The organism is Nocardia sp. CC213A, assembly GCF_030766805.1.
GTDB classification, from domain to species: Bacteria; Actinomycetota; Actinomycetes; order Mycobacteriales; family Mycobacteriaceae; genus Nocardia; species Nocardia otitidiscaviarum.
Genome location: NZ_JASFXA010000028.1, coordinates 1 through 54810 on the forward strand (window position 1 = coordinate 1; position 54810 = coordinate 54810).

The 54810-nt window shown below is 67.9% G+C and carries 75 protein-coding genes (1 of these 75 only partly in view); 59 read left to right on the forward strand and 16 right to left on the reverse strand.

All coding sequences use genetic code 11. From position 1 onward, the window contains the following. The 5 genes from folE to QJS31_RS33875 form a co-directional block, all read left to right on the forward strand. Nucleotides 1–440: GTP cyclohydrolase I (gene folE, locus QJS31_RS33855; RefSeq protein ID WP_306358648.1), on the forward strand; the 440-nt coding region annotated here is incomplete at its 5' end. Nucleotides 441–451: 11 nt separating this feature from the next. After that, complete coding sequence (locus QJS31_RS33860) at nucleotides 452–1189, forward strand: hypothetical protein (RefSeq protein WP_306358649.1); 738 nt, start codon at nucleotides 452–454, stop codon at nucleotides 1187–1189. An 81-nt stretch (nucleotides 1190–1270) separates the two neighbouring features. Continuing rightward, nucleotides 1271–1765 (forward strand): ImmA/IrrE family metallo-endopeptidase, encoded by a 495-nt coding sequence (locus QJS31_RS33865; protein WP_306358650.1) that lies wholly within the window; start codon nucleotides 1271–1273, stop codon nucleotides 1763–1765. After that, nucleotides 1762–2838 carry a hypothetical protein gene (locus tag QJS31_RS33870; protein ID WP_306358651.1) on the forward strand — a complete coding sequence of 359 codons (1077 nt, stop codon included), beginning with the start codon at nucleotides 1762–1764 and terminating at the stop codon, nucleotides 2836–2838. The genes QJS31_RS33865 and QJS31_RS33870 overlap by 4 nt, the downstream gene beginning before the upstream one ends. After that, nucleotides 2835–3440 carry a hypothetical protein gene (locus tag QJS31_RS33875; protein WP_306358652.1) on the forward strand — a complete coding sequence of 202 codons (606 nt, stop codon included), beginning with the start codon at nucleotides 2835–2837 and terminating at the stop codon, nucleotides 3438–3440. The genes QJS31_RS33870 and QJS31_RS33875 overlap by 4 nt, the downstream gene beginning before the upstream one ends. Here QJS31_RS33875 and QJS31_RS33880 read toward each other — a convergent pair. Next, nucleotides 3437–3739, reverse strand: coding sequence for an XRE family transcriptional regulator (locus QJS31_RS33880; protein ID WP_306358653.1), 303 nt, complete (start codon nucleotides 3737–3739; stop codon nucleotides 3437–3439). The two genes, QJS31_RS33875 and QJS31_RS33880, sit on opposite strands and share 4 nt — an antisense overlap. Before the next feature lie 259 nt (nucleotides 3740–3998). Between QJS31_RS33880 and QJS31_RS33885 the strand changes: the two genes are divergently transcribed. After that, nucleotides 3999–4334, forward strand: coding sequence for a hypothetical protein (locus QJS31_RS33885; RefSeq protein ID WP_306358654.1), 336 nt, complete (start codon nucleotides 3999–4001; stop codon nucleotides 4332–4334). Nucleotides 4335–4438: 104 nt separating this feature from the next. Continuing rightward, a complete protein-coding gene (locus QJS31_RS33890; protein ID WP_306358655.1) occupies nucleotides 4439–5317 on the forward strand; it encodes a hypothetical protein in 879 nt (292 codons plus the stop codon). A gap of 36 nt (nucleotides 5318–5353) precedes the next feature. Here QJS31_RS33890 and QJS31_RS33895 read toward each other — a convergent pair whose 3' ends face one another. From QJS31_RS33895 to QJS31_RS33920, 6 genes are all read right to left on the reverse strand, one after another. Then, entirely contained in the window at nucleotides 5354–5605 is a 252-nt protein-coding gene (locus tag QJS31_RS33895; protein ID WP_306358656.1) for a hypothetical protein, read from the reverse strand. Between the two features lie 46 nt (nucleotides 5606–5651). After that, nucleotides 5652–6572: a hypothetical protein gene (locus QJS31_RS33900; protein ID WP_306358657.1), complete on the reverse strand. Its 921-nt coding sequence runs from the start codon at nucleotides 6570–6572 to the stop codon at nucleotides 5652–5654. After that, the gene (gene xerC / locus QJS31_RS33905; RefSeq protein WP_306358658.1) at nucleotides 6569–7555 is read right to left on the reverse strand and encodes a tyrosine recombinase XerC; all 987 of its coding nucleotides are present in this window, start codon (nucleotides 7553–7555) and stop codon (nucleotides 6569–6571) included. Before xerC ends, QJS31_RS33900 begins: the two co-directional genes overlap by 4 nt. Nucleotides 7556–8200: 645 nt before the next feature. Next, a complete protein-coding gene (locus QJS31_RS33910; RefSeq protein ID WP_306358659.1) occupies nucleotides 8201–8518 on the reverse strand; it encodes a hypothetical protein in 318 nt (105 codons plus the stop codon). Between the two features lie 126 nt (nucleotides 8519–8644). Further along, nucleotides 8645–8926, reverse strand: coding sequence for a helix-turn-helix domain-containing protein (locus QJS31_RS33915; protein WP_306358660.1), 282 nt, complete (start codon nucleotides 8924–8926; stop codon nucleotides 8645–8647). Further along, nucleotides 8923–9180: a hypothetical protein gene (locus QJS31_RS33920; RefSeq protein ID WP_306358661.1), complete on the reverse strand. Its 258-nt coding sequence runs from the start codon at nucleotides 9178–9180 to the stop codon at nucleotides 8923–8925. Before QJS31_RS33920 ends, QJS31_RS33915 begins: the two co-directional genes overlap by 4 nt. 195 nt (nucleotides 9181–9375) lie before the next feature. Here QJS31_RS33920 and QJS31_RS33925 point away from each other — a divergent pair, with 195 nt between their 5' ends. Next, nucleotides 9376–9897, forward strand: coding sequence for a hypothetical protein (locus QJS31_RS33925; RefSeq protein ID WP_306358662.1), 522 nt, complete (start codon nucleotides 9376–9378; stop codon nucleotides 9895–9897). 286 nt (nucleotides 9898–10183) lie between these two features. After that, the gene (locus QJS31_RS33930) at nucleotides 10184–10594 is read left to right on the forward strand and encodes a hypothetical protein (protein ID WP_306358663.1); all 411 of its coding nucleotides are present in this window, start codon (nucleotides 10184–10186) and stop codon (nucleotides 10592–10594) included. 152 nt (nucleotides 10595–10746) lie between these two features. Here the strand turns inward: QJS31_RS33930 and QJS31_RS33935 are convergent, their stop codons facing one another. The 4 genes from QJS31_RS33935 to QJS31_RS33950 all read right to left on the reverse strand — a co-directional run bounded on the left by QJS31_RS33935 (nucleotide 10747) and on the right by QJS31_RS33950 (nucleotide 13101). Continuing rightward, complete coding sequence (locus QJS31_RS33935; protein ID WP_306358664.1) at nucleotides 10747–11160, reverse strand: hypothetical protein; 414 nt, start codon at nucleotides 11158–11160, stop codon at nucleotides 10747–10749. 471 nt (nucleotides 11161–11631) lie between these two features. Next, nucleotides 11632–12084, reverse strand: coding sequence for a hypothetical protein (locus QJS31_RS33940; protein WP_306358665.1), 453 nt, complete (start codon nucleotides 12082–12084; stop codon nucleotides 11632–11634). A gap of 362 nt (nucleotides 12085–12446) precedes the next feature. After that, a complete protein-coding gene (locus QJS31_RS33945; protein WP_306358666.1) occupies nucleotides 12447–12644 on the reverse strand; it encodes a hypothetical protein in 198 nt (65 codons plus the stop codon). 247 nt (nucleotides 12645–12891) lie between these two features. Continuing rightward, nucleotides 12892–13101 carry a hypothetical protein gene (locus tag QJS31_RS33950; protein ID WP_306358667.1) on the reverse strand — a complete coding sequence of 70 codons (210 nt, stop codon included), beginning with the start codon at nucleotides 13099–13101 and terminating at the stop codon, nucleotides 12892–12894. Between the two features lie 85 nt (nucleotides 13102–13186). Here QJS31_RS33950 and QJS31_RS33955 point away from each other — a divergent pair, with 85 nt between their 5' ends. Continuing rightward, nucleotides 13187–13672, forward strand: a complete 486-nt coding sequence (locus QJS31_RS33955) for a hypothetical protein (protein ID WP_306358668.1) — start codon at nucleotides 13187–13189, stop codon at nucleotides 13670–13672. Nucleotides 13673–13695: 23 nt separating this feature from the next. After that, a complete protein-coding gene (locus QJS31_RS33960; protein WP_306358669.1) occupies nucleotides 13696–14211 on the forward strand; it encodes a hypothetical protein in 516 nt (171 codons plus the stop codon). A gap of 51 nt (nucleotides 14212–14262) precedes the next feature. Here QJS31_RS33960 and QJS31_RS33965 read toward each other — a convergent pair whose 3' ends face one another. Genes QJS31_RS33965 through QJS31_RS33975 form a run of 3 tightly spaced genes read right to left on the reverse strand, consistent with a single transcriptional unit; the run spans nucleotide 14263 to nucleotide 15079 of the window. Then, nucleotides 14263–14535 (reverse strand): hypothetical protein, encoded by a 273-nt coding sequence (locus QJS31_RS33965; RefSeq protein ID WP_306358670.1) that lies wholly within the window; start codon nucleotides 14533–14535, stop codon nucleotides 14263–14265. Next, the gene (locus QJS31_RS33970) at nucleotides 14532–14849 is read right to left on the reverse strand and encodes a type II toxin-antitoxin system PemK/MazF family toxin (protein WP_306358671.1); all 318 of its coding nucleotides are present in this window, start codon (nucleotides 14847–14849) and stop codon (nucleotides 14532–14534) included. The genes QJS31_RS33965 and QJS31_RS33970 overlap by 4 nt, the downstream gene beginning before the upstream one ends. Next, on the reverse strand, nucleotides 14846–15079 hold the full coding sequence (locus tag QJS31_RS33975; protein WP_306358672.1) for a hypothetical protein: 234 nt from the start codon (nucleotides 15077–15079) through the stop codon (nucleotides 14846–14848). The genes QJS31_RS33970 and QJS31_RS33975 overlap by 4 nt, the downstream gene beginning before the upstream one ends. Before the next feature lie 87 nt (nucleotides 15080–15166). On the opposite strand from QJS31_RS33975, the gene QJS31_RS33980 reads away from it, so the two are divergent. The 48 genes from QJS31_RS33980 to QJS31_RS34215 all read left to right on the forward strand — a co-directional run bounded on the left by QJS31_RS33980 (nucleotide 15167) and on the right by QJS31_RS34215 (nucleotide 52651). Continuing rightward, on the forward strand, nucleotides 15167–16342 hold the full coding sequence (locus QJS31_RS33980) for a helix-turn-helix domain-containing protein (RefSeq protein WP_306358673.1): 1176 nt from the start codon (nucleotides 15167–15169) through the stop codon (nucleotides 16340–16342). Between the two features lie 290 nt (nucleotides 16343–16632). Further along, nucleotides 16633–17001: a hypothetical protein gene (locus QJS31_RS33985; RefSeq protein ID WP_306358674.1), complete on the forward strand. Its 369-nt coding sequence runs from the start codon at nucleotides 16633–16635 to the stop codon at nucleotides 16999–17001. Further along, nucleotides 16991–17407, forward strand: coding sequence for a hypothetical protein (locus tag QJS31_RS33990; protein ID WP_306358675.1), 417 nt, complete (start codon nucleotides 16991–16993; stop codon nucleotides 17405–17407). Before QJS31_RS33985 ends, QJS31_RS33990 begins: the two co-directional genes overlap by 11 nt. Beyond that, on the forward strand, nucleotides 17404–17850 hold the full coding sequence (locus QJS31_RS33995; RefSeq protein WP_306358676.1) for a hypothetical protein: 447 nt from the start codon (nucleotides 17404–17406) through the stop codon (nucleotides 17848–17850). Before QJS31_RS33990 ends, QJS31_RS33995 begins: the two co-directional genes overlap by 4 nt. Continuing rightward, the gene (locus QJS31_RS34000) at nucleotides 17850–18062 is read left to right on the forward strand and encodes a DUF397 domain-containing protein (protein ID WP_306358677.1); all 213 of its coding nucleotides are present in this window, start codon (nucleotides 17850–17852) and stop codon (nucleotides 18060–18062) included. The genes QJS31_RS33995 and QJS31_RS34000 overlap by 1 nt, the downstream gene beginning before the upstream one ends. Before the next feature lie 589 nt (nucleotides 18063–18651). Continuing rightward, the gene (locus QJS31_RS34005; protein WP_306358678.1) at nucleotides 18652–19086 is read left to right on the forward strand and encodes a hypothetical protein; all 435 of its coding nucleotides are present in this window, start codon (nucleotides 18652–18654) and stop codon (nucleotides 19084–19086) included. Then, a complete protein-coding gene (locus tag QJS31_RS34010) occupies nucleotides 19083–20387 on the forward strand; it encodes a PBSX family phage terminase large subunit (RefSeq protein ID WP_306358679.1) in 1305 nt (434 codons plus the stop codon). The genes QJS31_RS34005 and QJS31_RS34010 overlap by 4 nt, the downstream gene beginning before the upstream one ends. 84 nt (nucleotides 20388–20471) lie before the next feature. Continuing rightward, nucleotides 20472–20693, forward strand: a complete 222-nt coding sequence (locus tag QJS31_RS34015) for a hypothetical protein (protein ID WP_306358680.1) — start codon at nucleotides 20472–20474, stop codon at nucleotides 20691–20693. Between the two features lie 281 nt (nucleotides 20694–20974). Beyond that, nucleotides 20975–21136, forward strand: coding sequence for a hypothetical protein (locus QJS31_RS34020; protein ID WP_306358681.1), 162 nt, complete (start codon nucleotides 20975–20977; stop codon nucleotides 21134–21136). Next, complete coding sequence (locus QJS31_RS34025; RefSeq protein WP_306358682.1) at nucleotides 21133–21297, forward strand: hypothetical protein; 165 nt, start codon at nucleotides 21133–21135, stop codon at nucleotides 21295–21297. The genes QJS31_RS34020 and QJS31_RS34025 overlap by 4 nt, the downstream gene beginning before the upstream one ends. A gap of 19 nt (nucleotides 21298–21316) precedes the next feature. Continuing rightward, complete coding sequence (locus QJS31_RS34030; protein WP_306358683.1) at nucleotides 21317–22948, forward strand: hypothetical protein; 1632 nt, start codon at nucleotides 21317–21319, stop codon at nucleotides 22946–22948. Nucleotides 22949–22970: 22 nt separating this feature from the next. Beyond that, nucleotides 22971–25061 carry a phage minor capsid protein gene (locus QJS31_RS34035; RefSeq protein ID WP_306358684.1) on the forward strand — a complete coding sequence of 697 codons (2091 nt, stop codon included), beginning with the start codon at nucleotides 22971–22973 and terminating at the stop codon, nucleotides 25059–25061. Further along, the gene (locus tag QJS31_RS34040; protein ID WP_306358685.1) at nucleotides 25034–25255 is read left to right on the forward strand and encodes a hypothetical protein; all 222 of its coding nucleotides are present in this window, start codon (nucleotides 25034–25036) and stop codon (nucleotides 25253–25255) included. The genes QJS31_RS34035 and QJS31_RS34040 overlap by 28 nt, the downstream gene beginning before the upstream one ends. A gap of 285 nt (nucleotides 25256–25540) precedes the next feature. Then, entirely contained in the window at nucleotides 25541–26299 is a 759-nt protein-coding gene (locus tag QJS31_RS34045; protein WP_306358686.1) for a hypothetical protein, read from the forward strand. Nucleotides 26300–26361: 62 nt separating this feature from the next. Then, nucleotides 26362–27288 carry a P22 phage major capsid protein family protein gene (locus QJS31_RS34050; protein WP_306358687.1) on the forward strand — a complete coding sequence of 309 codons (927 nt, stop codon included), beginning with the start codon at nucleotides 26362–26364 and terminating at the stop codon, nucleotides 27286–27288. A gap of 2 nt (nucleotides 27289–27290) precedes the next feature. Next, on the forward strand, nucleotides 27291–27554 hold the full coding sequence (locus QJS31_RS34055; RefSeq protein ID WP_306358688.1) for a hypothetical protein: 264 nt from the start codon (nucleotides 27291–27293) through the stop codon (nucleotides 27552–27554). Beyond that, nucleotides 27551–27907, forward strand: a complete 357-nt coding sequence (locus QJS31_RS34060; protein WP_306358689.1) for an HNH endonuclease — start codon at nucleotides 27551–27553, stop codon at nucleotides 27905–27907. Before QJS31_RS34055 ends, QJS31_RS34060 begins: the two co-directional genes overlap by 4 nt. After that, on the forward strand, nucleotides 27904–28248 hold the full coding sequence (locus QJS31_RS34065; protein ID WP_306358690.1) for a hypothetical protein: 345 nt from the start codon (nucleotides 27904–27906) through the stop codon (nucleotides 28246–28248). The genes QJS31_RS34060 and QJS31_RS34065 overlap by 4 nt, the downstream gene beginning before the upstream one ends. A 52-nt stretch (nucleotides 28249–28300) precedes the next feature. Further along, on the forward strand, nucleotides 28301–28891 hold the full coding sequence (locus tag QJS31_RS34070; protein WP_306358691.1) for a hypothetical protein: 591 nt from the start codon (nucleotides 28301–28303) through the stop codon (nucleotides 28889–28891). Between the two features lie 37 nt (nucleotides 28892–28928). Then, the gene (locus QJS31_RS34075) at nucleotides 28929–29546 is read left to right on the forward strand and encodes a hypothetical protein (protein ID WP_306358692.1); all 618 of its coding nucleotides are present in this window, start codon (nucleotides 28929–28931) and stop codon (nucleotides 29544–29546) included. Nucleotides 29547–29585: 39 nt separating this feature from the next. After that, a complete protein-coding gene (locus QJS31_RS34080) occupies nucleotides 29586–30002 on the forward strand; it encodes a hypothetical protein (protein WP_306358693.1) in 417 nt (138 codons plus the stop codon). Next, nucleotides 29999–30328 carry a hypothetical protein gene (locus QJS31_RS34085; protein ID WP_306358694.1) on the forward strand — a complete coding sequence of 110 codons (330 nt, stop codon included), beginning with the start codon at nucleotides 29999–30001 and terminating at the stop codon, nucleotides 30326–30328. Before QJS31_RS34080 ends, QJS31_RS34085 begins: the two co-directional genes overlap by 4 nt. Then, complete coding sequence (locus QJS31_RS34090; protein ID WP_306358695.1) at nucleotides 30328–30627, forward strand: hypothetical protein; 300 nt, start codon at nucleotides 30328–30330, stop codon at nucleotides 30625–30627. The genes QJS31_RS34085 and QJS31_RS34090 overlap by 1 nt, the downstream gene beginning before the upstream one ends. After that, nucleotides 30624–31052 carry a hypothetical protein gene (locus tag QJS31_RS34095; RefSeq protein ID WP_306358696.1) on the forward strand — a complete coding sequence of 143 codons (429 nt, stop codon included), beginning with the start codon at nucleotides 30624–30626 and terminating at the stop codon, nucleotides 31050–31052. Before QJS31_RS34090 ends, QJS31_RS34095 begins: the two co-directional genes overlap by 4 nt. A gap of 36 nt (nucleotides 31053–31088) precedes the next feature. Next, nucleotides 31089–31988, forward strand: coding sequence for an Ig-like domain-containing protein (locus tag QJS31_RS34100; RefSeq protein WP_306358697.1), 900 nt, complete (start codon nucleotides 31089–31091; stop codon nucleotides 31986–31988). 113 nt (nucleotides 31989–32101) lie between these two features. After that, nucleotides 32102–32320, forward strand: a complete 219-nt coding sequence (locus QJS31_RS34105; protein ID WP_306358698.1) for a hypothetical protein — start codon at nucleotides 32102–32104, stop codon at nucleotides 32318–32320. Continuing rightward, nucleotides 32317–32484 carry a hypothetical protein gene (locus QJS31_RS34110; RefSeq protein ID WP_306358699.1) on the forward strand — a complete coding sequence of 56 codons (168 nt, stop codon included), beginning with the start codon at nucleotides 32317–32319 and terminating at the stop codon, nucleotides 32482–32484. Before QJS31_RS34105 ends, QJS31_RS34110 begins: the two co-directional genes overlap by 4 nt. A 23-nt stretch (nucleotides 32485–32507) precedes the next feature. Then, nucleotides 32508–32849, forward strand: coding sequence for a hypothetical protein (locus QJS31_RS34115; RefSeq protein ID WP_306358700.1), 342 nt, complete (start codon nucleotides 32508–32510; stop codon nucleotides 32847–32849). A 158-nt stretch (nucleotides 32850–33007) separates the two neighbouring features. Next, entirely contained in the window at nucleotides 33008–33304 is a 297-nt protein-coding gene (locus QJS31_RS34120) for a hypothetical protein (protein WP_306358701.1), read from the forward strand. Between the two features lie 43 nt (nucleotides 33305–33347). Then, nucleotides 33348–37823, forward strand: a complete 4476-nt coding sequence (locus QJS31_RS34125; protein ID WP_306358702.1) for a hypothetical protein — start codon at nucleotides 33348–33350, stop codon at nucleotides 37821–37823. 27 nt (nucleotides 37824–37850) lie between these two features. After that, complete coding sequence (locus tag QJS31_RS34130; protein ID WP_306358703.1) at nucleotides 37851–38024, forward strand: hypothetical protein; 174 nt, start codon at nucleotides 37851–37853, stop codon at nucleotides 38022–38024. A 57-nt stretch (nucleotides 38025–38081) separates the two neighbouring features. Continuing rightward, entirely contained in the window at nucleotides 38082–38960 is an 879-nt protein-coding gene (locus QJS31_RS34135) for a phage tail protein (protein ID WP_306358704.1), read from the forward strand. Beyond that, complete coding sequence (locus QJS31_RS34140; protein WP_306358705.1) at nucleotides 38957–40627, forward strand: phage tail protein; 1671 nt, start codon at nucleotides 38957–38959, stop codon at nucleotides 40625–40627. Before QJS31_RS34135 ends, QJS31_RS34140 begins: the two co-directional genes overlap by 4 nt. A gap of 16 nt (nucleotides 40628–40643) precedes the next feature. Next, nucleotides 40644–41087: a DUF2744 domain-containing protein gene (locus QJS31_RS34145; RefSeq protein ID WP_306358706.1), complete on the forward strand. Its 444-nt coding sequence runs from the start codon at nucleotides 40644–40646 to the stop codon at nucleotides 41085–41087. Further along, nucleotides 41084–41830 carry a hypothetical protein gene (locus QJS31_RS34150; protein ID WP_306358707.1) on the forward strand — a complete coding sequence of 249 codons (747 nt, stop codon included), beginning with the start codon at nucleotides 41084–41086 and terminating at the stop codon, nucleotides 41828–41830. Before QJS31_RS34145 ends, QJS31_RS34150 begins: the two co-directional genes overlap by 4 nt. Continuing rightward, nucleotides 41827–42684 (forward strand): hypothetical protein, encoded by an 858-nt coding sequence (locus tag QJS31_RS34155; protein WP_306358708.1) that lies wholly within the window; start codon nucleotides 41827–41829, stop codon nucleotides 42682–42684. The genes QJS31_RS34150 and QJS31_RS34155 overlap by 4 nt, the downstream gene beginning before the upstream one ends. A 30-nt stretch (nucleotides 42685–42714) precedes the next feature. Continuing rightward, nucleotides 42715–43608, forward strand: a complete 894-nt coding sequence (locus QJS31_RS34160) for an N-acetylmuramoyl-L-alanine amidase (protein WP_306358709.1) — start codon at nucleotides 42715–42717, stop codon at nucleotides 43606–43608. Continuing rightward, nucleotides 43605–44060 carry a hypothetical protein gene (locus QJS31_RS34165; protein ID WP_306358710.1) on the forward strand — a complete coding sequence of 152 codons (456 nt, stop codon included), beginning with the start codon at nucleotides 43605–43607 and terminating at the stop codon, nucleotides 44058–44060. The genes QJS31_RS34160 and QJS31_RS34165 overlap by 4 nt, the downstream gene beginning before the upstream one ends. After that, complete coding sequence (locus tag QJS31_RS34170) at nucleotides 44057–44278, forward strand: hypothetical protein (protein ID WP_306358711.1); 222 nt, start codon at nucleotides 44057–44059, stop codon at nucleotides 44276–44278. The genes QJS31_RS34165 and QJS31_RS34170 overlap by 4 nt, the downstream gene beginning before the upstream one ends. 44 nt (nucleotides 44279–44322) lie before the next feature. After that, nucleotides 44323–44748: a hypothetical protein gene (locus tag QJS31_RS34175; RefSeq protein ID WP_306358712.1), complete on the forward strand. Its 426-nt coding sequence runs from the start codon at nucleotides 44323–44325 to the stop codon at nucleotides 44746–44748. Continuing rightward, the gene (locus QJS31_RS34180; protein ID WP_306358713.1) at nucleotides 44745–45074 is read left to right on the forward strand and encodes a hypothetical protein; all 330 of its coding nucleotides are present in this window, start codon (nucleotides 44745–44747) and stop codon (nucleotides 45072–45074) included. Before QJS31_RS34175 ends, QJS31_RS34180 begins: the two co-directional genes overlap by 4 nt. A 27-nt stretch (nucleotides 45075–45101) precedes the next feature. Continuing rightward, a complete protein-coding gene (locus QJS31_RS34185) occupies nucleotides 45102–45467 on the forward strand; it encodes a hypothetical protein (RefSeq protein ID WP_306358714.1) in 366 nt (121 codons plus the stop codon). Between the two features lie 37 nt (nucleotides 45468–45504). Then, the gene (locus QJS31_RS34190) at nucleotides 45505–47199 is read left to right on the forward strand and encodes a hypothetical protein (RefSeq protein ID WP_306358715.1); all 1695 of its coding nucleotides are present in this window, start codon (nucleotides 45505–45507) and stop codon (nucleotides 47197–47199) included. A gap of 73 nt (nucleotides 47200–47272) precedes the next feature. Beyond that, a complete protein-coding gene (locus tag QJS31_RS34195; protein ID WP_306358716.1) occupies nucleotides 47273–48388 on the forward strand; it encodes a hypothetical protein in 1116 nt (371 codons plus the stop codon). Between the two features lie 54 nt (nucleotides 48389–48442). Continuing rightward, nucleotides 48443–48838, forward strand: coding sequence for a hypothetical protein (locus QJS31_RS34200; RefSeq protein WP_306358717.1), 396 nt, complete (start codon nucleotides 48443–48445; stop codon nucleotides 48836–48838). Between the two features lie 104 nt (nucleotides 48839–48942). Beyond that, a complete protein-coding gene (locus QJS31_RS34205; RefSeq protein WP_306358718.1) occupies nucleotides 48943–51186 on the forward strand; it encodes a hypothetical protein in 2244 nt (747 codons plus the stop codon). Nucleotides 51187–51188: 2 nt separating this feature from the next. Continuing rightward, nucleotides 51189–52271, forward strand: coding sequence for a hypothetical protein (locus tag QJS31_RS34210; RefSeq protein WP_306358719.1), 1083 nt, complete (start codon nucleotides 51189–51191; stop codon nucleotides 52269–52271). A gap of 143 nt (nucleotides 52272–52414) precedes the next feature. After that, nucleotides 52415–52651 carry a hypothetical protein gene (locus QJS31_RS34215; protein WP_306358720.1) on the forward strand — a complete coding sequence of 79 codons (237 nt, stop codon included), beginning with the start codon at nucleotides 52415–52417 and terminating at the stop codon, nucleotides 52649–52651. A gap of 9 nt (nucleotides 52652–52660) precedes the next feature. Here the strand turns inward: QJS31_RS34215 and QJS31_RS34220 are convergent, their stop codons facing one another. Together QJS31_RS34220 and QJS31_RS34225 are read right to left on the reverse strand one after the other, a co-directional pair. Then, a complete protein-coding gene (locus QJS31_RS34220; RefSeq protein ID WP_306358721.1) occupies nucleotides 52661–53890 on the reverse strand; it encodes a replication protein RepA in 1230 nt (409 codons plus the stop codon). A 590-nt stretch (nucleotides 53891–54480) separates the two neighbouring features. After that, nucleotides 54481–54810, reverse strand: the 3' portion of a protein-coding gene (locus tag QJS31_RS34225) for a single-stranded DNA-binding protein (RefSeq protein WP_306358722.1). 198 nt of this gene lie beyond the right edge of the window; 330 of the gene's 528 nt are visible here — the last part of the coding sequence; its start codon lies off the right edge, out of view; the stop codon is at nucleotides 54481–54483.

Below are 54810 nucleotides of genomic sequence, written 5' to 3' on the forward strand. Positions count from 1 at the left end.
GGGAGGACCCCGCCGAGCATCTGCAGCGCACCTTCTCCGCCCCGCCCGGCCCCGGCCCGGTCGTCGTGTCCGGGGTCCGGCTGGCGTCCACGTGCGCGCACCACCTGCTGCCGTTCACCGGCACCGCGACCGTCGCCTACCAGCCCGCGCCCGGCAAGCAGATCGTCGGTTTGTCCAAGTTGTCGCGCGTCGTGCACGGCTACAGCCGTCGCCTCCAGGTGCAGGAACGCATCGGCGCGCAAGTCGCGGACGCGGTGAACGCGGCGCTCGCTCCGACGTGGGTGGTGGTGCTGATATCCGCAGTCCACCAGTGCATGACGTTGCGCGGCGTCGAGGACACTGGCGCGGTGACCATGACCCGCACGATCCGCGGCGGCCTGATCCCCGACGCCGACCTGGCGATGGTCCTTGCGGCACACCACGCGGCGGGGACGAAGTGACCACAGATTCGGTGTCGCAGCCCGCTGAACTGCTCGCGCAGGTGGTTGCACAGTTGGCGGTCATCCCGGCGTTGTTGCGGGAGCTGGAGGTCACCCTCACTCGGCAACACCAATTCCTGCAACGGCATTCAGGAGGGCGGCCGTCGGGCGAGTTCCCGCTTCCGTTCCATGTGGCGGCGTCGAAAGCCGCTGACGATATCTCGGTGGTGCTGCGTGCGCACTGCGCGGCGGTCGCGGACCGGATAAGGCAGCATCCGCCGACCGGGAGCATGACGGCGCGTGCACGGTGGCTGCGGGTTTGGGTGCCGATGCTGGCCGAGGACACCACGGCCATAGAGGCGCTGGCGCAGGCCCTCGGTGAGGTCATCGACGCCGCCGAGACGGTGGTGGATCGGCCCGAAGACCTCATGTACGTAGGTGCGTGCGAGCAGTGCCGGATGCCGTTGTACACCGCTCCCGACGCCGAGGAAGGGGCGTGCCGTCGTTGCCGGACGGTGTTCTATCCGCGGAAGCTGCGGGAGATGCTGTTGGCGCGCGCCCGCTACCGGTTCCATACGGCGGGCGAGTTGGCGCGGCTGCTGCCATGGTTCGACGATCGGCCGGTGACCGAGGCCGCGATCACCAAAGCCGGTGAGCGGGGGACGTTGACGCGGTACAAGATCGGCGGCCGGGTCGTGTATCAGATTGGGGATGTGATCGATTGGCATCGGGCGCGTTCGGGTGGCGCGACAGGATTTGCGACGCAATAACCACGCGAATGTGAAAGGTGTTCAGTTCGAATCTGGGTCGGGTATCCGATCGCCCGCTCAGAACCGTATTTCGTGGTCTGGTTGGATGATCTTGTGCGTAATAGGCCCGAAATCGTCGCCGCAGTCGATGACGTCTTGGCGAACGCCACAGCGACCGAATGCCGTTCGATGGCAGGAATTCTCACTGCCGTCGCCCGCGCCCGACAGCGACCACTGGACCTACTCGAAGACCACGCGATGCCGCCGGGCGTCTTCGGCACCCTCGTACGGCGCCGCGACCGCGACCAGATCACGGTCGCGTCGTGGGTACACAACCCCGACCGCACCCTCGCCCACGAACTCGGCCACCTGGTGCTCGACCACCAAGGCCGCGCGGCGGTCGACCTCGCCACCAGCGTGCTGCCCGACGGCATGCACGATATGGCCGCGATGATGCTGCGTCGCGACTGCGAAAACTCCACCGACAGCGACGAACTCGCCGCCGAACAATTCGCCAGCCTCCTCCTCGAGCGGATGCGGCGGCTCGGCGGCGGCTCGCACCGGCTCCGCTCCCGCTGGAGCGAGGCCCTGGGGTGATTGCCACCATCCTCGCGCCGCTGATCTGGCTGGCGGCCGCCACGCGACTGTATCGGTGGTGGTGGACCCGCAGCGGTGTCCTGGCCGCCGCCGCTCTCGCGTTGTCGGTCGTCGCCCTGCACCTCACCCTCAACATCCCGGCCGTCGAGCGCCTGGTCCAGGAGATCGCCCCGGTCACCAACTTCTCCACCGCCATCCGCATGGTGCTGTTCAACTTCATGGCCGCCGCGGTCGGCGGGCTCGTCCTCGCGCTCACCATGCGCAGCGCTCAACACCGCGTCCTGTGGTGGGCGCGCGCCTTCGTCGCCACCGCCGTCGTCGGCGCGGTCGTCGCCCTGGCGATCTTCCTCAACGCCACCCAACAGCCGCAGGTAGCGGGCGGTTTCGAGTTCGATCAGGCATACGCTCACCTGCCCGGCTACGCCGAAGCAGGCATCGCCGGAGCGATCTTCCCCGCTCTGCTGTGCCCGGTGCTGTCGGCGATGACCGCGCGCGCCGCCGACAGCACCACCCTCACCGGGTGGAGTCTCGCGCTGCTGGCTACCGGCCTGACCGCGGCGTCGGTGTGGGCGTGGATCCGACTGTGCTACCTCCTCGGCGCCCGGTACGCGCAGTGGCCGCCGTCGCCGCTAGTGTTCGACATCACCCGCGCGGTCGCCGGCATCGGCACATTCATCGTGTTCCTCGGGATGATGCTGCCGATGGTTGCCGGATGGGTGCACGCCCAGCACATCCGCTACCGGATCGCGCCGCTGCATCGGATGCTGCTCGACCGCCACCCCGGTGCACGCCGCCCGTCGCGGACTGGTGCGACCGCGCCCGAGCGTGCCGGTGACCGTGTGTCGGAGATGTTGGACGCGCTGAGTGTGGAGCTGGCGGTCGCCGAGCTGCCCGCAGCGGGTAGCACCGCCCCAGCCGACGTCATCGCGGGCGAGGTTGCAGAATTCCTTGTCGGCGGCACAGCTTCGGCTGTGCTCAGTCACGAAAGCCTCCGCGCGGCAACCGATCAGGTCACCGCCGACCAGTGGGCGGTCCTGGTGTCGCGCGCCTATCAAGAACGGATGAATGAATGAGCATCACCGACGTTGTCGCTCGCCGGTCGTCGCGTTCGGCCAGGATCACCACTGAGCTGGGCGCACCGTGGGTCGTCAACATCGTCACCTCGATCCTCGCGGGGGCTGTGATCGGGGCACCGTGGTGGGGGGTGTTCGGGGCAGCCGTCACCGGCGGCGTCCCGATCCTGGTCATCCTGATCGGGGTGTGGCGCGGCATGGCCGACGACCACCATGTGCCCGATGTGAAGGACCGCCGATGGGTGATCCCGGCGATCCTGGCGATCGTGGCGGCCGGGATCGTCGTGGAGGTGGTCGCGGGCGCGCCCGAGCAGATGGTGGGGTGGCTGGCGGCGGCGGTCGCGGTCCTCGTCGGCGTCGGCGTCATCACGGTCCTGGGCGGCTGGAAGATCAGCGTGCACACCGCCGTCAGCGCCGGGACGACGGTGCTGCTGGCGTTGATCTCGTCGCCGTGGTGGCTGCTCGCGCTGCCCGCCACCGCGGTCATCGGCTGGTCGCGGGTCCGGCTCCGCGACCACACCCGCGCGCAGGTCACCCTCGGTGCGCTCCTGGGCTCCGTCCTCGCTGCCGCCACCTACCTGGTGGTGACCGGGCTGATCTAGCCGGAATCGCCTGCGTTGCGGCGGATCTCCCGTAACCCGATGGACAGCGCATCGCGGGGGTCGCTGGTCGTGCGGGCGGCCAGTTGATCGGTTCCCGAGTCGCGGAGGCTGACGATCCATTCGATATGGCGACGGATCTCGAGGTAGGACTCCGCGGACCCGAAGTAGTCGACAGGGACGCGGAAGAACTCGGCGATCTGGGTCACGATGGCCACGCCCGGGTTCTTCCGGTCGCCTGAGAGCAGCTGGGACAGGTAGCCGGTGGTGAGGGTGCCGCCGGACCGCCGAATAAGGTCCACGATTTCAGTGCGCGAATACGGGCCGCGATGGCGTGGATGCACATTCTCTATGAGGAATCGTAGGCGCTCAGCGAATGCTGGGGCGTCGGTCGGCATGGGCTTGGACCTTACCGCCTGCCTCTCCACAGTGGTGCGCTTGAATGTTGCTCCCCCCGTTCCCCCACCTAGTCTCTCCCCGCGTGAGAGCAACATCACGTTCGTTGCTTGCGATTGCAAACTATGACGTCGTAGGCTCCCTGCGAAGGATTCATTGCCGAATGTGGCTTCCCGCAATGAATCCCTCGCGGTACCGGCCCCGCACCACCACTACCGGAAAGAGAATTCCACGCCGATGCACTACCTCCGACGCGGCGGCCGCGCCAGCCGATCCGCCGATCCTGTGCCGTTGCCCGCCGCGTGCCCACCGCCCATTTACGACCGACGCGACCCCCACACCACCGAATGCCGCGCCTACCGGGTCGTCTACCACCACGGTGTCGCCTACCGGATCAGCTGCGCGCGCACCGTCAGCCGCTTCGGCTTCGGCCGACACTGGGGCCACCACCACGACGTCACCGGCCGCACCTGGGCAATCGCAGACGGCCGCTGGACATAGCCCCACCCCCCACAACATTTGTCCGTGGCCCAGGCGGGGACTCGCGACGCCGCCCGTCCACAAATTGCTGTGACCCTTCGCTGGTACGCATTTAGCCTGTACGAATGGTATTCGAAGGCGAGACCGCAGCCGCGTTCGCGCAGTGGAGCCTGGAACTCGGCGAACTGTACGACGCATGGAACACGACGAACCGGCGGTTCGCTGGCGGGGCTCAGCCGAACTCGCCTGCCGCTCAGGATGATGCGGTACTCGCTGCCGCCTTCCCGGATCTCTCCAGACCCGAAGGTACCGGCGCGGGATTCGATGCGGTGCAGATGATCGATGCCGCCGCGCAGCATCTGCTTGGGCTGAAAGCGCTGGTGGACAGCCAGACGATGGTGCTCGCGCCGTGGCCGGTCGCTCGTGCGGTCGGCGAACACCTCGCGCACGCGGCGTGGCTCCTGGAACCGGAGATTACGCCGCAAGCTCGGATGGCGCGGCGGTGGATGGCCAGGGTGGCCGCAGCTCACCGCATGAGGTTGGTGCTCAGCGAACGGAAAGCGTCCAACGCGAGGCAGAAGGAAGCCAAGAACGTCCGCGAGGGCTTCCGCAAGGAGTTGGAGCGGCGCTTCCCCGGGGCGGACATCACATGGGACGGTCTCGCAGCCGAGCCGAGCTGGAACGTCGGCGGTGAGTCCTACCCGGGGCTCGGGAAGCTGTTCAAGGCGTTCTCGACGCTTCAGACGACCGGTGTGACTGGTTACTACAGCACGTTGTCGCTGTACTCCCACCCCAATATCGTCGCGGTCAGCTCGCTGTCCGAGAGCGTCGACCAAGGCGATCACCGCTTCATTCGGTACCGGGTGGATACCGACGACTGGGGTGAACTCGTGCGCAGCGCCACCTCGCTGACGTACATCACCGCCCGAGCCGCATGCGACTACCTCGGCTATCCGAACGATGACCCGCTGAAGCGTTGGCTCGTCAAATACCGCCTGAGCTAGCGCATCTCAGCGCTGGCCTGGGCCGCTGACCGGCTCTCATACCTTCCGGTCACGCTGGCTGCGCCGCAGTTCCTCGGCCATCGCCACCAGTGCTGAACCCGCGGCGGACACCTCCGCCAGCGCGGCGGGCGGCAGCTTCTCCAACGTCTCGCGTGCGACCGCGGCCTTGCCGGTCATCATCCTGCCCAACGCGGCTTGCCCGGCGAGGATGTGGTTCGCACGGGTCGCCGCCCGCCGGAAGTTGTCGAGGGCGGTATACAACTCGCTGCCCGCGTTCTGATCGGTCACAGCCTCGACTGTAGGGGCAGGGTCGGACACGGCCGCCGCGTCGGATCTACTCCCCGGCCGGCTGGTCGAGCAGCAGTTCCTCGGGGGTCTTCTCGCGTGCGTAGTCCCACAGCTGGTAGCCGATCAGGTCGTCCTCCTGCCGGGTGTCGCGGACCTGCCACGCCGACCCCGGATCGGTGACCGTCTCGACCTCGACCGGCACCGTCAGCCCCAACGCTGCGGCTTTCGCCCGCACCTTCTCCTCGAACGCGACAGCGTAGCGTTGGAATCGCTGCTGCCACTTCCGATCCAGTGCCGCGATCAGCTCGTCGGTCTCCCGGTCCTCCTGCTCCGCGGCCGTCTCAGCGTCGGCGTGGACCGCCGGGTCGGTGGTGTCCAGGCCACGTTCGGCGGCGATCCGTGCGACCGCCCGCTCGTAGGAGTCGTCCCAGCGTTGTTCGATCGCCGCGAGTTCGTCGTCGTAGCGCCGCCCGTCAGGGATCAACGGCACCCACCGGGTATAGACCTCCGCCGACGGCAGCGCCCGGTAGTCCGCCACGCTCATGCCGAGCTGTTCGGCGGCCACGGTGTCGATCCGGTCCCGCTCCTCTGGGCTGGGCTCGAATTGTTCACTGTGCCCGGCGCTTTCGGCGACCTCGCTCACGCACAGCCGCACCGTCACCGGTTCCGTGCGATGCTCCAGCAGGTAGTCCTCGTTCGGGCCGACTGCGGAGTACAGCAGGTCCCGTACCTTCGCCGCCTCCCACGATCCCGGCCGCCCAGCGAGTAGCGCTTCGATACCGCCGATATTCGCGGCGACCGCCGACAGGATTTGGCACGCCAGGTCAGCGAAGTCGATCTGCTCCCACTTCCCGTCCTCCTCCAACCCGACGCGCCGCTTCAGCCGCGCCGCCTGCGTGAGCGCACGGATCGCGTCACCGCGCAACCGCGCCAGGTCGCTGCCGTCATCGGTGCCCGGTGATGTCACGAATCCACTCCCAGATCGAAAGACAGCTGCTCCACCCGCTCTACCCGCGCCGCCAGCGTGCCCTCGCCGCGCGCGCACACCGTCCCGACCGTCAACGCCCGGCTGCGCGCTGCGTTCACCGCCGACAGGCCCATCATGCCCGCTACCGACGCGTCATCGAGCCCGGACGCGTGCAAACGCTGCTGGACGGTGGCACGCAACGTCATCGGCGTCACGCGCAAATCTGCCGGTAGGCCCGCGGCCTTCGCGATCGACGACACGATGTAGGCCAGGCTGTCCCGCTCCCCGATCCGCCGGTGACTGGACAAGGTGATGAACAGCGCTCGCTCCTGCTTGGCCCGCTTGCCGAGGATCGCGTTGCGCTGTGCCCGCCACCCCATCAGCACCCACGTCGTCGCGGGCGTCAACGCCAGCGTCCGGACGGCCCCGTGCGGCGCGGTCAGCCGCACCGTCCCCGCCCGCGCCGACAAATCCAGGTCGTCCACATCGAGCTGCCGCACCTCCACCGGCCACGGCCCCACGTCCAACATCAGCGCCGCCAACGCGAAGTCACGCGGATGCCGGTTCGCCGCAGCCTCCAGAAACCTCGACTGCTGCGCCTCGGTGAGCGTGTCCGGGACGTCCGGGAACACCTCTAGAGGCTCCACCAGCAGCCCCAACCCCAGCCAGCCGTAGAACGCCCGAATACCCGCCAGCGCCGTGTTGAACGTCGCCGGACGCGCCCGGAACCGGCCCAGGAACTCGCGCACCGCGATATCGCGTGCCGGGCCGTCGGTGAACGCGTCCGGATGCGCACCCGACGCCACCAGCCACCGCCGATACCGGTGCCCCCACTCCCAATACAGCTCCTGGGTGGAGGCGGCGAAGTCCTGGCCGCGTAGCCACAGCCAAAACCCGTCACGATCCCGCCGACCCGGCAACCCCGCCGGACCGGCCGTCCGCAACGCCGCGAGATCACGCCCACTCAACGCGGTCACGCTCATGAGCCGCCCACCTCCCAAGCCATCTGGTGACCACCAGAATCGCAGGACATACCGACAATAACGACCCGCACGTTTCGCGGAGCCGCATTGCTGCGATGCTCGGCGAAACTGAGCCGTTGAGCTCGCGGTCACCAGTGACCTGGAGGCGGGGACACGGGCTCGGCTTATCCGAACCAGTCGCGGGCTGTTTCGGTGGCGCGGTCGGCGGCTTCGATCAGGATGCGGCCGATGGCGTTCCCTGCGATCGCTGCGATGAGGCGCTGTCGCGGAGAGTCTCGGTGAGTGGCCTGCGAGTCATGTTCGTTACGAGGAGTATTCGTCATGGCGCGCAAGGTATGAAATTGGGGTGCACGCGCTCCTGAACTGCGGTTTCGCGAGACCACCTGTGTACGGGACTGCGTTGCCGGAAGTGCGTGTGAGGATGGTCAGCCTCAACCGTGAAGGCGTAGATGTCGAGTGGGTCCGTGAGCAACGTTGCGGCCCGAATGGTGAACTGTCGCATGCGATTACGGTCCCGTGATCTCCCGTGACATTGCAACGACATCAGATGGCCATTTGGCGGCCATTTCGGCGCGTTCGCCTCCTTGGGTCCAAGAAGGTTGCCGCGCTACCGCCGGTATCCGGGTCCGCCGATGTCCGTGGTGGCTATCGTGCGACGCGGTCCTTGAGTGGCTGTATCTCCGCAGCGGTATGAGAGTCCGTCAGGTGGGCGGCGAACGCCGCGCCGATGCCCTCGATCATGGCGCGCAGCTGCTCCATACCGACCCCGGTGAGTGCATCCGAAATCTCTTCGTCCGTCGCGTCTTTCGACACCCCCCGCAGCGCCACACGGAGGGGCTTGTCGCCCAGGAGCAGATGGTGAGCCCATCCGCAGTCCAGCGGGCAGTGGTAGCGGACACGGCGGCCGGGACCGGACTCGGGGCGAAGGAACTGCGCCAGCTCGGCGAGCGACTGGTCAGGCATGGCGGTGATCATCGCATGGCGTGCCGAGTCGGGGACGTCTTCGGTACCGGCGATCGGGGTGCGGTCCCTCGCTGTGGAAAGGGCGCGCGCCGGATCGGGCTGGCGGACTCAACAGCCACCGGGATTCTAGCCGCGGCCACCGACGGTTTCGATGGTCACCCGGCGCATCGCCGCGTCCACGAACTCCTCGGGCTCGATCTCGAACAGTGCCGCGATCTGGAAAATCTCCGTTGGGGTCAGGTCGCGGCGACCGCCCTCCGACCGCAGATAGGTGCCGCGCTTCCAGTCCAGCGCGGTCATCGTCTCGACGATGGTCAGTCCGGCGTTGCGGCGCCGGAAGCGGAGTTCGTCGCCGAACGCGCGGTTGATGGCGTCACGGACAGGCTGGCGTTCGGGGTCGCGGGTCACCGGTCGTCCTCGCTGGTGTCGCTGTCACCGCCGAGTATCTGGTCCGGACGGGCGAGTTCTTCGGCGAGGTAGCGCATTACTGGGTCGCCGTCGGCGGCGCGTTCGTTGATCCGCTGGAATATCCGGGCACGCTCAGCGGCCACGGTCTGATGGCATTGCTGCTGGTCTCGGCACACGCGCTCGTGCAGGTCCGCGACGAAGCACAGGGCTCCGGCTGCGGCGGCCTCGGGTCCGTATGCCTCGCAGTGCCACATGGATGTCTCCGGTGTCGGGGATCAGTGTTGTCACCATAGAGGGGCGGTGCGACAGGGTGGTGGTCGTGCCGATGTCACACACGATGTGTGGCTTGACCCCTGTGCGTCGGGGGCGCTGTCTACAGTCGGGGTGGCGGCCGTTCCTGGCACGAGCGAGGGGGCCGCAGATGTCGTGCTAGACAGCAGGAGTCGCTGATGACCGTCACGTTGCTATGCCCGTCGTGGTGCCACACGCACGCGGATACCGATCTCGTTGCGCCGGGGCACGGCGTAAGCCATTTCGGCGTTGATCTTCCGGTTCAGCGCGCCAGCGGGCACGGCGGTGAGGCGATGGTGGTGCAGCTCTACGGCCACGACCGCGACGGCCGCCGTCGGGTCACCGTGGATGTGATGCTGCCGTCCCGCTTGCATGTGGAGGCGTCCCCGCGCCAGGCGCGCAAGCTCGCGCGGGTGCTGCGGCGTGCGGCGGCTGCGGCCGAGGCGGGTCGGGTGGTGTCGCGGTCGGTGGGAGTGCTGGGCCCGCGTGCGGGCGAGCGGGTGCGGGTGGAGACCGAACCGGGGGTGGTGGCGGTGCTGGTGCAGGGGTACGCGGCCGATCTGGCGGTGTCCGAGGCGCGGGAGCTCGCGATGCTGCTACGGAATGCGGCTACGCTCGCACGCGAGTCGGTGCGGGGCGCGACCGCCGCTGATGAGTGGCGACTGATCCTCGATCTCTGAGCAGGAAGCGAATACGTTGGGGCGCAAGAACTCTCTGCCGATGTGTCCGGGATGCGGTAAGGCGGCGATCATCGACGATGACGGCGGCGCGGTCTTCCATACCCGCGCTGATGGGTCGTTCTACTGCGAACGTCGACCGAAACCAGCCGCATCCGCCAGCAAGCCACTGTCCGCGCCGCCGCCCGCCACGGCTCCGGCGCGTCGGGCGGCCCGGAAGTCCGTACCGAGGCCGCGCACCGACGATATTGTCGTTTTCGAGGCTCGGTGTACCCGCTGTGGTGGTGGCGTGAAAGTCGGTCGTAGCCACTGTCGTTCGTGCCGTCGAGAGCTGCGGATCGCCGAGTCGAAGGCGCCGGGGACGGCGCGGCCTGGGCAGGCGCTCTCGCCGCGCGCCGCGGCCCGGTCGCTGTCGGTGGTACAGGCGCGTGATGCGGTGCTGGCGGGGCTGGGGACGCGGCGGCGCACCGCTGGCATCCGCGAGTTGCGGGCACTGGTGCCCGATGTGGTCGACAGCTTCGTGGCTACCCTGACCGAGACTCAGCTGCAGCGGTTGCGTGCGGATCTGGCCGTGCTGGGTTTCCGTGGCCGGGGCGCGGTGGGCGAGTTCGGTCAGAGCGTGGTGACCGAGATTCGTCGGCAGCGCGAGGGTGTGTTCCGGGGTGTGACGTCCGGCGGTCTGCCGGGTTCGCGCCGGTGACGGGGCTTCTTTACCCTATCGGCGGGCGGTTGGCAACCGTCCGCACGATCGGTTTCTGACCGCCGATAAGTGGGCGTTATCGGAGGTCAGAAACAGAGATGTGACGCAGATCACTCAGGAGGTGAGTGAGGGGCGAGCACTTATCAGCGGCGTCAGCTGACGATGACGGTGGTGGTGTAGAACTGCACCCGCCAGGAACACGCCGAGTCGCCACACTGGCGCGCCTCGATCTCGTGCGTCCCGGCGGTGGGAGTCCAGTCCGGCGAGATCGCGACGCGGCGACCGTTGTTGACCTGGATGTCGGACGCGCCGTAATTGGGGTAGCCGGTGGTGATGAGACGCCCGTTGTCGTAGAACCAGACGCGGCCATAGGTTTGCAGCGGTGACACCATCACGGCCACCAGTTTGTGGCGTACACCCGCGTCGACCTGCGTGACCTGCTGCCACGGGTAGGCCTGCCAGGTCTCCACGCCGCTGATGTTCGCCGCGGCGGGCGGCGCGGTGAGCGTGGTGAGAGCGGCGACGGAGCAGAGGGCGAGCAGCACGTTACGCACGGTGTTGAGCACAGTGGTTCCTTCAGTGTCAGGGAATCCGAAATCGGCTGTGCCACAAAACCATTCCCCCCTTGCGAGGCCGGGTGTGCGTCACGGCCGAGCTTCAGCATACCGCTCGGTACTGACACCGTCGGGAGATTGATCGCATTGCGGCCCTGGAGATTTCAGCCCCCGTCTCGCCCGTGAATACGGAAACCCCGGCCGTAGCCGGGGTTCCAGCCCCGCACGTGCGGGGAGAACGCCTTTCCAGGTCCTGCGTGGGCCTGTCATCAGGCTCATCCCCGCTACACGCGGGGAGCACGGCGCACCAGCAGGTGCGTCGACCTACCACCTGGCTCATCCCCGCTACCGCGGGGCCGAAGGGCATGTCGTACAGACCAGGGGGTCATCCCCGCTCGCGCGGGGCCAAACTCTGGAAAGGCAAGGGCAACTCTACATCGCGGCGATGACATCCGCCGACGAATCCACCCCGACCATGAGGTGTCACAGTGACCAGTCGACCATCCGCGAGGTGACGCCGCGCCCGTAGCTGTCCTGCGCGACCCACCACCACCCGACCAGCACACTGTCGAGGTGACGCGCTGCCCTGCGCCGGGTGAGCAGGATCATCTCCGACCTATCCACCGTGGGTGGGCTGTCGTAGTCGGCGATGCGGAACCGCCGCGGCTTCAACACATGCAGCTCCGTGCTGGTGTCACGTTCGAGCCAATGCACGATCTGTGCGCGCTGCGGCTCGTAGTAGGGGTGGCACCACTCCGGTTGCAGCAGCCCGCCAGCGGAGTCCGTGGCCTGGATCGCGGGGGCCAGCTGCTCGAACTCGCGGTCGACCAGCCGCGCGGTCAGGGAGTCCAGGAGGTCGCGCGCCTCAGCGGCGTCGAACCGCCGGGCGTAGGTGTCCCAGGCCGCGAGGAAGTCGCGGTACTGCTCGTCATCCACGCGAGCGAGACTACTGCCCCCGTGACGGTTTCGTCACTGTGGCGAAACCGCCACGGGTTCGGGTCGTGGAATCGGTGGCAGCGCCCGCAGTACCGGTGCCGGATGTCCTGCGGGTGGTAGGACGTCGCGCCGCAGTCCGGGCAGGTGATGGACGGCTGAGAACTCATGCCGGGTATCGTGCCCTAGTTCCTGCTGGACGTGAAAGTGCGCCCGCTGTAGGTTGATTCGCGGCGGGGTCAATGATGGGGAAGTTCTTCGTTGCGCCGTCGTTGGGTCGGGAGCTGACCGGGTCATGCCGTGCTGGTGCCGGACGCGAACGCGACTCCACCCACCATGGCCCCGCCACTCGCCGACCGTTCGCCTTATGGTCTGCGGTGGATCACCGTTCCGATCAGCAGCCCACCCGCGCCGAGCGCCGCGACGGAGCATGCAAGGACGAATGCGGCTGTCGTGTGGCGCTGAAGGGTCGGCAGGTCGGTGGCGGCGAGGGCGCAGAGTACGAGGCCGAGGAGGGCGGCGTTGGCCTGCATGAAGGTGCGGAAGCTCATTCGGGGTGACATGCCCGCTGTTGTAGTCGGCGGCGTGGCTCGACATGCGGAAATCGGTTGTGGCACTTCAGCTCTTAGGGCTGCCTAAAGTGCCATTGCCGGAGGGCTGGGGGTGGTCGACGCTGGATTGGTGCGACGTGTCCCGCGCCGACAGGAGGCTTCGAGCTACCGGGCGGCTGCGAACTTTGGCGGTTACCGCCGCCCGGCGGCCACACGACAACCACAAGGTCGCCATGACGAGTGTAGCCGGGCGGGTGATTCACTTTTTGTCCCGCCAGCCCGGTCCGGGGCGCTCGGGCAGCTTCGCGCCGGGCTGACGGGCGTACCAGCGCAGGAAGGCGCGCAGAACCTTGGACATGTCGGCTTCGGGGTCCGGGCTGTGTTCGACGGCGTCGCCGTAGTCGTCCCACAGGTCTTGTGGTGCTCGGAACTGGCGCACGTCGCTGGCGCGAGATGCTTTGCCGGTCAATGAAATTCACTTCCTCGATTGTCTGCAATTGACGTGTTTGTACCTACAAATGACATTACACTGTAGGTACCGGATGGTTGCGAACTTGGCGGTTACGACCAGCCCGGCGTCACACGACAAACCGATGAAGGGAACACGCATGTTCATGCGTCGATTGACCATTGCCACTCTGCTCGCGGCGGCCGCGCCGGTGGCGCTACCCGCCCCGGCGCACGCCGATATGGCCGTTGTCTGCCACGCCAACCCGATCGGGCCACGCAAGGCGTATGGCGCGGACGCTTACGCGCCGATCCAGTACGGCTTCCAGGTGTCGTGCAACGACGTCGCCACCAACGCGCCGGTACCGCCGGACGTGCGAACGATCACGGTGGAGTTGGTGATCGGAACCGGCAACGTCGTCGCCTCGTTCCAGAACACCAGCACCGACGCGCAGACAGAGGAAACGCACCTGTACTCCTGCTACGGCGGACCCGCGCTGGACTTCCGGGTCAACGTGAAGATGTTCGCGATCTGGCAGACCATTCCCGATCAGGCAGAAGAGCACGGCGATCCTGTGAGCCTGGAATGCTAGAGGCCATCCGGCGAAAGGATTAGATGATGACCACCCTGTCGCACCCGGCGGTCGATGTCGCAGTGGACGCGCTCACCGGGAGCGGCGGGGCTGCTCGCCCCGTCGCCGCTATCGAGCGGGACGGGGTCGTCGCCGTCTTGGCGGAGACTCCCACAATCCAAGCCGTGGTGTTCGTCGAGCACCGCGATGGAGAGTGGACACCGCCGAAGTTGGTGAACGGGCATCCCCGTCGCGAGATCATCCGCCCCGCTACGACCGGCGGCATCGCACCGATCACCCGCCTGTGCCGCAAGAGGGTCGGCCCTCCCGTCGCGCCCGGCGCTACACCAGAATGGACGTGGTTCGCCGCAACCGGTACCGCCGCCGAGGATGCGGTGTCGGTGACGATCACCTCGAGTGTCGACACTCATCAGGTGGAGGTCGGCGCGGACGGCCTCGTGTTCGCGGTCGTGCGCGTCAATACCGACGATGAACCGGCGATCGTGGTGCGTACCCGCGACGGCCGCGAGGTACCGGTACCCACGCCGCTGGCCGAATAGCATGATTCCCGACAGGAAGGGCCGCCCCTGGTGTCCAGGGGCGGCCCTTTGTCATGTCAGCGACAGCAGCCTGTCGAGGGCGTCGCGTAGGCGTCGAGCTTCGTCCAGTCGGAGTTCTCCGTCTGTCATCGACACGTAGATGCGGGGGTCGTCTTCGGGCTGGCCGGGTTGCTGGAAGGCCAGCAGTTCGACTTCGATCCGGAGTCCGTTGGCCGCGGCCTGCGGGATGACTTCGGCGTTGCTGATGTGCTGGATGCTGTGCGGGGCTTCGTCGTCGGCCAGGCCGTGGCGGGCGCACCAGCCGGGGCAGGCGTCATCGTTCATGACAGGTCGAGCAGGTCGGCGAGTGCGTCGGCGACGGCGGCCATGGTCTTGCCGGTGAGGATGCCGACAGGCTCCACGAATGCGTCCACGCGTAGGCGGCCGAGCCGGTTGACCGCCACCCAGGTGCCGGGGATGGGGTCTTGGTCGGCCAGGGCGACCGCGTAGCTGGCACCGGCGGCCGGGGGGACGTCGGTGATGTCGGCGACGACGGGAGCCAGCGCGGAGTTGGCGATGTCGTTGGAGACGATCAGGACGGGGCGCACGCTGGCGAGGCCGAGGGGTCGGACGTACCAGATTTCTCCGCGTCGCTTCACTCGGTATCGGCCCACATGGCGCGTTCGCGGGCAGCGTCCCAGTCGGCGGAGCTGGCGGTGATGCGCTGTTCCCATTCGGCGGTCGCGCGGACACCTTCGGCGCGGGCGGCGTTGCGGGCGGCGTGGTCCAGCCACGACGACAGCGAGACGCCTTGCTGGGCGGCCAGCAGTTTCGCGTGCGCCACCGTCCTCGCGCCTAATGTCACCGAGAGCTTTTCCGTGGTACCCATGCACAGAAGATAGCACTTATTTATGCCACCGATTAGTAGCATTGATGGGTAGCAGCATTGTGGAGACCCGGCGTAGCCTCTGAATGTATGAGCGATTTGGGCAGCCGACTTCAGTCGGTACGCAAGCGCCGCGGTCTCCGGCAGACAGAGCTGTCGGCTCTGTCCGGGGTGTCGGTGTCGTGGATCCGCAAGATCGAGCAGGGCACGGTCCGTGAGGTGCGGTTGGAGACGCTGCGCAAGCTCGCGGTGGCGCTGCGGGTTCGGACGACGGTGCTCCAGGCCGACGACCACGACGTCGAGCACGCCGACATGGAGACGCAAGACCTGTGGGAGCCGGTGCGGCGCGCGCTGGCCGGACATCACCCCGACACCGTGGACGAGCCCGCGAGCGTGGACGGGGTGCTGGCGGAATTCAACGCGCTGCGCCCCATGCTGGAGACTCACCACTACGGGCAGATGGCGACGCGGCTGCCGATGCTGCTGCGTGACGCCGACAGCCTCGATGTCTCCGAGGAGCAGGGCCGCGCGATCCGCGCTCGCCTGCTGACCATGGCGGGTTGGCTGCTCACTCAGAACCGCCAGTTCGAGACCGCCGCTGAAACCCTCGACCGGGCGATGGACGCTGCCGACAACCGCGTCGATATCGCGGCGGCGGTGAATACGAAGGTGTGGGGGCTGCTGCGGCAGGGCTGCCTGGACGAGGCGCGGGATCTGGCGATCCGGTGGGCTGACGATATCGAGCCGAAGTTCTCGCGTGCGACGGCGCGGGAGCTGGCGGTGTGGGGTCGGCTGTGGTTGGGCGTGGCGAACGCGGCGGTCCGCAACAACCAGCCTGGCGAGACCGCGGACGCGTTGAGTCTGGCGCGGGCGGCTGCGCACCGGATCGGCCGGGAGATCGTCAACGACGAAGCGACGGTGCGCACGTTCGGGCCGGTGACGGTGGCGCATATCCAGGCGGAGGCGCATGTGATCGACGGGCAGCCGGACAAGACCCTCGCCATCGCCGAGCACGCGCCGCGCGACATTCTCAACCCTGTTTCGGCGGGCCGGTTGCGTCACCGCCTCGATGTCGCGAACGCGCACACGATGCTCAAGCAGTACGGTGAGGCGTTCGCTGAGATCCAGGAGCTCCACGCGCTCGCGCCGGAGTGGATCGTGCAGCAGCGGTACGCCCGAGACGTTCTCGGGAACGTCATCGCGGGGCGGCGGACTCTCACCGATGAGATGCGGACGCTCGCCGACGCCATCAAACTCGATTACTGACCAACCTCTATTCCTCATCGAGGCCCGGCACCCGTTGTGGTGCCGGGCTTTTCGTTTGTGTCACTTCCCTCCGACACAACCCGGAAGTGACATTGCGGCGAGACACGCGACATTCGAGGCTGAGCAGGCGTCCGAATACTGGAGGCGGCACCGGCACCGCCTGCCTGATGTCCGCTGGTTGCTTCGGTGTTCGGGCGCGCCTCCGCACTCAATACCCCGATGACACCCCCGGAAGGGGAACACCCGATGCGATCATCGACCACACACCCCGTCCTGTATTCCCGCGCCTGGTGGAGGCGGCCATGAGCGTGCTCGACGCGCCGGACGCTATCGGCTACGTGCGCTCGGATGTATCCGGGTCGCGGCGGGAGTGGGATGAGATCCAGATCCGCACCGTGGCCGGACGTCTCGGCTACAACCTGAAGAAGACCATCGTGTTCGGCGCCAACGTGTACGAGCCGGTGCAGGCGCTCCAGCAGATCGTGCGGAGCCAGAAGATCGACGCGGTGGTGGTGCCGAGCCTCGCGCATTTCGAGGCGGACGCGCCGCCGCGCGAGCTGGTCCAGATCACCGACGTGATCACCGTGTCCCCGGAGTACACCTATGCACGCCGGTCTACCGGCGCGCTGCCGGAGGAGGGGGAGGCCGGTGGCCGCTGACAAGTACGTCGGGCTGGCGTGGCTGGCCTACTACAAGGGCGTGCCGGTAGAGGACCTGACCGGGTGGCGCAGGACCGGCGAGGTCTGGGTACCGACGCCGGATGTGAGTATCGGCCACGAGGATCCGCGCCAGCCGCGTTCGCCGGGCTGGTCGCGCGAATGCGTGGACCGGTGGACGCCGGGCATGGCGCGGTTCACGCGGCCGGAGGTGGTGGTGCTGGCGTCGACGCAGATGATGTGCGACTTCTACGGTGTCTCCGTCGCCCAGTTGTGGAGCCAGATCACGAACGGGCAAGGGCTTCTCGCGCCGCACGCGTATGTGGACGACATCCCCGGCTGGTTGTGGGTGGACGGCAAGCCCGGCCACGACGCACGCCAGTATGAGGGCGAGGTGTCGCGCCGGTGACCGTGCCGCAGCGGTGGCGACCACAGCCTGGTGGGCGCGCCCGCCGAGATGTCGGAGTACGCCGATATCTGGGGTTGAAGCAGTTCGCGCTGCTCGCAGGTGTGCCCTACCGGCGGCTGCAGCAGTGCAGGCTCGACGGGCCGCTGTTCGTACCCGAACCGGTGGTGATGGTCGGTCGACGTCCCGGGTGGGCGCTGCCCACGATCCAAGCCTGGAGCCCCGACTACCTCGCGGGCAGCGGTCCGGTGCCCATACAGATGCGGTGGCCGGAGCCGACGCGGGTCTGTCTGGATTCCGCGGCGCTGTGCCGCATCTACCGCGTCCGGGCCGCGGGCTTGTGGCCGCTGATCGCGCGCGGTGACATCGCCCAGCCGGACGTGTGGGTCGACGACACCCCCGGCTGGTCCCCCGACCTGGGAATCGAGGAGAAGGAGAGCGTGTAGTGGTGGAACTGAATGTGCATTTGAACGGGGCCGAATTCATCAAGCCGTGGTCGGGCGAGTCCGGCAACTGCGTGGAGGTCGCCTGCCTGCGCGGCGGCGACGTCGCGGTGCGCGACAGCAAGCACCATGGCCGCGGCCCGGTCCTGCGGTTCACGCCCGAGGAGTGGAGGCGGTTCGTGGCCGCCGCCACGACTGGGCAGGTGCCCCACTGACCAACCCACCCACGGCCCCCTGACGGGTGGGTTACCGGCCCGCCCCACGACCTCGGACTCCCGGTCGTGGGGCGGGTCTTCTCGTGCGCGCGGTGTCCGCTGTTTCGTCAGGGTGTCGAATCGGTCCCGTTACGCTGCCGCGTGCAGGGACCGAATACCTCCCGCCCACTTGGGTTTCGGTCCCTGCGCTGTATCCCCGAGTCGTGTGATCTCTCCCCCGGACATGCTGTAGCCAGCGAATTGGATCGCCGGGCGAGGATGAGAGCACTCGAACACCCCTCTCCCCCAGGTGGTTTCGGCCAGGACCGCGTACCTGCGACCCCCACCCGCGTTCCCTCCCCGGTTCGGCTGTTGCCAGCGTACGAGCCAGGGAACGGCGCGCGGGTCGGGGTTGTGCGCGGTACGCGTGTGCTGCGCTGGATACGGGGATGTGGAGGGGGCGGGGCGGGAACCCGGCGTGAGACGCCGCCCGGCCGTGCGGGCCTCCCCTTGCCTCCCGGAGGTTCGCGGGGCCGGTTGGCGCGCGTCTCCGCTGGGTTCCCGACCTCTATTCGTGCTGTTGCCCACTTTGACCTGAAGGACACCCTGCGTGGCTGGGAGGAAGACCACCAGCCCGCCGGCCATCACGCGGGCTCAACGACAAGAGAAGGCGCTCAAGCTGCGGCTGGCCGGAGCCTCCTACCGTGCGATCGCCGAGAAGCTGGAGATCTCGAGTAGCCAAGCCCACCGCGACGTCACCGAGGCGCTGGCGGAGCTGAAACGCGAACCCGCGCAGGCGGTGCTGGATCTCGAACTGCATCGGCTCGACCAAATGCTGCTGGGCCTGTTCAAGGAAGCCGTGTCCGGCAACATCAAAGCGGTGCTGGCGGCGCTGCGGATCATGGACCGCCGCGCCCGCTACCTCGGCTTGGACAACGCTGCGCCGCCGGATACGTCGGTGGAGGCGCGGGCCGCGCTCGATGAGATGCATCAGGCGATCCTCGCCATGGCCGGGCAGGCCGCGGTGGACGGGGAGCCGTCGTGACCGCGGCCCGCCAAGGCATGTCACGCAAACAGCTGCTGTCCTATGCCCAAGCGGTCGGTCGCGTGAACATCTTCGAGGGCGCGATCCGGTCCGGGAAGAGCTTTTCGTGGACGTGGCTGCTGCTGCACAAGGTGGCGACGGCCGGGCCGATCGGCTCCATCGTCATCGTGGGCCGCAGCCGATTGTCGGTGTGGCGCAACGTGTTCGAGCCGTTGTTCCAGGTGCCGGTGTTCGCGATGTTCGCCAAGCACGTGCACTACAAGCAGGGCGCGCCGACCGCGAAGATCTTCGGCCGCGAAGTTCACGTCTTCGGCGCCGATGATGTGACGTCGGAGAACGCTATCCGCGGCATGACGGTGCAGTTGGCGTTCCTGGACGAGCTGACGGTGCTGCATGTCGAGTTCTTCAAGCAGATGCTCGGCCGTATGTCGGTGGAGGGTGCGCAGCTTTTCGCCACCACCAACCCCGACAACCCGCAGCATTGGCTGCGGACCGAGTACCTGAATCGGCTCGCCGAGTTGCCGGACTGGCGGGTGTTCCACTTCGTCCTGGACGACAACCCGAGCCTGTCGGAGGAGTACAAGGCGTCGGTCCGGCGCGAGTACTCCGGCCTGTGGTATCGGCGCTTCATCCTCGGCGAGTGGGTGGCGGCTGAGGGCGCGATCTTCGACATGTGGGACGAGAAGCGGCATGTGGTGGCGTGGGAGAAGATGCCGCCGATCACCGACTGGATCGGTGTCGGCATCGACTACGGCACCACCAACGCTACGGCGGTGATCGCGGCCGGGATCGGCGCGGACGGCCGCCTCTACCTCACCGACGAATGGCGGTTCGAAGCATCGGAAAAGTCGATGCGCGCCACCGATAGCCAGCTGTCGAAGGGCATCCGGGAATGGCTGGTGCAGCCGCATGCGCCGATCCCGGAGCAGGGCGCGCCGCCGTCGGCGGCGTTCGAGGATGTGCCGGTGATCGCGGACCCGGCGGCGGCGTCGCTGCGGGTGCAGTTGATCGCCGATGACCAGTTCACCTATCCGGCGAACAACGACGTGCTCTACGGCATCCGGCTCATGGCGTCGCTGCTGGGCGCGGACATGCTGCGGGTCTCCGACCGCTGTGCGGGGTTCATCACCGAGGTGACCGGATACAGCTGGGACCCGAAAGCCACCGCAGTGGGCAAGGACGCGCCGCTGAAGGTGCACGACCACAGCTTGGACGCGGCCCGGTACGCGCTGGTGACCACCGAACGGCGGTGGCGGTCGCTGATCAACTTCCCGTCGTCGTCGAAGGACACGGCGGCGTAACCGACAGACCCCCCGCATGCGGCGAACTGTCGGCAAATGAATTGTTTTGCACTGCACCGTTATTCACGACAAGAAAGAGCTGCTGTGAGCGCGACCGATCTGGACCGCCGATTCATCCACATTCCGCCGACGCCGGAGCGGGTGCGCCTGCACGAGCAGGTGCGCGCCGCGTGCCGTGATCTGGCCGGGGTGTTCGACCAGGCGGTGCCGGAGGGACGGGAGAAGGCGTTGGCGCTCACGCATCTGGAAACCGCCATGTTCTGGGCCAACGCCGCGCTGGCACGGCATTCGGCTCCCACGCCGTAGGAGCGCGACACTGCGCCCTGCCGGAAGGGTGGGAAGGGGGTGAATCTCATGGTCCTGACCGTCCTCGAACTGCTGCTGCGTGTAGCGATCGAACTGCTGCCCGTCATCGGCCCGAAGCTCGGCTCCTCGTAGCCGTCGCCGAGTCCCCCAGCCGCGCGGCGCTGGGTCACCACAGCCGCGTGACAACTGAATACCCGCCCGCCCCGCATACCCCCGGTTACGGGGGTGCGGGGACGGGCGGCCCTAAGATCGAACACACGTTCGAAGTAGGAGGCAACTGTATGGCGCGTCGATTTTGGTTCCGTCTCGGCTCCTGGCTCGTGCGAGCGGGGCTCTGGATGACCGGCTACCAGCAGGGCGGGGTCAAGCCCGGCTCAACCCACCCCGCCGGCTGGGTGCCGGATGTGCCCACCGTCCCCGTCCACGACGGGCTGCGCCGGTGACGCCCGCGCCTCGCACCGTCGACGGTGCCGCCTTGGACGCCGCCCTCACCGAAACCCTCGCCACTACCCCGCAGCAGGACCGGCCTGAATCGCCGGTCTCGCTCGGTGTGCTGACCGCGACGGTCGAAGTCGTCTACCCCACTCCCCCACCCCCCTCATGACCTGATCAGGAGTCCCGCTGTGCCGTTGCCTGGAGATACCGGCGCGTGGCCGCCGCCGCCCTTCGATATCGCCGCGACGGATATGCGGGTGTGGGACGCCTGGTATACGGGCAATGTCGCGGAGCTGTCGAACATTTACGTCGCCAACTCGGCGACGCGTCCGGCGGTCGGTCCGGGCGGGATCGTCGGCAAGTTGCAGCGGTTCTTCTGGGGGCGGCAGGAAACGCAGTCGAATGCGAAGCTGCATCTTCCCGCGCCCGCGGACCTCGCCCGCGCCAGCGCTGATCTGCTGTTCGCGCAGCCGCCGACGTGGCGTATCTCCACCGAGGACACGGTCAGTGGCCGGCCGAAGGCGCAGAAGCGCCTCGATGCGATCTTCTCCGAGGACGAGCCGGTCGCGACGCTGCTCGAGGCCGCCGAACTCTGCTCAGCGTTGGGCGGCACCTATTTGCGGGTGTGGTGGGACAAATCGGTGTCCGATCACGTCATGCTCGGCGCGGTCAGCGCTGATGGCGCGCTGCCGGAATGGCGGTACAACCGGTTGGCGGCGGTCACGTTCTGGACGACGGTGTCTGGCGGTGACGGGCGGCGCGTGCTGCGGCATCTGGAGCGGCATGAGCCGGGCGTGATCTATCACGGCCTCTACGAAGGCGACGAGCGACGGCTGGGCCACCGTATCGACTTGCGGGAGTCGCCGGACACCGCGTGGGCTGCTGGTGTCGTCAACGATCAGGGCGCGATGCCGACCGGTGTGCGCGGGCTGACCGCTGATTTCGTGCCGAATGTGCGCCCGAATCGAGGGCGGCGCACCATCCCCGGCCTCACCCAACTCGGCAGAAGCGATTTCGATCAGCTGGAAGGCTGGTTCGACGCCCTGGACGAAACCTACGCGTCGTGGATGCGCGACATCCGGGTAGCCAAGTCCCGGCTGTTCGTGGATGAGAACCTGCTCAAGACCGGCAAGCCCGGCCGCGGCGGGACGTGGGACGCCGAGACCGAGGTGTACACCGCCCTCAAGGGCATGGGTTCGGCGCTCGACGGCGGAAACATGGTGCAGGCCAACCAATTCGCGATCCGATGGGCTGAGCATTCGCAGACGGCGGCCGAACTGCTGAATGTGGTGCTGCGGGCGGCCGGACTGTCAGCGAGCCAGTTCAGCGATTCGTCGCTGACAGCGGGCGTGATCACCGCGACCGAAGTCAACGCACGCGAGAACCTGTCCGAGCGCACCCGGAAGAAGAAGATCACCTACTGGCGTGCCGCGCTGACCCGGCTCGGCTTCACCGCCATGCAGATCGACGCGGCGGTGTTCGGCACCGGCTACATGCTCGATGAGCCGCCGGAGGTCAAGTTCCCCACCCGCTCGCAGACCTCGCCCGGGGAGATGGCGACCAGTCTGAGCGCGCTGGCGACCGCGCACGCGATGTCGATCCGGCAGATGGTCGTCGAACAGCATCCGGACTGGGACACCCCCGAGGTGGAAGCCGAGGTCGACCGAATCTTCGACGACGCGAAACAGCTCGGGTTGATCAGTGTGCCGTCGCCGGACGAGTTCGGTGTCGGCGGCGACGGCGACCCCGACAACCCCGACGAGCCGATTGACCCTGACGAGTCCACCGATAGCGAGGAGCGGGCCACGCGCGCCGCCTGACCGAGCAGGGTGGGGGTGGACCGTGGCGGTGGACCCCCGGCTGGTGGCCGGTCTGGCCGAACGGGTGGGCGCGATGTACGCGCACGCGGAAGCCCAACTAGTCGCGCTGGTGGCCCGCTACGCCCGCGACGGCCTCGACACCCCTGCTTGGGTCGCTCGCCAGCAGACGCAGCTGCTCGCCCTGCGGGGCGCGGTCGCGCACACGCTGGCGGGCGTGACGCCGAGGTCGACGGCGGCGGTACGGGAGGCGGTGAGCGCGGCCGCGCGCATCGGTGACCGTGCCGCACAAGCTGATCTGGGGCGGCGACTGCATGACCGGTCGGTGTCGGCCGCGAGCGCGATCGACCCGGCGGCCGTGCACGCCTTGGCCGAGGAGGCGGTCGGGCTGGTGGTCGGGACTCATCCGCGCATCCTGCGCGCCACCGAGGACGCCTACCGGCGGGTGGTCGCTCAGGTCGCCGCGTCCACGGTGACCGGCGTCGTCTCCCAGCGCCAAGCAGTGCAGCAGGCGGTGAATGCCTTCGCCCGCGAGGGCGTCACCGCGTTCGTCGACAGCCGGGGCCGCCGCTGGCATATGGACACCTACGCCGAAATGGCCGTCCGCACAGCCACATTCCGGGCATTGAACGCCGGACACAGCGCCCGGCTGATCGCGGCCGGGCACGACCTGGTCGTCATCTCCCACCATCCCCGGCCCGCGCCGGTATGCCGCCCCTTCGAAGGCAAACTCGTCTCCCTGACCGGCCGGACCCCGAATGGTCCGGTGACCGCGCCCGCCGTATTCGGCGGACATCCGGTAACCGGGCACGTGGTGGCATCCATGGCTGAGGCCGAAGCGCGAGGACTCCACCACCCGAACTGCCGCCACCGGCACTCACTATGGCGTCCAGGCGTCGACATGCCTGCGCCCGCACCGTATGACGAGCAGCAGTACCGCGACGAGCAACGACTCCGCGGTCTCGAGCGGGCGGCTCGCGCGGCGCGACGGCAAGCGGCGGCCGCCGTCACCCCAGCCGCCACGCGGCAGGCCGCAGCCCGCATCGCTGCTGTGGACGACGAGATCGCCCGCCATGTCGCCGCGACTGGTGTGCCGCGCCGCGCCTACCGCGAGCAACTCCGCGAGCCCGAGCCCGTCATCCCCGACGAGGCGACGACGCCCGACGAACCGACCCCGGCGGGGCCGGACGCCGACGACGACGCGCGGGAGGAGTTGGCCGAGCTCACCGCGTGGCGGGAGCGGGCGCTGCGCGAAGCCGACGCCGCGACCAGCGACACCGAGCGTGCTGACGCGCTCGCAGCGGCCGAACGACTCGGGCGGCTGATCGACGCCCATCTGGCCGAGCATCCGCAGTTGTCCCCGGTGACCGCCGCGCCGTCACGGCCGCCGCTGACGTACCCGGATCTGTCGGACGTGCCGACGCTGGCGGACTTGTTCGACGTCGACTACGAGGACGCGAACGACGCCGACTTGCGTGCGGCGCTGCGCGGCCTGGAGGGCCAGTACGGGCCGTTCCGGGTCGAGATCCGAGACGCGCGATACGAATTCGGCAGCTCGACGATCCTCACCCCGTCGGGGTTGCCGCGGCGTGGCCCGATGCGGGTCATCGAAATCATGTACGAGGGCTCGGTACTCGACGGCGACAGATACGTCGGCTACTTCCAGCGCTACGTGCATCGCGACCACGACCACGCGCTGGTGGTTCATCACGAGCGGTTGGAGCTGCATGAGTCAGCGCGCGGGCAGGGGTTCTCGACTGCGTTCGGTACGGCCATGGAGGGCTACTACAGGCGTTCGGGTGTGGACCGGATCGAGTTGTTCGCCGCGCTCGAGGACGGCGGGTACGCGTGGGCGCGCGCGGGGTACGACTGGGACCCCGAACCGAGCAGGCTGGCGGAGGCCATCGCTCACATCCGGCAACGTATCCACGGCGTCGCTGAGGACGCCAGCGCTGCCGACCGGCAGCTGTTGGCCGATATCCTGGAACAGTTCGACGGTCCGAGCAACCTGTACCCGTCACCGCGGGAGGTGGTGGAGCTCGCTGGTGAGGACCCCCGGTTGGGCGAGAAGATCATGAGGGGATCGAGATGGGACGCCGTGAAACGCCTGCGGTGAGCGCCGCGCAGCGCGAGTTCCTGTATGCCCGAAGCCGTGCAATGACCGAGCATTTCGACACCTTCACCGCCGCCCGCGGCTTGGACCGCGACAACTATGACGACTGGCCCGCTCGTGACCGCGAAATCTTCGAGGCCCAGTCGGCGGTGCTGTGTTTGGAGTGGCGGCGCAAAGCCGCCGAACTCAGTGAATAGAGCGTGACCAGCCCCTCCTTTCCGGTGGGGCGGTCGTTGATCTCAGCCTCTTCCCTGACGGGAAGGGGCTGAGTCGTTTCCGCCCCCCTGCGGGGCTGACCCTTTGTGCGGCGGCGTGTTCCCCAGGTGGGGCAGTGCCGCCGTGTCCCCGTCGCTGGGCGCGCGGGCCTGGTGCCTACGTGCCCCCGCACTCGTCCGTTATCGCCTGAGCCCCGTCCTCGCCCTGGTGGCGAGTGGCGGGGCTTCTTCATGCCGCCAGGAGCGGCAGAAGGAGAACACCCCGTCATGACCGCCCCGACACCCGACGCGCCCGCGACCACCACGGCCCCGGACGCCCCAGCAGGTGCACCCGAGACCCCGGCAGCCCCGACCCCGCCAGCAGCTCCGGCCGCCGCACCGGCCGCGCCGGAGACTGCGGCGTCCAGTGAGTCCGGTGAGCAGATGTTCCCGGCCTCCTACGTCAAGGACCTGCGGGAGGAGAACGCCCGGCATCGCACCGAACTCAAAGCCCAGGTGGCACAGAGCGAGGCGAACGCCAAGAAGGCCGCTGAGGAAGCGATGGCGAAGGTGCGTGAGGAGATCACGCAGTCCTTCGCGAAGGCGCTGAATCTGGTGCCCGAAGAGGTACCGGAATCCCCCGAACAGCTACTCGACGCCGCGACCGCGCAGGCGCGGGAAGCGCAGACGCTGGCGCAAGCCAACGCTGCCGCCGCCCGGGCGGCGCGCGTCGAGTTGGACGCCTACCGGGTGGCCGACAAGGCGGGCGCGGACCCCGACGCGGTCCTCGATTCCCGCACCTTCCTCGAGGCGATCGACGGCCTGGACCCCGCTGACGGCGAATACGCCGCCAAGCTGGCCGCCGCCGTCACCAAGGCCGTGGACGCCAATCCGCGGCTGAAGCGGCCCGCCCCGGCCCCGGCGGCCCCTGACCGCAGTGGCGGGGACCTGTCGGCCGGACCGGCCACCAACGCGCCGATCGGCGATCACGTCTCGGTCGACGAACGGCGGAAGTTGCGGGCCGAACGGCACGCGCGGCGACGCTGACCGCGCCTGCCGCCCGCCTCTCTCACACCAATTAAATACCAACTGAATAGGAGCGCCTTTCGATGGCGAATACCCTGCTCACCCCCACGGCGATCGCACGGCAGGCGCTGGCGACTCTCTACGAGTCGATGGTCATGCAGCCGTTGGTGTACACCGACCTGTCCACGGAGTTCACCACACAGAAGATCGGCGATGTCGTCAACGTCCGCAAGCCGGCCGTGTTCGAGGCGACGGACTTCGATCGCGCGACCGGTATCCAGGTCCAGGACGTCACCGAGGGCTCGCTCCAGGTGCACCTGAACAAGATCGCCGACGTCAGCTTCAAGGTCACCTCCGAGGAGCTGACCCTTGAGATCCTCGACTTCGATGAGCAGCTGCTCACCCCGGCGATGATGGCGATCGCGCAGAAGATCGACAAGGCCATCCTCGCGCTGCGCTCGGACGTCACCCAGATCGCGGGCCTTCCCGCCCCAGCTGGCCCGGCCGGTTTCGAATGGGACAAGCCCGAAGCGCTCATCGAGGCCGGTCGCCTGCTCGACCTGAAGAACGTCCCCGAAGTCGGCCGCCAGGCCGTGGTGGGTCCGACCACGAAGGCGCGCTGGCTCAACAGCGATCTGATCAAGAACGCTGACCGGTCCGGCTCGACCGACGGTCTGCGGCGCGCGAGCGTGGGCGCGAACCTGTTCGGCCACGACGTGTACCAGACCCAGAACGTCGGCCAGCCGCCCACCAGCCCGGCCCCGGGTGATCCGACCACCGAGATCGGTGTCGCTTTCCACCCGTCGGCGTTCGCGTTCGTGTCCGCGCCGCTGGAGATTCCGCCGGGCGCGACCGCGGCCGTGGAGTCCTACCGAGGTCTGTCGGTGCGTGTGGCCTACGACTACGACCACCCGCGCAAGCAGACCATCGTCTCGATCGACACCCTCTACGGCTGCAAGACCCTCGATCCGAACCGCGCGGTTCTGATCAAGGGCGCGGACCAGGCGTGATCATGGCGACCTTCCGTGAAGTGAACACCGGGCAGGTCGTCACCACCCGTACCCCGGAACGGATCGCGTTCTTCCGGGGCCTGGCGCGGTGGGAGGAAGGCGATTTCAAGGCTCCCGCACCACAGGCGGCCACTCCCACCCCGGCCGACGCTGAGCACGAGGGCAAGGCCACCCCCGTGGTGACCGAGCAGGACAGCGAAGCCGATCCCGATCCCGCTCCCGAGCCGGAGCCGGAGCGCGGACGGGGCAGGAAGACCCGCGAGTGAGAAGCACCGACCCGCCGGCCGCTCTCCGCGCAGCAATAGCGGAGCGGTCGGCGGGTCTGTGCGAACGCTGCGGCGCCGCGCGGGCGGTGCTGATCCATCATCGGCGACCGCGCGGCATGGGCGGCTCACGTCGTAGCGACACCAATACGTTTCCGAACCTCCTGCACATCTGCAGCCCATGCCATGACCGGATCGAGTCGCGTCGCGACGATGCGGAACGGCACGGCTGGCTGGTGCCGCAGGGGGACGACCCGGAAACCCATCCCGTCCGCTATCGCGGACAACCCGTCTGGTTGCGCGGTGACGGCGGGGTGGACTTTCTCGATACCGACGAACAGGAGTTCATCGCGTGACCAACGTGACCGCTATCCGCGCCATCGGCCGTGAGCACTGGAGCAGCATCACCGTCCCCTACGGCGCGAAGCTGGTGTGGGCGACCATGCCGATCCCGCCCGACCAGGTCGGCGGCGGCACCCTCTACACCTGGTGGGAGGTGCCTGATCTGCCGTCCCCGATCACGCAGACCGCGCTGATCCGCGTCGTGGAGCGGCCGTTCCCCTACGACAACACCCCGGAGTCCGCCGACGCGGGTCTCGCGGGCGCTTCCGCGTTCGTCGACGACCGGATGCTGCTGTGGACCTACACCGGCTCCATCACCGGCACCTACCCGCCCAACGACGCACCTTCTGTCTGACTGCGGCCCCTCCCTCCCCTCGTTTCACAGCCACCGAAAGGTATTGCCACCCATGGCTACTCGCTCGTACAAGACGATCTTCTCCCCGCTGTGGGGTAAGCCGCTCGACGTCCCCGGCTTCGTGTCCGTGGAGGACATGCGGCAGGTCGGCGACTGGGGTCTGGTGGAGATGCGGATCCGCTACAACGACGCCCAGCTGCACACCGTGACCCGGCTTCAGTTCACCTCCAGCGTGGAGGTTGTCGGTGTCGATGATCCTGACGCTGTCGAGGTCGGGTTGATCACCATGACCGGCGGTATGGACCGCTACATCAGCTACCGGGCGACCGAACTGCCGGAGCCGCCGCACTCGACACCGAAGACGCTGGTAGTGCGCGGGGCGCTGTCCAATGAACTTGACTTTTACGTCAAGGGCCTCGTGTCGGTGGACGAGGTCCGGGTCGTGGACGACTGGTGGGGTGTGGAGGTCTTCGTGACCTATCATCCGCTGCCGGAATCGCCTGTGGAGCATGTTCGCGTCCACGCAGGCGATATCGAGCCGGTGACGGCGGTCGGCGGAACCTCCTTGGGGACCATCCATTCCGATCAGCACGGATGGCGGCACGTCTACTACACCCACACCCCGGTCCCGGACGTCGAGTGATCCCCCGGCCGGTCAGCGTGAAAGGTCTGGTGACGCCATGCGTTTGACTACTCACCGGATGCTGTACGCCGCCTACGGCAGCGGGATGTGGGGCACCACGCTGCACATCCCGGGATTCGAGCGGTTCGAAGGCATCACCGACGTGCTTACCGACTGGGGTGTGCTGGAGCTGAAGGTGGTCGTGGACGCTGACCGCGCCCACGAGGTCGCGCCGGTGAACGTCGCGACCACCCCGAGCCCGCCGATCCCGTCACCGCCGAACGATCCCCAGCCGGCCACCGTGATCGGCACGTTCCCCTACGTCACCGGCGGTATCCACTACCTGCGCCACTACCCGATCACGTGGGAGACCAGCCCGCACCCCGAGACGCTGGTCGTGCGTACCGAACTCGGGGATCACGCGGAACTGTTCGTGTCCGGCTTCGTCGGGATCGACAAGATGGTGCAGCTGACCGACGACGGCTGGGCCACCGTGGAGCTCTACATCCGCCACGCCCCCAGCACGAGCGCGCCCGTGCATCGGCTGATCGTGCGTGCGGCGGATGCGAACCCGGCGGCGGACCCGATCGGCCCGGAACTGGGCATCATCAACACCCCGCACGGGTGGCGGCACGTCTACTACTCGACCGAGGCCGTCACAGCGCCCGCTGAGTAGCCGTGCGGGACAACTGAATACAGAGAAAGGGGGCCTCGGGTGCTCATCTACGCAGTTCCCGGCGATCTGGTGCCGGTATGGCTGCCCGAGGTCCCCGCCACCGCGGACCGGCTGCTGCGGCACGCCAGTCTGCTCGTGCGCCGGGCGACACGGCTGGCGATCTATGACGCCGACACTGCCGGGATGCCGACCGATGCGGCGGTGCGTGCCGCGTTCCGGGATGCGGTGTGCGCGCAGGCGACGGCGTGGTCGCTGGCGGGTATCGACCCGGCCGCCGGGTCGGCGGGCCTGCCGAAACTCGTGGCAGCGCAGTCCACCCCGGAGGGCGGCTCAGTCACCTACGCCGTCGCGGCGGCCGCGGACCGCCAAACCCGCGACCTGGAGATGTTGGGTGAGGAAGCAGAGTTGATCCTCGCCGCTGAGGGACTGGTCGTGGCCGCGCCGAGGCTGCTGTGACCGCGCCCGGCGACTTCGGGCACGGCGTGATGCTGCCGGTGCTGCGCGGCAGCACCCCCGACCCCCACGGCGACACCGCCTACACCGAATCCCATCAAGTCGGGCCCGCCAGCATCCGCGTCACCAGCACCGCGAACAGCGGGACCGGTGACGCGCGCGCGGCCTGGCGGGCGTCCGTCCGCATCCCGGCTGGTCAGGACATTCGTCATCGTGACCGGGTGCGGTTGCCGGACAGCACGGTCGCGATCGTGACGACCCGGCCCGACACCCCCCGCAACGCTTACACCGGGTGGGCTCCCCACACCGTTTTCACTCTGGAGACCTGATGCGATACACACCGCCCGCGCAGGGCTTCGATCGTGTGCTGCGCGAGTCGCGGCCGTTGCGGGAACTGCTGTACCGCAAGGCCGCCGCCGGTGCCGCGTTCTGGCGCGCCAACAGCCGGGTCCGGACCGGATTCAACGCCTCCGCGGTGCGGGTGGTCACCGGGGAACGCAACGGCAAACGCGTAGCCGTCATCTACGCGTGGGGCCATTACGCCCGCTTCCGGGAGCACGGCACCCGCTACAACGCCGCCGAACGGGTACTGCGCCGGTCGGTGCCGTCGATCAAGGCACAGTCGTGACCGCGCCCGCACCGTACCCGGCGCCGGGCGAGTTCCCCGACTTCGAGCAGGTGCTCGTGGATTTGCTGTCGCCGCTGGCGTTCACCTGCTCGGTGCTGCCCGCGACCGAGGACGAGTTCAACGCGGCGTTGCCGCTGATTTGGGCGCGTCGCACCGGCGGCGGTATCGACCCCGACCAGGTGACCGACGCCGCGATCGTCGCGGTCGACGTGTTCGCGCATCAGCGGTCGGAGTCGGTTGCGTTGGCGCGCCGGGTCACCACGGCGGTGATGGGGTGCGCGGGCCGCTCTGTGGGCGGGGTGCTCATCGACTTCGTGCGCCAGCAGCAGGGCGGGCAGACCGGCACCCAACGCGACGACCCCGACCCCATGAATCGGGTGGTGGAGTTGGAATTCCAGCTCGACGCCCGCCGCCAGTACCCGTAACCCGTTCTTGCACAACCGAATAAGGAGCCTCGACCTGTGGCCTCTCTGTCGACATTGAAGCGCGCCCGCGACCAACTGCTGCTCAAGCCGCTCGACGCCGTGGTGTTCCTCGCACCCTGGTATACGCCGATCCCCGACAGCTTCACCGACACCAGCGGCGTACTACAGCCGCTGCCTTCGGCGTACACCTCCGTCGGGTTGATCGCCAAGTCCGACGGGATCGCGTTCGCCCGCAATATCCAGACCGGGACCATGGAGTCCTACGGCGAACTCGAGCCGACCCGCCTGGACGTCACCAGCGATTCGACGACCCTGGCGTTCACCCCGCAGGAAGCCAACAAGCTGAATCTGCAGCTGACCAGCAACGCGGACCTGTCGGCGGTGATGGCGGATCCGCAGTCCGGTGAGGTGTTCTTCGCGCAGCCGTCCTCCGCGCAGATCCGCTACTACTCGGCGGTCGTGATCGGCCGTGACGGCAGCGAGGACGACCCGATCTACATCTTCAAGGTGATGCCGAAGGTCGCCGTCTCCCAAACCGACGGCGAGACGTGGAACAACGACGGCGGCGCGCACCAGAAGCTCACGCTGACCGCGTTCAAGGACTCCACCGCCGGGTACGCGGTCGCGCACGGCTTCGCGGGCAGCGGGTGGAAGAAGCGCGTCCACGCCGCCGGCTTCGACTTCGCCACCACCACCATCACCGTCGCGCCCACCACCCTCGACCTGTCGGCGGCCTCGCCGACGAGCGCGCCGCTGGTGGTCACCGACCAGGACAACAACGTCATCCCCGCCGACCGTGTGCAGTTCACCAGTTCGGCGACCGCTGTCGCGACCGTGTCCGCGACCGGCGTCGTGTCGTTCGTGTCCGCTGGCAGCGCGACCGTCACCGCCACCCACCAGGGCAAGACCGCGCAGTGCACGGTGACCTGCACCTAGACCGGGCCGCCTCCTGATCGTGTGCGGGCGCGGTGCTTCCGTCGCCGCGCCCGCACACCCTCCCTTCGTTTTGTTCGCGCCCCGATCTCGCCCGAGAAGGAAGGCCATCCCCCATGTCCGACACCAGTTTCGAGCCTGTCGAACTCGTCAACAGCGACGGTCAGCGTTTCGTCGCCGAGACCCCGACCGAGTTCGTCAACGCCGTCTACGGCCGCGGCTTCCGGCGCGCACCCGCACCCGCTGCGCCTGCTGCGCCCGCTCGACCGGCCCCCGCGAGCCCGCCCGCCGCCGACGCGAAGGCGTCGGCGGCAGACCGGAAGGCCAAGCAGTGAGCAGCCAGAACCCGAACAACCCGCCGTCGCCGAACCCCGATTCGGGGATCACGGCGAAGCTGCGGGACAAGCCGGTGCCCAAGCCCGCGCACGTCGGCCCGCACCGCGCCACCCCGCCGAAGGCGTCCACGCCGCTGCGCACCTTCGGCCCCACCAACCAGTAACCCTGACCGGAGAGTCCTGAATCATGCCCCCGCGCAACAACACCCGCAAGAACGCCCCCGCCGCCCCGCCGGAGGGCCGCTTCTATGAACTGCAGCAGGAAGTCGCCGCGCGTCGCCGCGGCCCCTACCGGTTGACCGGTGACATCGTGATCGAGCCGTTGACGCTGGGGCAGGCCAAGCAGGTGCGCGACGCCAAGACCGAGGACGACAAGCTGCGCGCGGTCCTCGGCAGCCACTACGAGGCGGTAGAAGCGCTGTATGTCGATCAGCCGTTGGATGAGTGGATCGCCTTCCAGCGCGACCTGTTCACCTGGTTCTACGGCGACGGCGCGGTGGAGGTGCCGGGGGGATCGCAGGGCTCGTAGCGTTCTGGGACCGTTTCGGCCCGGACCTCGAGTACGACCTGCTCGAGATTCTGGGCCTCGACGTCCTCGACTGCTGGGGCGGTGGCCTGGATTGGCGGACGGTGTGGCGGCGCAAGGACAGGCTGCCGCCACACTCGCGCTACAAGGCTGCGCTGGCGATGGACCGCGAACTCGCCGAACGTGCCGCCGCCGATGAGCCCGCCGACGGCGACCGTTACGAGCCCGAACCGCCGACGCCGGTCGGCTACACCCTCACCAACTACCTGTTGCTCACCCTCATCGACTCCGTGCGTTCGGTCTCCGCGTCGGTGATCGCCGCCGCCGGGGTGAAGCCGCCGGAGATGCGGCCCATGCCGCGCCCACAGACCGCGCTCGACCGGGTGCGGGAAGAACAGCGGGTGGCGCGGCTGGCCGCCTTGATCGACATCTTCGCCCCCCACGAGCACGCCCGCTGAGACGGCCGGGGGTTTCACAACTGCATATGGAGGCCGGACACCGGTGGCCTGGAACTCATTCGACGGCGGCACCGCCACGCTGACTCTCGAACCGGCCCTGGCTGACCGGTTCGTGCAGAAGATCGAAGCCGATCTCACCACCGAGCTGAAGAAGCTGTCCCCGACGATCACCGTCGGCGTCGACGTGGACACGGCGACCGCGCAAGCGCAGCTCAACGCGCTCACCGCGCCGCCTATCACCGTCGGCGTGGACGTGGACACCTCCACCGTCCAAACCCAACTCGACGCCCTCACCGCACCACATCTCACGGTGGAGCTCGACGCGGACACCGCCGCACTCCAGCAGCGGCTCGACCGACTCCACGCCGGACCGGTCACCCTCGGCGTGGACCTGGACCTGCTGACCGCGCGCACACAGCTGAATGCGTTTGCCGCGCAGCGGATCACCCTCGGCGTGGACCTCGACCGGTCAGCATTCGACAACCTGCCGTTGGGCAACCGCACCGTCACCGTCAACATCGAACTCGACAACGACGACTTCTACACCGCCGACGCGGCGCTGGCGTGGCTGGCCCGCACCCGGACCGCGCTGATCGACGTCGCCGTCAACCAAGGCCAGGCTGCGGCGCTCGCGCAATACCTGGACTGGATCGCACGCAACCGCACCGCCCGTTTCGACGTCGAAGGCGCGAGCGGGTTGGGTGCGGTACGCCGCAACGCCGACAACGCCACCCGCTCCCTGCGGGCGATGTCGGTGGTCAAGTTCGGTGCGCTGGTCTCCGGTATCGGCGCGATCGCCGCCGCGTTGGGTGGCCTGGTCGGTCTGGCTGGTGGCGTCGGCGCGGCGCTGGTCGGTGTCGGCGGTGTCGCCGCGGTCGGCTCCTACGGGCTCGGTGACGCCTTCGCCGCCCAGAAAGCCGCCAGCGAGTCCGCCGCCGATGACGCGACCGCAGCAGCGGACGCGCAGGCGTCGGCGTTGGATGCGGTGGATGCGGCCAACCAGCGGGTGGCGTCGTCGCAGCAGCGGCTCAATCAGGCCTACCGCGACGCGGGCCGCGAGCTACGCGACCTCAAGACCGAGCTGACCGACGCGGAGCTGAATCAGGAAGACGCGGCGATCGCGGTCGCGCGGGCACGAGAGAACTTGGAGCGGGTCCGACGCGATCCGGAATCCTCCCGGCTCGACATCCAGGAAGCCGACCTGCGGGTCCGGCAGGCCGAGTCCCGCTACGACCAGTCCAAGACGAAGACCGCGGACTTGCGAGTCGATGTCGCCGAGGCCGACGCCAAGGGCATCGAGGGCTCCGACACCGTGCAGGACGCCCAGCAGGAGCTGGCGGACGCTCAAAAGGCATTGGCCGACGCCGAGAACGCGCTCGCCGAGGCGGGCACGTCGGCAGGCGCGGGCCAGGACGCCCTCAATCAGGCGCTGGAGAAGCTGGCACCGAATACGCGCGAGTTCTTCGAGGCTGTGGTGGCGTTGGGTCCGGCGTGGTCGGAGCTGCGCCGCGAGGTCTCCAACACCATGTTCGACGGTCTCGGGGAGTCGCTGACCACGCTGGCCGACAACCAGCTGCCCGCCTTGCAGGAGGGCATGGTCGGCATCGCGGGCGGGCTCAACACCGCGCTGAAGGACACCTTCTCGTCGCTGGACACGCTGTTCACCGACCTCACTGCCGACGGCACGTGGTCGGAGTTCGTGGACGGCATGAATTCGGCGCTGTCGGGCATGGCTCCCACCGTGTCGGCGCTGGTCGGCGCGTTCGCGGAGTTCGGTGCGGTGGTCGGGCCGACGTTGGGGCCGCTGTTCGAGAGCCTGGCCGAACTCATCAAGACCATCTCGCCCGCGCTGGCGCAGATGGGTGCGGTGTTCTCCGAATCGTTGACGCAGCTCATGCCGGTGCTGGGTGAGTTCATCACCGCGTTGGCGGTCAACCTCGCGCCGGTCATTCCGGTGATCGCGACGATCATCGGCGAGCTGGGCAAGGCGTTGACGCCGATCCTGCCGCAGATCTCGGAGCTGGCGCAGGTCTTCGGCAACGCACTCGCAGAAGCCATCCGAGGGTTGGCTCCCGCGCTGCCGCCGCTGATGAACGTCCTCGTCCGCCTGTTCAAGGCGATCGAGCCGATCATCCCGGTCGTCGCCGACCTGGTGGTCAAGCTCGTGGATGCTCTGGCTCCCGCGTTCACCACCATCATCGACGCGCTGGCACCGGTGATCGAGGATTTGGCTGAGCAGCTGTCGCCGATCATCGCCGAACTCGCGCCGGTCATCGGCGAGCTGGCGGCCATGGTCGCCGAATCGTTCGCTGAAGCGCTGAAGCAGCTTGCGCCGCATCTTCCGTCGCTGGCGCAGTCGTTCGGGCGGCTGCTGCAATCGCTGCTGCCGCTGCTGCCGCCGATCCTGCAACTGGCGCTGTCGGCGGTACCGCCGTTGGTGAAGATCCTCGAAGGGCTGATGCCGGTCATCACCGACATCATGGATCTGTTCACCGAGCTGATCGATCTGCTCACCCCGGTCCTGATCCCGGTCATCGAGAACATGGGCGAGGTCTTCGAGACCGTGTTCAACGCGATCGCAGACGTCGCGACCTACCTGTGGGACGAGACGCTACGACCAGCCATCAACGACCTGAAAGAAGCGTTCAAATCCCTGCAACCGGTCTTCGAGGAGGTTGGTAAGGCGATCTCGAAGGGGTGGGATCTCATTGTCTCCGGGATCGCCAAAGCGGCGAAGAGCATCGGTGAGATCCTTCAGAAGGTCCCCAGTTTGGTGCCGAACAGCGAGGACGCCAACGAACTCGGCGACAAGCTGGTCGCGTGGGCGGCGGCGAAGGGCGCGGCCACCGGCGGCCCGATCACCGGGCCGGGAACCGGAACCTCCGACGAGATACCGATTTGGGTATCCAATGGCGAGTACGTCATCAATGCTGCCAGTACCGAGAAGCATAGGGACCTCATCGAGGCAATCAATGAGGACCGGATTCCGCGCTTCGCTACCGGCGGCCCGGTCAACGCGCTCGATTTCGCCAAACGGCACGCCGGAATCCCGTACCTGTGGGGTGGCGCCAGTTTGAACGGTGTGGACTGCTCCGGCTGGGTCGCGATGCTGCAGCAGGTGTCGACAGGCGTACCGAATCCGACCGAGCGGTTCGGGTCGACGGATACGATGATCGCCGGGAAGTGGCCGCAGGTGATCCCTGGTGCTGACGCGGACGACTTGTTCGCGATCGGCACCAACCGTACCCACATGGCGGCGACGATCCTCGGCGTCAATGTGGAGTCCGCGTCCGGGGTGGGTGCGCGGGTCGGTGGGCCGGTGGGCGCGTTCGATCCGTCGTTCACCCACCAATTCCACGTCGATCCGACAGCGTTCCGTCCCCCGTTCAGCGTCGAGGATGAGGGGCCGTCGCAGCAGACGCAGCAGAACGACCTCGATGAACGCACCGATCAGACAGCGTTTGGTCCGGTCGAGGTTGACGAGGACACCGACACCGCTGGCGACGAGGCGGGCGGGTCGAAGGCGACGAGTCTGTCGGGGCTGGCCGGGGATGTGGCGTCGGCGTTCGTGTCCGGGCATGTCGCCGATGTCCTCGGCGTGCTCGGTATCCCGGACAGACTGCCGCCGGTCGTGCAGGCCGGGTTGACGTTCGCGGAACAGCTGAAGGAGCGTGACTCCCAGACCGATGATGCGGCGGCGGTGACGCCGGACGTACTGCGGAGTGTCGATGCGGCACCACCAGCGGTGGATTCGCCCGAGGTCGTGCAGGCCCCGGACACGGCAGGAGACGGTGGCGGGCCTGCCGCGCCGCGGGCGGGCAGCCTGCCGCAGACCGTTCTACCCGCCGGGCAAGGGTTGAAGCGGTGGCGGCCGTTGATCGCCGATGTGTTGGCGGCGTTGTCGCTGCCGTTGGATTGGTGGGCGGTCACCGAAGCGCAGATCGCGCATGAGTCCGGCGGCTCCCCGGCCGTGGTCGGGGAGAAGTCCGGGCAGGTTACTTTCGGGCTGCTGCAACTTCCGGAGAGCGTGTTCTCGGCAGCGTATTCGGTGTTCGGCCCGCACACCGGGTATCCGGCCGCCGTCGCTGATCCTCGGTCGAACATCGCGGCCGGGTTGGTGCATGTGACGACGGGTGGCCGCAGCCCTGAGGAGGTATGGGGGCGCGGCCCGATTACCAGCTACGCCGACGGCGGACGCGTGCGCGGTCCGGGCGGGCCGCGGTCGGATCTGGTTCCGGCGTGGCTGTCCGATGGCGAGTACGTGATGACGGCGGCTGCTGTCGACGCCAACGCCGGGCTGTTCGCGGCCCTGAATTCGGATCCGAACTATCTCGCTAACTCTGTTGCGGCGCAGCCGAATGCGGCTCCGGTGGCGGCGGTGGCGGCGGGGTCGCGGTCGAGTGTGGACAACTCGATGCAGTTGACGATCAACACCCCGGACGTGGATTCGGCGTTCCAGCGGGCCAAGCGGTGGGAAGCGCAACGCATGATCACACATTTGGGCCGGTGGACCAGTTGAGGCAGTAGCCAGGAAAGGAGTATCCGCATGTCGTATCACCGGGATCGGCTGGGCCGGTTCGCGACGCCGCGGCGCGTCGATAAGACGGTGCCGCGCCGGTTCGGGCTGCGCGTCGATCCCGCCAGCGTGCGGGAGCCGCGCGAACCGGCCGATCCGGTGGCCGGTTCGCCGCCGGGCAGGGAGCAGGCCAGGCCGCATTGACGCAGCCGGTCCGAGGGCGATTCGTCGTGTCCGACAACTGAATACAGGAGTGAGTTTGTGGCTGATCCCGCCGTCATCGAAGTGACCGGGGTGGACGGCTCCCGCTGGGTGCTGTCCGGCCAAGGCCAGGGCGAGCAGGGGGTGGAGTTGGCGACCTCCCCCACCGGCCTGTACGACGCGCCGGTCACTACCCAGTGGGTGTCCTCCGCGTTCCAGTACGGGGCCACCCATGTGGGCACCGACTGGCTTAAACGCGATGTCGTGTTCTCCGTCAACGTCTTCGCCACCGCGTCCGCGTCGTGGGAGGAGGTGGATTCGGCGTGGCGGCTGGCGTGGGACTACGACCGTGACGCCACCCTGTCGATCAGCACCGAGTATGGGACGCGGCGGCTGCGGCTGCGGATGTCGGAACAGCCGAACCATCAGGTGGAGCGCGATCCTCGCTTGTCGGGGACCTCGCGGATCACCATGACCACCACGGCGGGCGTGCCGTGGTGGATCGAAGACGACATCACCTACACCGCCGTGTCCACGGTCGATACCCGCGATGAGGGGGTGTCGGAGACGCTGTGGCTGCCGGTGTCGAACCCGACCGACCGGCCGATGTGGCTGCGGTGGGCGTGCACCGCGCCGGGGGTGTGGACACTGCCGGATTTCTCGTGGAAGCCGGACGAATACGCTGCCCGCACCGTCACCATGCCCACTCTCGCGGCGGGGCAGGCGATCACGGTGGACACCGACCCGATGGAAGAGCTCGTGGTCGCCGCCGACGGCAGTTCGGTGTGGGCGCGCATGGGTGGGGTGCTGTTCCTGCACGCGGTACCGCCCAGGACTGCGGAAACGCTGGTGCCGGTGACGGTCTCAGGGGCCGCGGCCGGGGCGGCGGTGCAGGTGCGGTGTCCGCGGAACTGGTCGCGGCCGTGGGGTTTGCGATGAGCGCGCCGGTGATCTCGCCGCCCGCGCCCGCACCGGTGGCCAGCCAACTCGACGAGTTGTATGCAGCCGGGTCGGCGGTGCGGGAGGGCCGGAAGCGGTCGCGTCGGGATCGGCCGCTGGTGCGGCTGTGGGACGGCAACTGGGCGTTGCGCGGCATCGTCGCCTCCGAATACGAAGCCAGCTTCACCTGGCTGCTGAACGAGACCGGCACCGGCCGGATCGTCCTCCCCGCCGACCACTACCTGGCGCGGTGGGTCATGGACACCACCCGGTCGACCCAGAACGTGCACGTGACCGTGGACAAGGATGGGGCGCGCTGGTCGGGGCGGATGCGCAAGGCCACGCTGAAGAAGTCCGAGTCGGGGCTGAAGACGGTGGAGATCGTCTTCGCGCACGACTTCGAGGAACTGAAGTTCATCTACGTCTGGAGCAATCCGTTCTTGCCGTTCGTGATCCAGTTCCCCCGCTACTTCACCCTCGTCGGGCCGTCGCGGTGGGCGCTCAAACTCGCCTTGTTCCTCAATATCATGCGGCTCGAGTCCAGTCTGTGGCAGCTGCCCGATGATCCGCTGGACCCGTCGCAGTGGTTCGACTTCGATCAATCGCATTGGTCGATGGTCGTCGCGCCGGGCGCGTTGGACAACGACGTGTCGTTGTGGGCGATCATCAATTCCCGCTGGAAGAACTACTTCGATCTGGCCAAACCCATACTCGACGACGCCGAGTTGATGGTGACGTGTCGCCGCTACCTCGACGGCGACCCGCCGCCGTGGCCCGGAGCGAACCTGCGCCACGGCTGCCTGGTGCTCGACATCGTGGACCGCTCCGGCTGGTACACGGGTCCGACCGCCGGGGAAGGCACGGTGTGGGATGGGTTGCGGCGCACCGTCTTCGAGATGACCGCCGATTTCATCGACGGCACCATGGTGGACGCGCCGCCCGGCCAGGAGCCGGGCGAGTATCTGGTGGAGCAGTGGATGGGCACCAAACCCACCCATCCGTGGGTCGTGTACCGGGAAGCGGAGACGACCGGCATCCAGTCCAGCGAGTTCTCGATCATCCCGCCGACAGCGGTCACCGTCGACTGCGGCGGCAAATCCACCTACGGCGTCAACGAGGCGATCGGAACAGCAATCCAGATCGCGGGCGACGCGCTGGCGGCCGTGCCGTTGGGGGTGCCGATCGGCGGGGCGTTGAACCAGTGGCTTCAGCCGATCTACGAGGACACGCTGCTGGCGTGGATGTCGATCAAAAACCCGTGGCGTGCACAGCGTTTGGGCTGGTCGCACTATCACGAGTTCTTCCAGCCGGGCGCGGATCGCGCGTTCACGGTGTCCAGTTTGATCGCGTTACGGGCGGGGTTCTGGGCCACCAAGGGCCAGCACAACCACAAGCTGACCGTCGCCGACGGCGCACCGTATTACATCGGCGAGCACGGGCGCGGCCACTTCTTCCTCGGTGACCGGATCGGCGCGACGATCGCAGGCGGCCCGCCCGGGCACGTGTTCGTGGATCGGGTGACCGAGCTGGAGTTGTCGTGGGAGCGCGGCCGCGCCCCCGCCTGGGATATCGGCATCGGGCAGGACCCGGAGGTCGATCCGTTCGCGCGGGCGCTCAAGCATCTGCAAAACATCTTCGGGGTCCTCCACGACCTCGACGTCATCTGAATCGAGGAGGGCCGCGATGGGTTTGCCGTTGCAGCATGAATGCGACCCGGACAACCCTGATGAGGCGTTCGTGTGGGCGTTCGTCGCGCTACCGGGTCCCGGCAACGGGCCACTACTGGTGCCGCCGCGCATCCTCGGCCAGTGGTCACGCCGGTTGTGGGAGCTGGGATTCCGGCATCACCCCGCCGAGCAGACCCTCGAATACCAGCTCGGCGGCAACGACGGTCATTGGTTGGGGCAGCCGGGCGCATGGGTGCCCAAAGGCACCGCCGTGGCTCCCGACGACGGTGTGCCGGATGTGTCGGAGCTGTCCGCCGTCCAGCGCGCGCACCTGGTGGCGCAGTTGCAGCAGTCCGGGGAGCTCGCGCATCTGGTGGACGCACGGACGCTCGCCCCGGACACCGCGCGCGCCGGGACAGCGGCCACCACCACCCCACCGACCGAGGGTGACCAGCGGTGACGTCACCGAACGGTGCTACTCCCGAGGGCGCGTATACCAGCGGCGGGCCGGACAGTATCGCGCGGGCGCGCCGCTGGAATCAGGCGACCGCGTTGGCGGCGATGACCGGCGGCATCCTCGGCTCCTGGGGGCGCGGCCAAGACAGTGTGCGTGAGGTCAATGACGAGTTCACGCGCCGGATCGACGACACCCGCGACGCGCAGCTGGACTTGATCGACCGCATCGACCTTTTGGAAGGTGTCACCGGCTACTGCTCGCTGTTCTTGTCGAAGAACTGGAATGTCAAGGGCGAGGGGTGGCGGCTGCTGCCGTTCGATACCCAGCTCGGCCCGCGGAAGGGCGCGGACCCGGTCCAGTCGGGCATCCTGCTGGCCGGTAAGGGGTTGTGGCGGGCGGACGCGCATGTGACCTGGCATCAAGCGCCGTCGGGGTGGGGCAACACCAACACTCCGGCGTCGGTGCGGATCACCGTCGCCTACGCCGATACCGGGCAGATCTATTCGGAGAAGCGATTCTCCGGCGTCGTGACCCGGTATGGGCCGGAGACGCTGGCGTTCCCGCACACCTTCGTCATCCCGCAGGACGGCACGTTCGTGGTGCAGGCGTGGGCGTATCACGGCCGCGACTGGCATTGGCTCTACGGCGGCACCGTCCGCTCCGCGCTGTCGGTGAATCGCTGGTCCACCGGCACCGAGAACGCGCACAACGCGCCGGAGGTGCCGGACGGGGGTGTGCTGGAGTGACCTCCCCCAACGGGGCGAGTCCGGAGGGCGCGCACCGGCGCGGGTCCGGGTTCGGGTCGGGTGATACGCCGGAGTCGGCGCAGCAGGCGATGACGACGCCGACGCGGGAGAAGTGGGAGCAGGCGCAAGCACGGTGGGGTGAACGGCGCGCGGTCGACGCCTCCGCGCTCGACGCGATCGCCGGGGCCGGGTCGGGGGTTCGGCAGCGGTTGGCGCTGCTGGCCGATATCGACGGCTACGCCAACGCGTTCATGTCCCGCAACTGGAATGTGGACGCGAATCGGACGGTGCAGTTGCCGTTCGATCGGGTCAACGGGCCGGTCACGAAAGCCGACGTGGACGGCGACAGTGGGCGGCTGGTGCTGAAGGCCGACGGGCTGTGGCGGGTCGACGCGCAAGTCACCGTCTCCGGCTACACCCAGAACCAGACCATCTACCCCATCATCACGCCGCCGTATTTCACGGTGGTGACGACGTATGACCCGATCGTGCCGCAGCTGCGGCTCGTCGTCACGAACGCTGCCGGTGACGTCCTCACCTCCCGGCGCGCGGACACTCTGCCCAACGTCGCCATCTACGGTGCGGGCGGATTCCAGCTGCTCAACCACCGCTCCTCCATCGCGTTCCAGCACACGTTCGTGCTCGACGCGGTGACCGCCGACGATCCCGCCAGTTGGGCGTACGTGCAGCTGTATTACCGGTACGAGCCGATCAACGCCGGCCATTTCTCCTTCGCGTCGTGCAAGGTCGACGGCGGCACCATGCGCTCGGCGCTGGTCGCGGCCCGCTGGTCCCGCGATACCGAACACAACCTGTACGCGCCGACCGTCCCCGACGGCGGAACACTCGAATAATGCTGCTGCACAACTGAATACAGGAGGGACATGACGGTCCGGTATTGGCCGCTGCCGCGCGGCCACATCATCACCTCCCCGTTCGGAGACCGCCCCGGCGGACACCACTGGGGCACCGATTTCGGGTGGCCCGGCGGGTCGGCCGGACTGGCCGTGTACGCGGTGCAGGGCGGGTTCGTCGATCGTGTCGGGCCCGCGTCCGGGTTCGGGCAGTGGCTGTGCATCGACCACCCGGAAGCCGACGGCGCAGGCTACAGCGTGTACGGGCACATCATCCCCGAAGTCCGGCTGCATCAGCGGGTCGAGGCCGGACAGCGTATCGCCCGCATCAATCCCGACCCCGCCAGCAACGGCGGCGTCGCCCCGCACCTGCATCTCGAGGTCCACCGCTACCTGTGGTCACCGCCCGGTCTGGACCGGCTGGATCCGGTGCCGTGGCTCGAGGGTGCCCGCTATCCCGACGAACCAGGAACCGAACCTATGCGACCTGTGACCGGTAACGCGGTGTGGCTGGCGGACGTGCTGCGCGGCGCTGGCCTGACCGTCATCGAGCATGACGGCTGGCGTACACGCGGGCACGCCGTCTTCCGCGACATCCGCGGCATCATCTGCCACCACACCGCCGGGGGCGGCCGCAACGACTGGCGGATCGTGCAGTACGGCCGCCCCGACTTGCCCGGCCCGCTCGCGCAACTCGTCTTGGAGAAGGACGGCACGTTCCGGGTGATCGCGGCGGGGGTGTGCTGGCATGCCGGGCGCGGCTCGTGGCCGGGCTGGCCCACCGATAACGCCAACTTCCACACCATCGGCATCGAAGCCGTCTCCCGTGGCGACGGAACCGATTGGACGCCTACGCAATTGGACACCTACCGGCGCGGCTGCGCGGCGATCCTCGCACACCTGGGACGGAGGGCCACCCCGTGAGTATCGCCGGTCATCGCGAGTACAGCAGCGAAGGAAAGATCGACCCCGCCGGCATCGACATGGACGAGTTCCGGCGGGACGTCCAGACCATTCTCGACACCCCGCCAGGAGACCCCATGTCCGCCCAGCAGATCAACGACATCCACCACCAGGTGGGCTTGCCGCACAAGGTGCGGCAGGTCATCCAGAAGACGTTCTACAACATCCGCGAGGGCGAGTTCTGGGTCCGCGCCGGGCTCGCCGACATCTGGAACGAAGTCGTGTGGGACGGCTACGTCAACCCCGTCGACGTGCTCGACGGCAAAGACGACCCGGACCAGAAACCGGACTCCCCCAACGCCGCGCGCCGGTCGTCGCTGATCGGCTACGTGCTCGCCACCTACCGCGAAGCCACCCTCGCGCGCCGCAACACCGACCGAATCCTCGACATCCTGAAAGAGACCAGCAAATGATCAAGATTTCCCGCGTCCCCGAGCCCGCCCTCATCCGCTCCGTCCTGGTCGCGGTGACCGGCGTGATCGCGTTCGTCCTCGGCCGCGAGGTCGACACCTCCTGGATCGAAGCGCTGCTGACCATCTACGGGCTGCTCACCCCGATCGTCGCGGGCGCGGTGATCCGGCCCGCCGTCACCCCCTACCAGCGGGCGGGAGGTGCGCACCGCGCACCCTGACCCGCGCCGATGACCGAACAACAACTTCATAGAGAGGGCGAGCCGTGAGCGACTGGATCGCGACGCTGGCCGCGGCCGTGCTGAGCGGCGGCGGCATCGCCGGGCTGCTTCAGTGGTGGACCGGCCGCCGACGGCAGTCGGCTGAAGCCGAGCATATCGAGGCCCAAGCCGACGCGACGGACATGGAGACCGCCGAGCGGGTCACCACGCTGGCGTTGAATCTGCTCGGCCCCTACGAGCGAGAACAGCAGCGCCTCGCGCACGAAGTGGCCGCGCTGCGCGCCGAAGTGGCCGCGGTGAAGCGCGAACTGGATGCGAGCCTGCGCGAGCAGCATCGCCTCAACAGCCTGTTCCGGCAGGCAGTGCAGGCGTTGCAGGAGTTCTTCGCCATCGCCCGCGAGCACAACATCCCCACCCCGGACATGTCGGCAGAGTTGGAAGCCGAGATCACCGCCGGGGGCGTGTCGTGACCGCGCCCGCCCAGTTCGGGCACAACCCGATCCAACGCACGCTGGTGCTGTCGGTGGGCGCGGACTTCATCCAAGTCCTCGCCCCCGGCCACGGCGCGGTCTTCCCGGACGGCACGCGCGTGTGGGCGACGGTGCTGGCGACATCGGGGGCGGTGCTGGCGACGTGGGAGGCGGTGGTGACGTTCACCGCGGCCACCTTCACAGTCGGCTCCGAGTTGGCCGACACGATCCCCGACGGCGCGCACTACCGCATGTACGTGGCCTATCCGACGACGCCGACCACGGAATACCTGTGGTTCTACGGGCCGGTCCGGCGCAAACAGTAACCCCCACAACAGAATAAGGAGACCTCGATGGCTATCGCCGTCGCGGCGACCCGCCAGGTCCTGGCGGACGCCTACAAGAACATCGCGGGCACCAACGAAGTCTGGATCAGCGTGCACACCGCCGATCCCGGCGCGACCGGCATCAACGAAGCAAGCGGCGGAACGCCCGCGTACGCCCGCAAGAAATGCACCTGGACCTCCGGCACCGGCGGGGTACTCAACGGCTCGCAGGTCGCGGTCGACCTGGACGCGGGCACCTACACCCACGTCGGACTGTGGAAGACCCAGTCCGGCACGGCCGCTACCGATTTCATCGACAAGGTCGACATCGCCGACACCGTACTCGGCGCGCAGGGCCAGCTGCTGATCACTCCCACCTTCACCCAGTCCTGACCACCAGCGCGAACGCGAGCAGGAAGGAGTCCCGGCGGTGACCACACCGGATGTGCGGGCGACGCTGCCCGGTCCGCCCATCGCCCGGCTGACGGCCCCCGCCCCGCCCACAACACGCGTCGCGCTGCCCGGCCCGCCGATCGCGACCATCGACGGGCACCTGATCCCGGTGATCCACCCCTACCTCGTCAGCGCGGCAGCTGCTACCGGCGTGCTGGCTGCGGTCGTCGACTTCGTGCGGGTCCGGCCGCGTCCGGCCGCGGGCGGGGTCGGGTCGCTCGAGCACAGCGTTCTGGGATGGAGGGCTACCAGCACGGCGGCGGGGACAGCCGGTGGCGCGAGCCGGGCGGCGGTGAAGGTCGTCGGGGTCGCTGTCGTCGCGGCGGGCGGCGGCGCGGTCGGGCAGGTGGCCGCACGGGTCGCGGTCCGGGCGCGTCCAGCGTTCCACGCGGCCGGACACGGCACCGCCGTGCTGCGGCCGATCGCGACGGTCCAGCCGATCGCGTCCGGCGCCGGTCGGCTCTGGGGCAATGTGCCCCAATCGCCGGTCGCGGCCAGTGTCGGCGGCACCACGGTGCATGCGGCCGCCGTCGGCGCGGTCGTCGTCGCCTCCGCGCTGGGGGCGGTCGGCGAGACGTCGGCGGTCACCACGCTGGCGCTGGCGTTGCCCGCGCCGATCGACGCGGCCGGTCATCTCGCGGTGACGGTCCGGGCGGTCGTGCGGATGCCGCTGCCGGTGGCAGCGGACGCACAGGCCACGGTTGCAGCGTCCGCGCGAGTCCCGTTCACGCCCGCGACAGCAGGCGAGGGCGTGTTCAGCGTGTACGCCGTCAAGGGCGTGGCGTTGGATGCGGTCTTCTCCGGCGGCGGCGAGCTGTCCGCGCCGGTCAGGGACGGCACCTACGACAAGTACCCGCGTCTGGGAGCGGTCGGCCAGACCACCATGGGACAGGTGGATGTGGCGTTGCCGGTCACCACCTCTGGGCACGGCGGCGTCACGGTCGCGGTGGAGCCGCACGTGCCCTATGCGGTCTCTATCGGCAGTATCGGCACCACGACGGCGGCCGTGATCTCACGGCCGGTCGTCGTAGCGGACTTCGCAGGCGGTAGCGAGGTTGCGGCGGTCACGCATCTCATCAAGATCGGCGTCACCGACCCGTTCAGCGGCGGTGACGGCGCGATCGGCCCGAACTACACGGCGGTCGGATCGAATCTGGTCGTGGCGTCTGGACGGGCGCAGGCCGGTCAGCCGGGGTCGTTCAACGCGACCGTGCTGTATGCGTCGCGGCACAACACCGCGCTGCTCACCGACGATCAAGAGGTCGTGATCGACCTGGTCGCGCCGTCCCCGGCGGGCACCGCTGATTACAGCAACACCACGGGGTGTTTCCTGCGCTGCGATGCGGCCGGGACCACCCGCTACGAGGTCGCGGTCAGCAACAGCAAGTTGTACGTGAACAGCCGCGTCAACAACGAGGTCACGGTGCGTGCCGGGTCGAGCGGCAAGACGATCCCGACGCCGACTCAGGTGCGGGTCACCGCGATCGGCTCCACCTACACCGTCTACATCAACGGCGTCCAGCAACACCAGTGGGTGGACAGTGCATCGTCTCCGTTCCAGCCGGTCGGCCCGAGTAACCGTCATTTCGGTCTCGCCGCTGTGGGCTCGGACCAAATCGGTTCCGCCAAACGCGGATACGGCATCGACACCGTGACCGCCCGCGACCTGTAGACGCGCACGCCCCCGGTGGCTGCGGCCCCCACTCTCTCTTTCTCAGCAGATTCTCTGATCGGAGTACGCCTTCATGGCCGAAACCCTCCTGCCCGCTCTCACCGGCCCGTACGCGGTCGGCAACCGGCGGCTGTTCCTCACCGACACCGGCCGCAGCGATCCGTGGACCGGTGCGGCGAACCGGCTGGTCACCGCCACCGCCTGGTATCCCACGGTGGACAGTGGTCCGGCAGCCCGCTACCTGTCCCAGGTCGACGCCTCCGACGCCTCCATGGCCCTCGATGTGACCAACGTCCTCGAAGGCCGCAGCTGCTGGCCGGGCTGGTTCGGCGGCGCGCCCTCCTGCATCGGCGTCTCCCTGGGCGACACCATGTACCCCCGCATCCGGGCGCGCGACACCCGCGCGGTGCTCGACGCCGCCGTCCGGACCGACCTCGGACTGCTGCCGACCATCGTCTACTCGCCGGGGTTGACCATCCCCGGCAACATGGGATCCGTTGTGGCGCAGGAGCTCGCGAGCCACGGCTACCTCGTGATAACCCTCTCCCACACCTACGAATCGGTCGTCACCGAGACCGCCAACGGCGTGCTGAAGCAGAACGCGATGGCGACGAACCAGATCACGAAGTGCCTGACCGCCCGCATCGGCGACGTCCGCTACATCCTCGACCAACTCCCGACACTCCCGCACGGCCTCGGCGCAGCCCACGACCCGGACCGGATCGCGCTGGCCGGACATTCAGCCGGCGGGCTCACCGGCCTCGAGGTCGCCTACCTCGAGCCGGATCGGGTGAAGGCCGTGGCCGTGCTGGACTCCCGCGCGGGATACACCGGCCACACCAACGCGCAGTCGAACGGGCTCGGCCAGCCGGTCATGCTGCTGTCCGGGCCGGTCATCGACGACAACGAGATGACCGGCGCCGAAGACCCCGGCTGGGACGTCTACCAGCAGCAGCCGCACGGCCCGCTCCACATGCTGCAAGTCGCAGGCACCAAGCATCACGCGTTCAGCGACGTCGGCCTGGTGAGCACGCTGACCGCGCAAGCCCTGGGCACCATCACTGCGGCCCGCGCCATGGCCCTGCATCCACGCTGGACGCGCGCGTTCCTCGACACCTACCTGCTCGGCACACCGGACCCGCTGATGGCTGGCCCCTCCCCGGACTGGCCCGAAGTCACCGCCGTCTAAGCCACCCGATACAGCAAACCTGCACCGTCACAAGGGAATAAAGGAGAAGCGCCCATGGTGGACAAGCTCGCCAACACGAAAGCGTTCGTCGCGGAAGCGATCACGGTCTATCTCGGCAAACAGAAGTGGGAGCAGTCCGACCAGGACAGCGAGCAGGAACAGATGCTCGGCCAGGAGATCCTGAACGTCCGAAACGCCATCCGCCTCGATGACCCGTTCTACCAGTGGGACGGCCCGCCGACTGAAGCCGTCACCGACACGAACACGAAGGCGTACGCCGCCGCCCTCTACAACGCGGGCCCAGCCGTGCGGAAGTACGCCCCGTATGGGTACATGAGCCCTGGTCAGACCGTGCTGTTCGGCGAGACCGGTTACTACGGCAGCAACAAGGGGTTCGCGGGCGACCTGGTGGCAGCCATCAAGGCCGACGATCCGGCATGGACGCCGTGACCTGGCGCGCCGTTCGCTGACCGACAGAACCCGACCTGATGAGGAACGACTGCCGCATGTTACCCAGAACATCGCGCGCGAACCCGCGCACCATACTTCGAAATTTGCTGCATCTCAGCGTCATTGGTCTCGCCGCGCTGTTGCTGATCACCGGCCACCAGTTCGCGGCCGCCGAACCGGGCACCGGCGACCAGGCACCGGCGGGACCGTCGGTTACGGATTCGGCGAGACCGGATTCGTGTCCGACCGACACGCCGAATGGGTGGGAGCCGACCAAGACCCCGCGCCAGGACGTGGCGCCGGGTCTGATGCGTTCGGACTGCCAGGAGATCCCGGACGGGTTCAGCAAGGCTGACGCCGACAAGGCGGAGACCATGGAGGCCGCGCTGCTCGCCAAGAGCGGCGGGCAGCCGCGCACGGCCGTCGCGGCCGCCGATTGCTCGGTGTACTGGCCGGCCCCGTACCAGGTGTGTGGCGCGATCCGCGACAAGTACGACTCCCTCGGTGGCCCCAATAGTTTCCTGCTGTGGCCTACCAGTGACGAGCTCACCAACCCTGATGGTGTCGGCAAGCGGTCGACCTTCCAGAACGGGCCGATCTACTGGCATCCCGACGCGGGCGCGCACCCGGTGGTGAATCACTTCTTCGCCGCCTGGCAGCGCAACGGCTGGGAAGGTGGCGTGCTCGGCTATCCGACCTCCGATGAGATCGTCAACCCCGACAATGTCGGCCGCCGCCAGTACTTCCAGGGCGGCACCGTCTACTGGAAGCTCAACGAGGCGTACTACGTGGCCGGGGCGATCCGCGATAAGTGGGGCGAAACCGGCTGGGAAGGCGGCTATCTCGGCTACCCGATCAGCGACGAGACCGGCACCCCTGACGGGCAGGGGCGGTTCAACCGCTTCGAGAACGGCGTCATCTACTGGTCGCCTTCCACCGGCGCGCACCCGGTGTCGGGCGGCATCCTCACAAAGTGGCAGTTGACGAACTTTGAACGGGGACCCTACGGGTATCCGATCGGCGATCAGCGGCCGCGTGGTTCGTCGTGGGATCAGGACTTCCAGTACGGCACCATCGGTTGGCCGACCACTGCGGCGGACAATACCGATATCGACTGGCAGGAAGACTACATCGACGACAGCAACTGTCCCGGCTGCGGCGATGACGATCGTGTCAGCGTCAACGGCCCCGGATACACCGACGTTCCGCAACCGGCCGCGCTGACCACGACCGGGCGGACTGCGGGTGCGGTGGACTTGGACGAGCTGCCGTCGTGCTCGGAGCTGATTCCTGATTCGGGAGACGGTTCCCCGTACGTGTGGTGTCGCTCCGACGAGGCACCTCAGGCGCGTCTGGCACCCACCTGGACGAGCGAGCTCGACAGGCCATACTGCGCGGACCTGCCGGGGCGACAGTGGGCGGGTGACCGCTCGTATCAGTGCATGTGGCGTGAGGGTGTGATCCACATGGTGGACCGCAAGCAGCCGGAAATCCCTATCGGCACGCTGTCGCTGGTGCAGGAAAATCAGATCAAGACCAAGTGGAACTCCGCGACATGGAACGCGCGCACCGTCCTGCATATCACTGCGGTGACCGGCGAAGCCTACGGCGCGCAGTACGCGATGTCGGTGTACTGCCAGTCGGATACCTCGTGCAGCCACACCTTCAACAACTCCGAGCCGCCGCGCCCGGTGACCGATTCGACCTACATCAAGGACTACACGCTGTCGGCGACCGTGCCTGCGGGCGCGATGTCCCGGACGACCGGATTCGCCGAGTTCACCTTCAGCCATCCGGCGGCGACGTCGGTGACCACGAAGGCCGCGGTCGCGCCGACCGTGCGATGCGACGCCATCGGTAACCGCAACACCACCGGCTGCGTCGTCCCCGCCGCCGAACCGATCTTGGACTACAGCACCCGCAATGTCCCCGAACTGGCCACGCACGTCCGCTATGCCCAAGCCAGTGGTCTGCCGGGAAGCCCGGCGGGGACCCGTCCGCTGACCCGGCTCAGTGACCCGGTGGCGACGCAGAACAACCGCAACATCTCCTGCAACCGCATCCCCTTGCCGCGGCCCGCTGGGCAGCAGTGCGACGAGTACCCCTTCGCGGCCACCTATCAAGGCGGCGGCGCGGACGGTCCAGCCCGAACCTATGTCGGGAGCTGCGACGTCGCGCAGCCGTGGGTGGACACGCTGGCCACGAACCCGGTCCCGTTCAAGGCGTCGACGGGGATCAGTATGTGTCTGCTCAGCGGCGCACAGAATCAGCGTGCGGGCGGCATTCTGTCCTGGTTCTATGTGAAGAATCGGGTGCTTGATGGTGACACGTTCTATGTGAAGGGTTAGTGATGCGCGAAACCGGGACCGTCCAGGTCGATCATCAGCAGTTCGTTCTCGCTGCCCCCGAGGCTGACACCCTCGATATTCAGCGCGAGGGTGCGCTGCTGTGGACCGGTCCCGGTTTCGTCACCGTCCTCACCGGCATCGCCTACGGCCCCGCAACGCTCACCGTCGAACTCGACGACCAGGCCCCCGCCGGCGACAGCTTCGACGGTTGGGAAGCCGTCGAGGAAACGGTGATCGAATCCGGTGAGGCGTTGAAGGTCCTGACCCTCGCCGGGGACGCCGTCCCCGGCTTCGGTGTCATTGCACCGGGCCGCTACCGGGTGCGTGCACACGCCCGCGGACGCGACGCCCTGTGGGGTGGCGAGGTCACCGAGCCCACCGAAACTTACTGGCTGCGGTTGTGGCCCGCCCCGGACGCCGACACGGGCACCGGGATCGTGTTGCTCTGCAAGGCCGACGCCGCCTACTCGCCACCGGAAAAGGCTATCCCGCAGGTGGATTCGACGATGGCCACGGTCTTCGCAGACGATGGAGCGGTGCTGCACGTTGCGATCGACAGCCCCGAGGTGGCGCAGGTGCATGAACGCAACCGGACGTGGGGCGGGCGTCCACCGCGCTATCCGGATGCGGCGCTGTCCGCGATGGGCATCAGCGGGCTGGATCGGGAACTGATCGACGAGCTCGAACAGCTGTCCCCGGACCGGCAGCGGGCGCTGACACGGTGGTGTGTGCGGCGCGCGTTCGAGCAGGCCGGCCTCGACCGTATCCCCGACTTCGCGGAAGCACTGGAAGCGATGGATGAGGGCCGCACACCGCCGCCGGATTTCGCGAACGGCTCCCTGCTGCGGCATCGGGTCGACACCGACCCCGCCATCCCGCTCACTGTTCGTGACGGGGTGCCGGGCGCTGTGCAGCACATCCTGCAGCACACGGCGGTTTCGGCCTACGTCTACTACGCCGCCCCGGATCCGATGAAGGCGATGTTCACTGTCGTCTCGTTGACCGCCAGCACCTATGGAATGAACTACCGGCAGCTGTTCGACCGGATCCGCGATGAAGTCCTGCAGAACCCGGCCACTCGCTGAACCCTCCCTCTCCCGGACCGAACTGCGCGTTGGGCGCTAGTCGGATTGATGAATCGACGCCCCTGGGACCGTGCGGGTATTTCCGCATGGTCCCAGGGGCGTCTTTTCGCGTTTCCGGGACCGGTTCCGGCACACTCGACGCCGTGACCTCGGTGTTCTCTCCTGGCCAGCGGGTAGTTGACGTCCGGCATCCGGACATGGTCGGTATCGTCGCCGAGCCGGGGACGTGGGCAGTACAGCAGTGGGAACTCGGGGCCGATGACGACGGGCTGGTACCGGTCGGAGGAAGGACACCGCCGTATGACGACATGCTGGCGGTGTGGTGGCAGGGCCGCGACTGGCCGGAATGGGTGCCGGAAGAGATGCTGCGCGCGGCCTAGAGGCCGTTGTCAGAACCGGTCGGCGTGCCAGTTCTGTTCCAGCTCAAGCATTTCGCGGGAGATCTTCGGAAGAACGTCAGGGCCTCCGCCGGGCAGCAGCAGGATTCCGGTATCCACGACCTTCGCCTTGGCCTTCTGGTACACCTCAAGGACTTCGCCCAGGTTCTTGATGAAGTCCCGCCGGAATTTGTACTCGCCCTGTCGGCCGGAGTTGAAGTTCGATCCGAATTGGAGCCGGAGCGTACGCCAGGAGATGTGGCGTGGTTCTTCGCCGATGTAGGACATGCGGTGCGTGAGCCAGATGTAGATGTCCAACCGCATCGGGCTGGTGCGTAGCTTGCTGAGGGTGCCCATGTCCACAGGGACCGGGTGCTGCACGCATTCGTCGAAGAACTCCTGCGACAGCCGGACCGTGGACGGCATCAGCGACGGCTGATCCTTGCCGTCGGTGGTCCACCACAGGTCATAGGCGGTGGCGACCGAGACGCGGGCACCGACCGCGCGGAGTGGGTCGGTTTCGTCACGGACGCTGACGGTGGACAGCAGTAGTCGTTCCATCTGGGTTTTGACTTTGGTGATGGAGCCGTACTTGCCGCCGGTCTTGTTCTTGATACCGAGGTGGTCCATGAACTCGGCGAGTGATTCGCCCAAGATGATGTCGCGGTTCTTGGTGCGGACGGCTTCGGTGGACATCCATACCAGCATCAATCGCGGCATGGTCCCGTAGGGGAATCCGATTGAGCGGGGGGTTCCTGTGGCGTCGAGAGTCATGCCGGGCTGCACGGTCAAGGTGATACCGCCGTTGCGGCGCACCCAGACGGAGGTCTCGTCACCTGGGTTGCGGTAGGGCAGTGATGTCTGCGCGAACAGCTTCGGTGCGAAGCGGACGCGCTGGCGGCGGCGAGCGACCTGCTGATCGAGATCGCTGGGGAACACTTCCAGCTCGGACTCGTTCTCGGTGCCTTCCGTCATAGCTGGGATCATGCCACTGCCGCGGCCACGCTCGGTCACCCCGCGCCGAGTGTCGCGAATCAGTAACAGGCGGCCCAGGGCACAGGCACGCATCGTTGGTTTACAGCGTGACGACGAACCACTCCCCCGGTGGTGTGGGCTGTGTCCTTCGCCCTCCATCTCGACGCATCGTTGGTTTACGCCGCGCGGTCCCTGCCTCGACCGTTCGCTGGTGACACCGGTCGTGACGCCACGCACGCATCGTTGGTTTACCGCCTCGGCAGGCACGCATCGACGGTTTACGGCCATGCCTGTGTTCAGTGGTTCACCAGCCGCCGGTGGCACGCATCGCTGGTTTACGCCGCCACCCGCCACCGGGGCGAGTCGCGGCACGGGACGCATCGATGGTTTACCGGTTCGGTCGGCACGCATCGTTGGTTTACATCTCTACGACCGGTCACAGGGTGGCGCGCATCGATGGTTTACCGTTCCCCAGCAGCGCATCGTTGGTTTACGTCGCACGCATCGCTGGTTTACGCCGATTGCCCTGTGGATAGCTCACGCATCGTTAGTTTCCACAGGCGCCGATTCTGTGGATAAGCCTGTGCGGCAGGCTCGTTCGGCGCGCATCGTTGGTTTACCGATCGCCGTGCATTTCCCCAGGATGGCACGCATCGTTGGTTTACGCGCGCACGCATCGTTGGTTTACACGAAGCGAGAGTTTCCGCAGGTCAGAGTGCGGAAATCGCGCGCCCCCTATAGTTAAACCCCCTGTAGAGAGATTCCTGTAGTAGGGTGGCTTCCGGCGCGGTGCGGAAACCCGCCCTACAGGATTTCTCAGCGTGGACTCGTCAGGTCCATTTCATCTCAGCGGCTGGTCAGAACGGTGGTTCGTCGTCCTGGCCCCAGCTGTTCCCGCTGTTCGGGGGAGTGGACCCCCATGGGTCGTCGCCACCGGAGTAGTCGCGTTGCCCGCGGCTTCCGCTGCTGCTGCTGCCCGATCCGTATCCGCCGCCGCCGTTGTCACCGGTGCTGCTGCGGGAGGCACGGTTGACCTTCGCGGTGGCGTATCGCAAGCTCGGTCCGATCTCGTCGACCTCCAACTCCACCACGGTCCGCTTCTCACCGTCGCGGGTCTCGTAGCTGCGCTGCTTCAGCTTGCCGGACACGATCACACGTGCGCCGCGACTGAGCGATTCAGCGACATT

Coding starts and splice junctions, on each gene's coding strand:
- QJS31_RS34200 (WP_306358717.1), top strand. CDS start 48,443: ATGGTGGACAAGCTCGCCAACACGAAAGCGTTCGTCGCGGAAGCGATC.
- QJS31_RS34105 (WP_306358698.1), top strand. CDS start 32,102: ATGTCCGACACCAGTTTCGAGCCTGTCGAACTCGTCAACAGCGACGGT.
- QJS31_RS33890 (WP_306358655.1), top strand. CDS start 4,439: ATGGTATTCGAAGGCGAGACCGCAGCCGCGTTCGCGCAGTGGAGCCTG.
- QJS31_RS33965 (WP_306358670.1), bottom strand. CDS start 14,535: ATGAACGATGACGCCTGCCCCGGCTGGTGCGCCCGCCACGGCCTGGCC.
- QJS31_RS34045 (WP_306358686.1), top strand. CDS start 25,541: ATGACCGCCCCGACACCCGACGCGCCCGCGACCACCACGGCCCCGGAC.
- QJS31_RS34070 (WP_306358691.1), top strand. CDS start 28,301: ATGGCTACTCGCTCGTACAAGACGATCTTCTCCCCGCTGTGGGGTAAG.
- QJS31_RS34050 (WP_306358687.1), top strand. CDS start 26,362: ATGGCGAATACCCTGCTCACCCCCACGGCGATCGCACGGCAGGCGCTG.
- QJS31_RS34115 (WP_306358700.1), top strand. CDS start 32,508: ATGCCCCCGCGCAACAACACCCGCAAGAACGCCCCCGCCGCCCCGCCG.
- QJS31_RS34020 (WP_306358681.1), top strand. CDS start 20,975: ATGGCGCGTCGATTTTGGTTCCGTCTCGGCTCCTGGCTCGTGCGAGCG.
- QJS31_RS33910 (WP_306358659.1), bottom strand. CDS start 8,518: ATGCCTGACCAGTCGCTCGCCGAGCTGGCGCAGTTCCTTCGCCCCGAG.
- QJS31_RS33925 (WP_306358662.1), top strand. CDS start 9,376: ATGACCGTCACGTTGCTATGCCCGTCGTGGTGCCACACGCACGCGGAT.
- QJS31_RS34055 (WP_306358688.1), top strand. CDS start 27,291: ATGGCGACCTTCCGTGAAGTGAACACCGGGCAGGTCGTCACCACCCGT.
- QJS31_RS34145 (WP_306358706.1), top strand. CDS start 40,644: ATGGGTTTGCCGTTGCAGCATGAATGCGACCCGGACAACCCTGATGAG.
- QJS31_RS33960 (WP_306358669.1), top strand. CDS start 13,696: ATGATGACCACCCTGTCGCACCCGGCGGTCGATGTCGCAGTGGACGCG.
- QJS31_RS33920 (WP_306358661.1), bottom strand. CDS start 9,180: ATGTGGCACTGCGAGGCATACGGACCCGAGGCCGCCGCAGCCGGAGCC.
- QJS31_RS33945 (WP_306358666.1), bottom strand. CDS start 12,644: ATGTCACCCCGAATGAGCTTCCGCACCTTCATGCAGGCCAACGCCGCC.
- xerC (WP_306358658.1), bottom strand. CDS start 7,555: ATGAGCGTGACCGCGTTGAGTGGGCGTGATCTCGCGGCGTTGCGGACG.
- QJS31_RS34090 (WP_306358695.1), top strand. CDS start 30,328: ATGCGATACACACCGCCCGCGCAGGGCTTCGATCGTGTGCTGCGCGAG.
- QJS31_RS34140 (WP_306358705.1), top strand. CDS start 38,957: ATGAGCGCGCCGGTGATCTCGCCGCCCGCGCCCGCACCGGTGGCCAGC.
- QJS31_RS34170 (WP_306358711.1), top strand. CDS start 44,057: ATGATCAAGATTTCCCGCGTCCCCGAGCCCGCCCTCATCCGCTCCGTC.
- QJS31_RS34120 (WP_306358701.1), top strand. CDS start 33,008: ATGGACCGCGAACTCGCCGAACGTGCCGCCGCCGATGAGCCCGCCGAC.
- QJS31_RS34075 (WP_306358692.1), top strand. CDS start 28,929: ATGCGTTTGACTACTCACCGGATGCTGTACGCCGCCTACGGCAGCGGG.
- QJS31_RS33975 (WP_306358672.1), bottom strand. CDS start 15,079: ATGGGTACCACGGAAAAGCTCTCGGTGACATTAGGCGCGAGGACGGTG.
- QJS31_RS34130 (WP_306358703.1), top strand. CDS start 37,851: ATGTCGTATCACCGGGATCGGCTGGGCCGGTTCGCGACGCCGCGGCGC.
- QJS31_RS33875 (WP_306358652.1), top strand. CDS start 2,835: ATGAGCATCACCGACGTTGTCGCTCGCCGGTCGTCGCGTTCGGCCAGG.
- QJS31_RS34040 (WP_306358685.1), top strand. CDS start 25,034: ATGGGACGCCGTGAAACGCCTGCGGTGAGCGCCGCGCAGCGCGAGTTC.
- QJS31_RS34210 (WP_306358719.1), top strand. CDS start 51,189: ATGCGCGAAACCGGGACCGTCCAGGTCGATCATCAGCAGTTCGTTCTC.
- QJS31_RS33980 (WP_306358673.1), top strand. CDS start 15,167: ATGAGCGATTTGGGCAGCCGACTTCAGTCGGTACGCAAGCGCCGCGGT.
- QJS31_RS34195 (WP_306358716.1), top strand. CDS start 47,273: ATGGCCGAAACCCTCCTGCCCGCTCTCACCGGCCCGTACGCGGTCGGC.
- QJS31_RS34160 (WP_306358709.1), top strand. CDS start 42,715: ATGACGGTCCGGTATTGGCCGCTGCCGCGCGGCCACATCATCACCTCC.
- QJS31_RS34185 (WP_306358714.1), top strand. CDS start 45,102: ATGGCTATCGCCGTCGCGGCGACCCGCCAGGTCCTGGCGGACGCCTAC.